A 57,243-nucleotide genomic window follows, 5' to 3' on the forward strand; every position below is an offset into this window, starting at 1 on the left:
TTTACCTCCGGACGATTCTTATGATTCTCAAATGTGTGCTCATCTTCTGTTGAATCATACAGTACGGTTCCCTCTGCACTGATCCATGTAATTCTCGTATTGGCCCGCACTTCATCCATTTGATTCAGATATTCCGTACCGGAAATCTGCACTGCCTTGCTAATATAATCCGCCTCACGGTGAATCTCTTCTTCTACCGTGGTAACCGTCTGACGGTACATAATTCCTGTTAAAAATATATATGCAATAACCAGTGTCGCAGTGAGAACAAATACCATACTGTGCTGCATCTTCTGTCTCATGGGCTGTATTTTCTGTGTCATAAAACTCTTCCTTTATTCGCTGATCCGGTAACCTACACCCCGGACCGTCTCAATCATATCTCCTGCTGTGCCAAGCTTCTGGCGCAATGTACGGATATGTACGTCTACGGTACGTGTCTCGCCATCAAAATCATACCCCCAGATCTCTTCCAGCAGCTGACTTCTGGTAAGTACAATATTCGGATGCTCCAGTAATCTCCGCAGTAATTCAAATTCCTTTAACGTAAGCTGCACCGGCTCTCCATTTACCAGAATCTCATGCTTCTTCACGTCCATCTCAATTGCGCCATGTACAACTTTCTGTGGGCGTTCATCCCTCTGTCTCTCTACACGTCTGAGTACCGCCTTTACTCTGGAAATCAGTTCCATCATACCGAAAGGCTTACTTACATAGTCATCGGCCCCCAGATCCAGACCGATTACTTTATCGTATTCTGCTCCTTTAGCTGTCACCATGATCACCGGAATATTCCGGGTCAATGTATCTGCCTTTAACTGCTTTAAAAGCGTCAATCCATCCTCACCTGGCAGCATGATATCTAGCAAAATAAGCTCTGGCAGTTCAACTGCCAAAGCTTTCTTTAATGCTTTACCATCCTCAATCTCTTTTGCTTCGAATCCCATCGTCTGAAGGGTGTATGCTACCAATTCTCTGATATTCGCGTCGTCCTCTACACAATAGATCATATATGACTCTCCTTATGCACTCCTGTAATTGAAAATTCTACCCATTCTGCAATGTTGGTCGCATGATCTCCGATTCGCTCCAGATACTTGGATACCATGATCAGGTCAATTGCCGTACTTCCATCTTCGTCCCCGGCACTGATCAGGCGCATCAGCTTCTTCTTCACTGTCTCAAACAACTCATCTACCGCATCATCCTGCTCAATAACTTCACGTGCTAGTTCCAGATCCCGCTGAACATAAGATGCTACGCTGTCATGCACCATCTTCGAAACAGCCGATGCCATCTTGTCAATCTCAGGAATCTCATTGGTCTCATTCATTCCTGCAGAAATAATAATCTCTGCGATATCAGATGCCTGATCTCCAATTCTCTCCATATCCGTGATCATTTTGAGTGCCGCTGAGATCTGTCTCAGATCTCTCGCTACCGGCTGCTGCTGTAATAATAAACGTAGGCAAAGACGTTCGATGTCTTTCTCCATATGATCGATCTCCTGGTCTGCCTCAACCACATTCATCGCCTGATTCGAGTCTCCGTTACGCAGTGCCATCGCTGCTCTGCTGATTGCGACCTCACACAATTCACCCATGTGGGTCAGCTGGCTGTTCAATGACTCCATCTGTCTGTCAAATCTGTTCCGCATCTTATCCGAACCTCCCTGTGATATAATCTTCCGTTCTCTTGTCAGAAGGAATTGAGAATAATTTCTCTGTGTCGTTGTATTCAATAACCTCTCCAAGCAGGAAAAATGCAGTATTGTCAGATATGCGGACTGCCTGCTGCATATTGTGTGTTACCATGACAATAGTATAGTCTTTTTTCAGTTCTGCCGCAAGGTCTTCAATCTTAGAAGTAGAAATAGGATCCAGTGCAGAAGTTGGTTCATCCATCAGAAGTACTTCCGGCTGCACTGCCAATGCTCTCGCGATGCAGAGTCGCTGCTGCTGTCCGCCTGACATACCAAGCGCGCTCTTCTTCAGACGATCTTTGCATTCATCCCAGATTGCCGCATCGCGGAGAGACTTCTCTACGATATCATCAAGCTTTGCTTTTGAATGGATACCGTGTGTTCTCGGTCCATACGCAATATTATCATAGATACTCATCGGAAATGGATTCGGCTTCTGAAACACCATTCCTACACGTTTTCTCAAAAGATTCACATCCATATTATGAAAAATATCCTCACCGTCCAGTGTTACTTCTCCTTCAATTCTACATCCTTCTACCAGATCATTCATTCTGTTTAATGATTTCAAAAGTGTAGACTTACCACATCCTGACGGTCCGATAAATGCTGTGATTTTATTTGCTTCGATATCCAGATTAATATTCTTCAGTGCATGGAAATCACCGTAATATAAATCCAGATCCTTAATCTTTATCTTTCCCATTTCGAAATTATACTTTCCTTTCTATGCTTTTGTCAGCCTCTTCGCCACAATACCTGACAACGTATTGATCACTACTACCAGCACCAGCAAAATGACTGCTGTTGCATACGCCTGATCCATATACAGACCTTCACTCGCAAGCAGATACATATGCACTGCCAGTGTTCTTCCTGATCCCAGTACACTTGAAGGTACCTGGGCTACCGAACCGGCCGTATAAATAAGTGCTGCTGTCTCTCCGACTATACGTCCGATTGCGAGGATCACGCCCGCCAGAATACCAGGCACGGCAGACGGCAGAACAATATAAAATACGGTACGCAATTTACCTGCTCCAAGTCCAAAGCTTCCTTCCCGGTAAGAATCCGGAACAGACAGAAGTGCTTCTTCCGTTGTACGCATAATCAGAGGAAGAATCATGATTGCCAGCGTAAATGCTCCGGCCAGAAGCGAAAATCCCCAGTGGCATGTACTTACAAAGAACAACATTCCGAACAATCCATATACGATAGATGGAATACCCGACAAAGTCTCTGTAGTAAGTCTGATAATATCCACAAATTTATTGCCCTTCCCAGCATATTCAGCCAGGAAAATCGCTGAAAAAATACCAATCGGTACTGCCAGAAGCAATGACAGCAATGTCATAATAACAGTATTGATCAGTGCCGGCATCAATGATGCATTCTCCGAATTATAGTGCAAAGAGAATAGCGATGGTTTCAGGTACGGTACACCATGTACCAGAATATATATGATCAAAAAAATCAATACCGTAAATGTAATAAGTGCCGCCAGTTTTACCAGAATCATCATAATAAGCGAAGCCGGATGGCGCAGATAAGAATGCATCTTCTGTGAAAAATCATTTTTCTTATTCATGATCTGCCCTCCTCTTTAATATTGCTACCGCCGCATTAATAATCAGAATAAATACAAAAAGTACAACTCCTGTCGCGATCAATGCTTCTCTGTGAAGATCTGCCGCATATCCCATTTCAATGACAATGTTGGCTGTCAGGGTTCGTACACCTTTGAATATACTTCCTGTAAGTCTTGGCTGGTTACCGGCAACCATAATAACTGCCATGGTCTCTCCGATCGCACGTCCGATACCTAATACAACTCCTGCCAGAATACCTGACTTGGCTGCCGGCAGTACTGTGCGAAATATACTTCTTTCGTGTGTTGCACCAAGCGCAAGTGAACCTTCATAATACTGTGGTGGCACAGCACGGATTGCAGACTCTGTAACTCCGATGATTGTCGGCAGAATCATCATTCCCAAAAGCAAGGATGCTGTCAGAATACTGTTGCCATTTCCTGATTGTCTGATAATGCCTGCATGCTGCAGGGATTTGGCAATGTTCCTTATCCACGGCACCAGCACGACCAATCCAAAAAATCCATATACTACGGAAGGAATACCTGCCAGAAGTTCTGTTGCCATCTTCAGTGGACGATAGATCTGCTTCGGACAATAATGTGCCATATATACGGATGTCAGGATACCGATCGGCACCCCAAAAATAATCGCTCCGGCGGTCACATACAGACTTCCTACGATCATTGGCAGGATACCGAAGATATTGTTTTTCGGTCTCCATAGCGTCCCGCTTAAAAATTTTCCAAATCCGATCTCTTTCATTGCCGGGAGCCCATTTGCAAAAAGAAATATACAAATAAGCGCTACCGCCAGCACCGAAGCGCAGGCGGCAATGAAGAATACGCCCCGCATGAAAGATTCTTTCCATGCATTATGTTTCATTTATTTGGCTACCTCATCCCATGTAAGTGTTTCACCAGTGTAGATGCTCTTTACCTGATCGCTGCTCAGCTCATCGATCGTGCTATTCTTGTTTACGATGACTGCAATACCATCTGTAGCAATTACCTGCGCTTTCAGTCCTTCCGAAAGTTCTGTATCTTTCAGTTCTCTTGATGCCATACCGATGTCATAGGTTCCATCAATTGCTGATGTCATACCTGTTGTAGAATCAGTTGTCTGAAGTTCAATCTCTGCATCCGGATTGTTCTCTTTGTATGCCTCGATCAGTTTCTCCATCAGAGGTGATACAGAAGAAGATCCACCAACTACAATTTTTCCTGAAGGGTTAGATCCTGAAAATGGCTCTGCATTGTCATCAGAAATATATCCGTTCTCAGCTACAACAGCCTGACCTTCTTTACTGAGGATAAATGAGATAAAGTCTTTTGCAAGTTCGCTTTCGCTTCCTTCTTTTGTTGCAATGTTAAACGGTCTTGATACTTTGTAATCTCCACTCTTTACATTATCAGCAGTTGCTTCCGCTCCATCAATCTTAACTGCCTTTACGCTGTCATCCAGAGCTCCGAGAGATACATAACCAATCGCATAATCATCACCGGCTACTGTTGTCAGCATAACGGATGTACTGTTAGTGATCTGCGCCTCATCGGTAGTATTGTCAACCTTCTCATCTCCGTTTTTTTCTTCAATACCGAACAGTTCGATAAATGCTCCTCTTGTTCCTGATCCATCTTCTCTGGATACCACACTGATGTCATTTGCTGCATCCCAGTCAGAAGAAGCCTCCGTTTTACTATCTGAGCTGCTGTCAGACGATGTATCACTACTATTATTTCCGCATCCTGCGATCATTCCTGTCACCATGGCGCATACGCCAGCTACTGCTATAACTTTTTTAAATTTCATCTTTTCCATACTCCTTTTGTTCTGTGTTTTGTGTTCTTCACTTCACATTTAGAATCATACAGGTACTATGTTAAATCTGAAATCCAGGAAATGTTAAATACAAGTAAAAGATAAGAACGGCTGTTTTGCGAATATATGGGAGAAGTTCTGAACAGTTGCAGCAAAAAAAGCTCCCGCTCTACAAAATGTAAAACGGGAGCCTATGCCCTTAGACACTCTCTGTACGTTTTAATAACTCTTCCTGCTCTTTCAGCTTATTATCAGCCACTTTTTCCTGCAGCTCTGCCTGCGTCTCCTGATTGGCGACACACGCAAGAATTGCTTCATTTAACTGAAGCATCTTATCATCCAATGTTGCTACCATATCAGCACACTCTTTCAAATCCCTGCTGATATAATCCGGCGCATTGCCTTCAAACTTATAATATATCTTATGTTCCAGACTTGCCCAGAAATCCATTGCAATCGTCCGTATCTGGATCTCTACCTTCGTATCGACAACACTGTCTGACAGGAAAATCGGCACTGACACCAGCATATGATAGCTCTTATATCCGCTTTCTTTCGGATTCTTAATGTAGTCCTTGATTGACAACACCTTGAGATCTGTCTGATTACCTATCATCTCTGCCAATTTATATATATCAGAAGTAAAAGAACAGATCAGACGCACACCTGCAATATCATTCACATACTTCACCATGTTCTCGATCGATGTCTCGTGTCCGTTGCGCTTTAACTTCTTAACAATACTCTCCGGGGTCTTAATTCTTGTCTTGATGTGTTCTATTGGATTGTAACTATGTACATGCTGAAATTCATCATTTAAAATCTCCAGCTTTGTACCCACTTCCTTCAACGCTGACGTATATAAAAACATCACCGTCTTCCAGCTGTCTACATCCTCATAATTACGAATCGCTGTCTCCATACTGTAATAATCCTCTCCTCTCTATGGAAGAGTCTTAACGTACTTATTTGGTTTTAGTATAGCACAATTGTTGAAGTTTGTCATAAAATTCACACTTTTTTAAGAATGTCATTTCCTGTCATTTCTCAGAAAAGTATTTGTCTTTTACTTCCATGATGTTTATAATATCCACAAAACTCAATAATTTCCACATTCATCTACAGGAGTGATATACATTGTTAAAATATGATATTATACTGGACATCTGCAACACACACAGTCTTTCAGCTACTGCTGAAAAATACAGTTATTCCCAACCAGCAGTCAGCCAGATCGTAAAGAATTTTGAAAAGGAACTTGGCATGCAGCTCTTTACCAGAACCAAAGGTGGTATGCAGCTTCTCCCCGGAACAGAAAGTATCATTTCTTCTCTCCGTAAAATCTGTTATGAAGAAGACAATATCAAACGAATTGCTTCACGTCTGACCAGTCTGGAAAATGGTCATATCCGGATTGGTACACTCCAAAGTATCTCTTATCACTGGCTTCCGGACATCCTGCAGGAATTTTCTGAAGAATATCCGAATATTACTTTTGAAATAACTGTAGGTGGTTCTAAAAAAATTCAAGACAAGCTACAACAAAACAAACTTGATATCATATTCTCGTCAGATTATAAGCTCGCATCGAATGTGTCTTTTTATCCCCTTGGGTCTGACGAACTGATGGTCCTGACCTCCAGAACCCATCCACTCTCTGAACACCTGTCTGTGTCCATTCAGGATATTGCAAACGAAGAATATATATCAGATGTGGATAAACTGGACTTTGAAGCAGGAGAAATATTAGATAAATACGGGATACAGCCACAGATCCGTTTTTATATGAATGATGATTTTGCTGTTCAGAAAATGGTAGAAGCCGGATTTGGAATTTCCATTTTACCACAGCTATTACTCTATCATACGCCATTTGATATCTGCGTCCGCCCATTTACAGAACATTTTAAACGGACACTGGGAGTGGCATTCCGTAATGACACTGACATCTCCCCGGCTGTTCAAAAATTACTGGAATATGTAAGAAACTGGGAAGAAATCGCTGTAACTTTATAAGTATTTTATATTACCTCTATAAAAATAACGAATATTACCGTTATTTTTACAGGGGATTTTTTTATTATAAGAATTTTGAATTTTATCTATAATTTTTCATTAATTGGCGAATCCACTGTAACGGTGTATACTGTGCCTAACACAAAAAAGCAACCCTTATTAACACATTTAACTACAGAACAGGAGGAACTCACCATGACAGAATTTATCAACGTTTTACTTATAGGATATACCATATTACAGGCAGTTATGTATATTACCCTTGCAGTCAGAGAAGACAGAGAAGCAAAGGAAGCAAAAGAGAAAAGAAAGGACGTGAAGAATGATTCCGTACACAAACAGGTTCAGTTTCAGTCTATCTAATCATACGCTTTTCCGAAAAGCTTATGGCATAAAGCAACCCGAACGAGCACAGTTAAAGTAAACACTGTGCTCGTTCTTAATGCAGGATACACGTCAGTTAGCACTCTTTCCATTGATGAAATCTCATATATGTTTGTCTAGATTAATCCAAGTAATTTTTATAAAGCTTTTCAAGAATATTATGAATATGCTCCGACGGAAAGGTTTGATTTATTTTTGTTTTTTTATATTTATTCTGATCATTTTATTTACATATTATATTTTATATGTTAACATTATAATAATCCATGTAATTGCGACTATTTTTAGTTGCAAAACATTCTATACACATATATTATTATAATTAGGAGTACAAATGGGGAGAAAAGAAAAATTAATTAAAGAACTAAAAAAACGTCCAAAAACATTTGCTTTTGCAGATGCCGAGAGCCTATTAAATTATTTAGATTTTGTACATTCCGACAAAGGGAGAACCAGCGGTTCACGTATAATGTTTGTCAGCGAAACTCATGGTTCCATCTTATTACATAAACCGCATCCACAAAAAGATTTAAAAACTTATCAAATCAAGCAATTAGCCGATTATCTGGAACAGGAGGGATTAATTTGAAAAACACAATGGAATATCAAGGATATGTTGGTACAGTAGAATTTTCAGAAGAAGATCGGGTATTTTTCGGAAAAGTATTGGGAATCCGTTCATTACTATCCTATGAAGGCACAACCGGAGAAGAATTAATCAATGATTTCCACGGTGTAATTGATGATTACCTTGCGATGTGCAAAGAAAAAAAGATGAAGCCTGAAAAAGCATATAAAGGAAGTTTCAACATTCGGATTTCACCAGATTTACACAAAAAACTGGCAATACAAGCTATTGCCAATAATATGTCATTAAACAGCTATATTGAAAAAACATTAAATGCAGCTATAGCTTGATTTCCGTGGACATCGTTTTTTGTACGCTTCGCGTTAAACGGGATGCTCCGTGCTCCGCACTCCCTATCTCACGCTTCGCGTTAAAGCAGATCGCTTCGCGCTCTGTCACGGCAATTCGCATTCCGCAACTACGTTGCTCCATGCTCATTTCCGTGAGAATCGAAAAAGGTTAGATACCTTGGTGTACAAGCACCCCCTATCTCACGCTTCGCGTTAAAGCAGATCGCTTCGCGCTCTGTCACGGCAATTCGCATTCCGCAACTACGTTGCTTCATGCTCATTTCCGTGAGAATCGAAAAAGGTTAGATACCTTGGTGTGCAAGCACCCCGGTATCTAACCTTTTCCTCTTCTTTTAACGCTAAAACTCTATTCCTTCTCTGGCGGATCTTCCTGTGTCGTATGGATGTTTTACTTTGGTCATTTCGGTGACGTAGTCGGCGCATTCGAAGAGTGCGTCGGTCATGTGATGACCTGTCATGACGATCTCGAGTCCGCGTGGTTTGTGTTTTACGAATTTTACCAGTTTTTCTTCACTTAACAGTCCAAGATCTACTGCACAGACTGCTTCATCCATAACTAATACGTCGAAATTGATGCAGAATTTGGCAATCTCATCGAGTGCCTTGGTGTTGTAATGTCTGTACTCTGCCTTCTCTTCGCTGTTCATCTGATTATAAAACTTGGTATGGCGTTTGCCTGGAAGTAATGTGATATTTGGAATCATCTCCAGTGCTTTTCGCTCGCTGGATGAATTATCTTTCATAAATTGGAATACAAGTACCTTTAGTCCGCTTCCTGCAGCACGTATTGCCTGTCCCATGGCAGCTGTTGTCTTTCCTTTTCCGTCTCCGTAATAAATGTGAACGAGTCCTGTTCCCAGCATATTTCCCCCTACTTTCTCTATGTTGCTCTTTCTTACTTATCTGATTTTTCGGATTATTCAACGCCTTTTCTCCACTGATGAGCAGACTCATATGGATTTGGAACGTTTAAACCCTGGCATCATATATCTTAGGGGGTTATTTCTTATAAGTCAAGCTTCATATCGCCATACTTGATCCATTCTTTTTTGCGCATGAATTCTGAGATTGCCAGAGTTACAATTGCCGGCAGTACAATCTGGATCACCAGAATCTTGATCAGTACTACCATCGGTGCCTCTGTGGCAACCATAGTCTGCCATGTCATGATCTGACCGACCAGTCCTGCTGTTCCCATTCCGGAACCGGTTGCATTGCTTGTCATATGAAGCAGCATCGTTCCCACAGGTCCTAGGATTGCACTGGACAAAATGGCCGGGAGCCAGATTACTGGCTTACGTACGATATTCGGAACCTGCAGCATAGAAGTACCAATTCCCTGTGCCAGAAGTCCCCCTACTTTATTCTCACGATAACTTGCCACTGCAAATCCTACCATATTGCAGCAGCAGCCTACAGTTGCAGCTCCTGCTGCCAAACCTGACAGATTCAGGATAATACCGAGTGCTGCGGAACTGATCGGCAGCGTCAGGATCATTCCCATCAATACTGATACTACGATACCCATAATAAATGGCTGTTGTTCTGTTCCCCAGTTAATGAGCGATCCAAGCCACGTCATAAATCCTGTGATCGGTGGTCCAAGGATCAGTCCTACCAGCGAGCCAGCGCCAATCGTCACTAACGGTGTCACCAGAATATCAATCTTTGTCTTACCAGTTACTAACTGTCCGAGCTCAATGCCTACGTATGCAGCAAGAAATGCACCTAATGGCTCTCCCGGTCCTGCATAGACCATCGTACCTTCCACTAATACGGTACCAGCCAACAGTTTACTTGCAAATGCACCAACCATTCCGGCTGTTGCAGAAGATACCACTACCAGCTGACTACATCCAAACTTATATGCTACACCAATGCCGATGCCAGCTCCCGTCAATGAAGCCGCAACTTTTCCGATCACGAAGATCATATCCCCGATCGAGCCGCCGATCAATGTGCCAATCTGTTGAATGATTGTTCCAATGATCAGTGTTGCAAATAATCCCTGCGCCATACCGCTCAAACCATCAATAAATATTCTGTCAAATATTTTTCTGCACTTTCCCATAACAAAATCTCCTCATATCTACTCTCTATATTTGCATTTACAGCAAATTACAGTTGTCTTGTCACGTGGAAAGTCTAACATATGAACTTTATGAAATCAAGAATTGTTTTTCTTTTAACCCTTCTTCTACCAGATCCAGAATCCGGTCCGATTCCGCTTCAATCGTATGAAAATGAATATCTCCGGTCAGTTCTTTTAACGGTCTGGCTGTATTGCCAAGAAGCTTCTCCATAAATTCATCCACATCCCGTCTGCTATTGATAAAGAGATCCACCGATATCTGACCATATAATTCATGCTCAACAATCACATCCAACACCTTCGCCCCGGCATCCACAATACAGTAAAGCTCATCCCGCATCTGCTCATCCGTATGCTTCACTGCTACCACTCGCTTACAGGTCAACTTATCCTCCTGCTTGCCGTATAACATGTAGCCTCTGTTAGTAGATAAAATATTCCTATTCGTTGCACGCAGAAGTGCGATATCTTGCACGATTACCTGTCTGCTGACACCAAGCCTCTTTGCAAGGCTTGTACCGGACAATGGATCTTTTTCTGTATTTAAGAGTTCCATGATTTCTTTTCTTCTCTTATCTCCGTCCATATTTTTCACCTCTTGCTACATTGTTACACACCTATATCCATAAATGCAAGTCTTGACATTTACAGAATCTCCTCTTATGATACGAACAGGGAGGATGGACATATGTTTCGATTATGGGCTAAAGAATTTAAAGACAACCGAATGCTCCGTGACACCACAATCTGTGATGAATCTGAGGACACCCGCACACATAAGGTATTTCATGCATTGGACGAAGTCTGTTATGAGTTTGACCTGAGTAAGCCGATCTGGCTGGACAGCACCATCCAGGAATTCAAGCGCCACGCCAAGGCAAGATTCTATCAGGATAATTTTGTAGATTCCATTGATTTTGATTATCTGGAGATTCAGGTAATTGAAGAAGATTAAATAACAAACGGGAAGAGCTTCTATTTTATTGAAGTTTCTTCCCGCTTTTGTATTTATTCTGTTTTTATTGCTGCTAAAGGACTTAACTTCATCGCCCGGAGTGCCGGAAAGAATCCGGCCAGCGTACCGATCAATGTAGCAAATGCAATCGCTACCAGCACCAGCCATATTGGAATATACGACAGATTGCCTTCTATTCCCATGGCCGCTCCATGACCTGTCAGAAAGTTAATGATCGCTGACAGAATATAACTCAGCACCATACCTGCCACCCCACCGATCAGTCCGATAGAAGCAGCTTCTATCAGAAACATTTCCCGGATATTTTTCAGACTGCATCCCAGTACCTTGATGATTCCGATTTCTTTGGTACGTTCGTAAATGGACATCATCATAGTGTTGGCAATACCGATAGCAGCCACTAACAGTGATACTGCGCCGATGCCGCCAAGCACAGCCTGGATCATGCCCATCTGCTTCTTGGCACTCTCCATATACTCTGCATTGGTACTTGCATTATATCCCATTGACCGGATGCCGGACACAACCTCATCAAGCTTATCCTGATCATCAACCTTAACTTTCGCCGAACTGTAGCAGAAATCTTTATAAGGTTTCCCATTTTTCGTCGTTGGCTGACCAGGAATCGCACGACCGTTAAATTCTTTTTTCAGTACCTGTTTCAAGGTATCCAGATCGCAATAAATATTCTGATAACCTGTTTTATAGTTCTCCGGATCTCCTGCTATCACGCCGCAGGCTCTCACTGCATGTTTCTGGACAGCCTTCTGTGTCTGACTGCCATCACTGCTGCCACTACTGTCAGCAGAACCGTCTGTCGTCCCAAAAGCCTGTGTATTCTGCGCCGCATAATATCCGTCCTGATCTAACACCAGAAATACGCTGTCTTTTTCCAGATCAATATCTGCCAGTTCTCCTGTTTCATAATAGCTGTTGGTGCCACTTTTATCCGTAAAATTCGTAATGACTCCATTTCCATATATCAATTCTAAATTGCCGCTGTTCGATTTCGGCAGTCGACCGCCCTCTTTCAGATCCAGCTTCAAAGCCTTTAGATCCTCCGGTTTCATAGCAACCAATTCTGCCCATCCTTCATAGCCGCCTTTGAGCAGCAGCACAGACATATCATATTCCGGCGAAACACTTGTCACATGATCCAATTTGGCCAGTTCTGCAACCGCACTGTCATTCAACCTTTTTTCAGAGGCTTCATCGGAAGAATCACCGGAATAAAACATGCTTTCACCGCTTGCGATACCAGTTACATTAATCGTATTCATCCCTCCGGCATCTTCAATTTCCTGCAGCATGGCCTGTTGAAGCCCAAGCCCCAGTGAGATCATGACGACAATAGAAGTTGTACCGATCATGACGCCGAGAACGGTCAGAAATGTCCGGAGCTTTCTCCGCTTCAGATTATTGATGCTCATCCTCAGAAGGTCCATCCAGTTCATCCAGCAAATCCTCCTCTTCCTCTGCTAATTTCTGAGATTTCTTTTTCTTTTTGATCACTACTGCTGCCACAATGCCTGCAATGATCAAAATCACAAGAACGATCGGAACAATCGGAAGTCCACCGGCCGCATTCTCTTCCGGCATCTCGTCTACCACCGCATCGTCTGTCGCCTCAGTTACAGTAAAGTTAAATGTCTGTTCCGTTGTAGACACTGTTCCTGCTTCATCTTCATAAGAAAGTGTCATCTTCACCTGTCCATCTCCCTGTGTTGCCTGTATTCCCTCAAGCATCACATCAATTGAAGTACTGGAACCCGGCTCCAGATTGCCGAGAAATGTTTCATTTTTCTTGATATCCTCGCCTTCGAAAATAGCTTTTGCATTATACAGCTTAATTCGTCCCAGATTATACAGATTGCAGGATACATTTGCCTCTTCACCTATAGCTATGCTCTCCGGAGTAATCTCAAATTCGCTGAATTCGAATCTTGCATCCTGTTTCACCGGAATGGATATGCTCGAAGAAGCCTCGATCTGTGATGCATTGGCATCTTCGTATTTCATACTCACATTAATGCTGTATGGCTTCTGTACCAGATCTGCCTTCGCATTCAGATCGATCGATATATCTGCAGTGCCATTTGCAGCAATTCCATCCAGATAAATGGAATTTGAACCAGACGATGGTAAAAATGCAGGTGCAGTAGTCTGCTCATCACTGCCTTCTGTCGGTGCTTCCAGCTCAAACAGCATATTGCCGACTCTGCTGGATTTGGATGTGTTTTTCAGATGAAGTGTCAGTGTAAAATCACTTCCTGCCTTTACATCAGCAGGATTGGTAGTAAATCCGGTCACGATAACTCTCGGAACAGAACCATTGCCGGAAGCTTCACCGCCTCCGCCGCCACTGTACACCGCATCTCCATTGTCTACGCCGCCGGCATATGCATCAATGTTTCCGCCATCATTTGAACCACCTGCTGACTGTCCTGAATTATCGCTCTTCGAATCCTCCTTCTGGGATTCCGGTTTTGCACTGGTATTCACACTGTAGGTTACTTTATCATCATAGACTTTTTCGCCGCTTTCATTTTCCGCTGTCACTGCAAATGTCAGACGGTATGTCTTATCTCCCGCATCATCACGTTGTGTGAAATTAAACTTTACGCTTCCGCTATCACCTGCATTCAGCTCCGGGATGGATGCCTCATAGCTCTGATACTCTGTCTTAAACGGCCATTTATCTGTATTCTTTTTCAGTACCGGTTCTACCTTGATATTCTTCAGTGTCTGATCACTGTTATTCGCAACATTCAGTACAAAATCCTGCGCTTTTTGATACTGATAAGTCTGTACTTTATTCCCCGGTGTAGTTACTTTAAGTACTGCATCTGCTGCTTTTGCCGGCAGTATCCCCACTGTGCCCACAAGCATTGCTGCAATACACAAACTCATCAGCCATCTGCTTACTCTCTTCATTACTCTTTACCCTCCGTTTCTTTTTCTCCCCCGGCTTCGGCCAATTCCCGATTGTCCTCCACCTTCACAATCTTACCATCTATAATATGAAATACCCGGTCCGCGTAAGACGCCAGATGATTATCATGAGTCACCATGACAAGCGTCATATGCTGTTCTCTTACCACCTTTTGCATAAGCCGCATTACTTCTTCTGATGTATGAGAATCCAAATTTCCCGTTGGTTCATCCGCAAAGATAATATCCGGTTCTACAACCAATGCCCTTGCAACGCCTACTCGCTGCTGCTGTCCGCCGGACATCTGCTTCGGCAAATGCTTCGCGTGCTTCTCAAGTCCTACTAACCGCAGCATCTTTTCTGCCTTTTTCAGCCTTTTTTCTTTCGCTTCTCCTCGAAAGCTGAGCGGTAATGCTACATTTTCCAGTGCATCCATCGTTCCTAACAGATGAAAAGATTGAAAGATAAAGCCAACATGCTCCCGTCGAAATGTAACCAGCTGCTCTTCGTTCAGTTTCTCAATATGATGACCGCTGATGATCACTTCTCCTTTTGTGGGTCTCTCCAGACCTGCAAGCATATTTAATAATGTAGATTTGCCGGAACCGGAAGTTCCGACGATTGCACAAAACTCTCCTTCGTATATGGTAAAATCCACGCCATCCAGCGCACGGACTACTTCATTACCCAGTCGGTACAGCTTATACAGATGCTTCACTTCTATAACCTTCCTCATAACTTCCTCCTCTCCCCCTTGAATATCACCAGTATACCGATAAATACCAAAGAATATTGGTAGTATTTTCTTAATATTCTATGAATATTTCCCGATTGTCAATCCTTTACCTAACTGTTATGATGAAAGTAATCAAAAAACGAACGGAGATGCTCTTATGAATGATATTTCCATAACCGAAGCTTATTTTGTATACAGTGTCCGGGGCAAAGGCAAGCTTTCGGGCAATGACTGTCGAAAAGTAACCGGACTTCTCACAGCAGCCCTCTGGGAAATGACACAGAATGGACTGCTCACGCTCACCGATAACAGACTCTGTCTAAACGATGTCGAACACTTTACCAGATCCTGGTTTCAGCCGCTCTATGAACACATCAGGGAAATGGAATCAAACGACCTCTCCTCGCTTCTGCAGGATTATTGCAGCAGCTGGTCAGACCGACATCTAAATGCACTCTCCAACGAAATCGGACTCGTGCTTGAGAAGCAGAAACTGGTTACTCGCGCAAAGCTCGGTATTTTTAATGGCAGGACTTATTTCATGCCTCACCAGTCTGCCATTCCGGGGCTGAATGCTGAACTACAGGTCGATATCCTGTATCAGAACCCGGTTTCCGCAGACACTGCTTTTCTATGGCTCCTGCTGGAGCAGGGACAATGCATTCCATCGGACATTTCCGGAGATATGCGGGATACATTTGCGAGTAAAATAAAAGAAGCCCTCACAGAAGGTGCCGATTCGGCACTCATTTCTGCAAAAGCTCTGTTAGATCTGACCTTTTCACTCATGAAAAAAGGGCATCTGATCATGGATTAGAATTGTATGAAAACTTTATTTCTTCATCTGTGGCTCGAATACCCAGGATGCCAGATACCCAAAGATCAGCGCGGCTGCGATTCCGGCTGCGCTGGCTTTGAATCCTCCTGTGAAGATCCCGATCACGCCATCTTTTTCTACCGCTTCTTTTACACCACAAAACAGCGTATTGCCAAATCCCAGCAACGGTACGCTTGCACCTGCTCCGGCAAATTTCTGAAATGGTTCATATACGCCAAAGAATCCTAGTACTGCTCCACTGCACACTAACAGTACCATAATGCGTCCCGGCATCAGCTTGGTTCGATCCAGCAGAATCTGAACGAATGCGCAGATCAGTCCACCCACCCAGAATGCATTTACATAATCCATTTACTCCACCTCCTGTTTCTTACCGGACGGCTCGTGTTCCAGTACGATTCCATGAGCGATTCCCGGCACGCTCTCGCCTTCATTGTAACTGACAGTTGACATGAGCGCACCTGTCGGAACAAATAATACACGCTTCCATTCTCCGGTTCTGAGCTTTGGTAAAATATATGCTGCAAGCGTCGTTGCTGCGCAGCCACATCCACTGCCGCCAGAATGCGTATCCTGGGTCTGCTGATTAAAGATTGTCATGCCACAGTCCATATGATTCTGCGTCAGATCAATCTTCCGCTTCCGCATCAGATCCAGCAGAATGCTCTGCCCTACGTATCCCAGATCTCCTGTTATAATCCGGTCATAATCTTCTGGACTGTGTCCCATATCTTTCAGATTCACTGCAATCGTATCCGCAGCTGCCGGAGCCATACAGGCTCCCATATTCTGGGAATCTTTTAACCCATAGTCCACGATTTTCCCTATCGTAAGTCCTGCGATTTTCACATTACTTTTCTTATTGCCAACCAGAAATGCACCGCTTCCAGTCACCGTCCACTGTGCAGACAAGGGTCGCTGGTTCGCATAGCTTAATGGAAACCGAAATTCCTTCTCTGCCGTTCCAAAATGACTGGATGTCACAGCGAGCATCCGTTCTCCATATCCTGCTGCCACGCACATAGCTGCAAGTGCCAGTGCCTCACCGGATGTAGAACAAGCTCCGAACAATCCAAACAACGGAATCTGCAAACTTTCTGCTCCCATCGATGTAGCAATCCCCTGACGCAGCAGATCACCGCCAAAAAGATAGCGTACCTGCTCTGGTGTTACATTAGCCTTATGAAGTGCGTGCACACACGCTTCCCTCTGCATAACGCCTTCTGCCAGTTCCCATGTTTCCTCCCCAAAAAGGTTGGTCTCATCAAATGTATCAAATAGCTCTCCTAATGGTCCTTCACTCTCTTTCTTTCCCACTACTGATGCGCTGCTCATAATATAAGGAGCCTCGGCAAATACTATGCTCTGGGCTCCCTTTGTTCTCTGAATCATATCTGTCCACCTTCCATAGCTTAAGCCTTGTGTTATGGCTTAGTATGGAATGATTTTCTATTTTTATACATCTGCCTCTTTCGCAGCAGCTATTTTATCCAATGTTTTCTGCCTTATTCTGCCTTGATAAAATGCAAAAAATTCTCATTATAAATCTTATCCAACATCTTGTTATCCAGTCCCAGTCCATGCATGGTGCGGTCTGTTGCACTGATATAGTAGCCGTCTGGTCTCAGCGGATAGTCACCCTTAGTCTCCAGAAATTCCGTGATCAGCCGTATTCTTGACCGGCTTTCTTCCATAGATAACAGCTTCGGTTCTTCTGCTACCAGTACCCTGGCTCCGATATCAGATCCGTAGCAGATCCTGTCCTGATATTTTTCAAAAAATCGGGTTGCATGCTCTCTGTCCTCCGACAGGTTATAGAACAGTTCACTTCCCGGTGTAATATCAATCCTTACATTCTCAAATTGATCCAACAACTCTGATAATCTCGGTAACTGTCTGGACATAAAATAAAAATGCGGGAATAAGATACGAAGCTTTGGATGCCGCTCCAATACGTTCTGCATTTGCCGGTATTGATCTTCATTATTCACATAGGTCTCATCGTAAAACCAGCCCGCCTTCTTCGCAAATTCTGTTACCTGCGACGCATCCCAGAATTCTTCCGGATCATTCACATGCATATACACCGGTATCTGCTCCTGTTCCAGATATGCCCAGTAATCCTCCCACACCGACTGATCAAAATCCGGAATTGGATAATATTTGCGAATATTTGGCTTACCTTCCAACATCTTGATTCCTGTACAGCCTTTTGTCATAAGATTTCGCGCTTCCCATACAAGCGCTGTCCTAAGTTCATCTTCAGGCAGTCGGTATAATTCTCTTCTGATTCCTCCAAATATATAGACCGGCACCGGACACTGTTCTCTGTAGCGAAATGCATCCCCCAGCACCTCACGTCCCGCATTGTCCGGAATGCATTGCAATGCGATTCCGTCATAATGATATTCTTCCACAATCTGGTTTAATCGGTCTGCCCCCATGTATTCTATATAATGAATATGTCCGTCTATCATAAACCACGACCTCCTGTCACACTTTAAACTTCTATTCTAACTCTTCTAACCATGCCATTTTAGCAAGTAATATTGCGGAAATTGGCATCACAAGCACACACGCAATCGCTCCGAAAAACATAGATACGCAATTTTGAAACAAAATTTTCGAATTCAACAGCAGCTCCATTGAGTACTTTTGCATCTTCAGATATGAAAAAAGAAGTAATGATTCACCAAGATATGCAAAAAGTAACGTATTCACCGTCGTTCCAATCACTTCACTACCAATATGCATGCCACTTTTAATCATTTCTGTAATCGTAATATCCGGTTTATGGTTCTTCACCTCATATACAGATACCGTAACTGTAAGAGACATATCCAGTACCGCTCCTAATGTACTTAATATGATGATAGATGCCATAACATTTTTCATGCTAATACCTAAATTTACATTGTAATAATAAAGCACATCTTCTCCTACCGCCTGTATCTCATTCAGACCTCCAATTTCCGTTCTCCACACAACACCATAAATAAAAACAAATAACACGCTCATTGTGACCACAACAGCAACAAATGCACTCCACGTTTTTATATTCGAACCATTTTGGTAAAATAAGGTAATACAAGAAACGGCTCCACTCGCTCCGATTGTAACCAACAGTGAAGGTACACCAATTGCCATAAGAAAAATGCTCAAGCTAAGAAGCAGGAGATTACCACATAGAGCAATCAATGATATCGCACCTCTCTCGCCTCCAACAATTATAACAGAAAACAATAAAATCAAACCAAGTATACCTAACATGATTTTCTCCTTTTTTTCACAGACAGTTTCATAAAAATGGTTGTAATAAATATCGAAACCGGGATCGTCCATACAATTCCTATACTTTCAACCAAAAAGCGACACAACTCACAGGGAATATACAATTTAACAATCGTTACAAACCGGATATCATTATTCATTCGAATCAGAAAAGTGGGAATCAAACCACTGCCAAATACAAATAGCAACACATTAATCATCGTCCCCATAATATCATAGCCTATTTTTCTTCCTGATTTAAAAAGTTCAAGAAATGTGACATCCGGTTTCTGTTTTACGATTTCACCTAACGCCGCTGCTATAGCGACGGCAACATCCATAATGGCACCCAATCCGGATAACAATATTTCCGCATGGAACATATCATCCGGATTATCAATGCTTCCCAGATATTCCATCGTTGAGTAATCCAGTTCCTGTACATGTCTGATAACCAAATCAAACATCCCCATGATCAATACAAGCACACATAAGGTTGACAACAATGCCGCCCACGTCTTCTTATTCACGCCATTCAAACCAACTAATGTCACTATGGCAAATAGAATAACGATTTTGTTACAGATTGCCACCACATTTGATGTATTATCTGCTTTCAGGAAAAACACCGCAAATATCATAATATTGATTCCAACTGTTATTATCGTTAATATCCCTTTTCGTCCTGCCGCTTCCACAAGTACGAAAATCAAAATTCCCAACAGCATTACAAGCTCTGTATCCCGTTTTACTCCCTTGATTCCAGAACCACTTACAAATACTTTATCTCCTTTGTGATATTTCTGCTTTAACATTTCTGTATATGTATACTCATTGGAAAAATGCACTGTTTTTCCCTTTTTTTCACCATTTAAAATAATCCCTTGCATCTTTTGGCTATATTTCTTCTCTGCTGTTCCCCGGGTGCTTTTTCCTTCTACTTCTCTGGTTGTCTCAACTTTCGTCAACTTTGCAATTGGAGTAGTATACAGCCAGGTATCATTCATTATAAAAACAATCGCTACCAAATACAAAATGCCAAATATATAATATTTCTTCTTCATATCCGCTCCTCATATAGCTTTTTCTTGAAAACAGTCCTTATTTTATCACAACAATTACTTTTGTCAACCAAATGTGAAAACCATTTTTAATTTCACTTTTATCATTTTTCCATTGACGCGAATACGATTTCGGACTATAATTTACGGTATTTACGCTAGGGATTATCTTCATATCCGGAGGATTTATAATTATGAACATCCAATTGTCGGAACATTTCACTTATCGCAAATTATTACGCTTTGTATTGCCATCCATTGTAATGATGATCTTTACATCCATTTACAGCGTTGTGGATGGTCTGTTTGTATCCAACTTTGTTGGGAAAAGTGCCTTTGCGGCAATCAATCTGATGATGCCGTTTCTTATGGGTATCAGTGCGCTTGGATTTATGATCGGTACCGGAGGCAGTGCTCTCGTTGCGAAAACTCTTGGAGAAGGTAAAAAAGAAAAAGCCAATGAATATTTTTCCATGCTGGTCTATATTACACTGGCCGGCGGGCTGATCATCGCCATACTCAGTGCATTTGCAATGCGTCCTGTCGCAATTATCCTTGGAGCCCGCGGCGAACTGCTGAAAAACTGTGTTCTGTACGGAAGAATTCTCTGCATCTCACTGACCTGTTTCATGCTGCAGAATGTATTCCAGAGCTTCTTTGTAGCTGCCGAAAAGCCCCACCTCGGTCTGCGCGTTGTTGTAATTGCCGGTGTTACCAACATGCTTCTGGATTTTCTGTTCGTAGCCGTGTTGCATTGGGGACTTGCAGGTGCCGCGATTGCTACTGTCTGTGGCGAATTGATCGGAGGTATCTTTCCGATTTTCTACTTTGGGCACAAAAATTCCAGCCTGCTGAAGCTTGGAAAAACACATTTTTACCCAAAAATTTTATTAAAGACCTGTACCAATGGTTCTTCCGAGCTTATGACTAACCTGTCAAGTTCACTGGTCAACTCGCTGTATAATCTACAGCTTATGAAATTCGCAGGTGAGGACGGCGTTGCTGCCTATGGTACGATCATGTATGTTAATTTCATCTTCGCCGCCATTTATTTTGGTTACTCTATCGGAAGTGCACCGTTGGTCAGCTATCATCACGGTGCTGCAAACCACGATGAATTGAAGAATCTGTTCCACAAAAGTGTCCGTCTGATCAGCACCTGGGCAATATCGCTATTTGTACTGGCTCAGCTGATCGCATCACCACTGGCATCCCTGTTTGTTGGCTACGATCCGGCACTCTTCGAGTTGACACGCATGGGATTCCGAATCTACTGCTTTGCTTTCCTGATCAACGGATTTAACATCTACGGTTCTGCGTTCTTTACCGCATTGAACAATGGTCTGCTATCCGCATTAATCTCTTTCCTGCGGACACTGGTATTCCAGATGGCAGCCATTCTGATTCTGCCGCTGATCTTTGGCATCAACGGAATCTGGTATTCCATTACCGTTGCGGAACTGCTGACACTGTGCGTTACAGCGACATTTATTGTGCGGAAGAGAAATACGTATCATTATTTTTAACTTTATTTTTGTGTTATACTGATTATAGTTTCCACGAAAGATAAGCAACAGGTTTTATTTTTCGTGGATCTGTTTGCCACTCATATGTTCAATCGTAATCTCATAAAGCTGTACTGCTTTGATATCCGCTGCTATCTCGGCATCTATTTCTTCTTTTGTTGGATAATATTTTTCAGCAAGCTCCCGTACCTTTGCCTCTGTAATCCCACTATCTTCAATCAGATGGCATCTGCCAAATATAACCACACTCTGCAGATACGGTGCCCAGTCGCCTTCTTCATGCACTTCATTTCCATAGACTGTAAAACATACCTTATCATCCTTTTTCAGCGCATCTACTTTGTGTCCCGCTTTCGCTCCATGAAAATAAATCTTTTCACTCTCCGGTTCATAAAAATAATTAATCGGAAATGCAAATGGATACCCGTCATCCCCATTTACTGCCAGGACTGCCCGTTTTTCGTGTAACAGCAGTTTCTTTGCATCTTTCTCTGAAATCATACGTTTCTTTCTTCTGATTGGTCTGAACATTTTAATTTTCTCCCTTCGTTCATGTCGCATTTTCCACTGATTTCCCGTCATATAATTTGTATGTTCCACTCGTACTTCATTTAACAACGGTACCGGCACTTCGTCACAGGTATGATGATATAAAAATCCAAGCTTTTCCTGTACCCTTTTAGACTTTTCATTCCCATCATAATATCTGCACCAGATTGTTGTCATTCCGAGGTCTTCAAATCCACGATGGATCAGTTCTTCCGCCGCCTCAGGTATATAACCTCTACCCCAGAATGGCTTTCCAAGCCAGTATCCAAGCTCACACTCCTTGTCCTGCTCTGTCATATCTGTACTGCCATTCAGTTTCAATTCAATCGCACCGATTGCCTGATCGGTTCCCTTTTCGCAGACTGCATAGCACTCTTTTCCCTGAAATACATTTTGTATTACTTCACGGCTCTCCGCAATATTCTGATGCACCGGCCATCCTGCACTTGGTCCGATATCCGGATCTTTTGCGTATTCATAAAGGCTCTCTGCATCAGTCTCTTTCCACGGACGAAGAATCAGTCTCTCAGTAGTTAATATCATAAGCTTCCCCCTTTTATTTTGCACATGCATATTATTTCTCAATCTTCATCAGAATCTGCTTTATTTCCTCCAGATTCTCTGCAAAATATATTCCTTCCTGACGTTCTTTTGTAGAAAGTCCCTTTTCGATCATATGCTCCAGTAATTCTTTCAGACTGTTATAATAACCGTTCAGATTGTACAAAATGCAGGGCGCCTCCAGATGCTTCAAAGACACCTTGGACATCACTTCCGCAATCTCTTCTAATGTCCCGGTTCCTCCCGGAAAAGCAATAAATGCATCTCCAAGCTCGATCATTTTCGCTTTCCGTTCTTCCATATTTTTTGTCACAATCAATTCTGTCAGCTTCTCATATTGCACTGCTGCATCGATAAAAAACTGCGGTTCTACACCGGTTGCCTCACCACCGGCCTCTATAACGCTTTCCGCAAGTTCTCCCATAAGCCCAGACTTGGAACCACCATACACTAATACATGCCCACTTGTTCCAATCCAGTCCCCCAGTTCTCTGACTGCCTCGCCAAGCCTATAATCATTGCCTTCATTTGCGCCAAGATATACTGTAATATTCATAGAGTCTATCCTTTCATCTTCTCCGTAATCTAACCGACACATTTCACGGTATTATATCCCATACTTTTCAAGATTAACTTTCCCATCAATCACTTCGACTCCATCCGCTTCCAGCAATTCTTTCTGTACACTGCCTCCGCCAAATGCAAATGCTCCGGCAAGTTCTCCTTTGGAATTCACCACCCGGAAGCATGGAATATGCTCAGGATCCGGATTCTTATGAAGCGCATTCCCCACCGCTCTTGACATCCGAGGATTGCCTGCCATCTCTGCAATCTTCCCATATGTCGCAACATGGCCTTGGGGAATCCGTTTGACCGCTTCGTATATCCGTTTTGTCGGACTGTCCGTGACCAGATCATAACTCTCCGATATCATTCTCTGAATCTCTTTATCCGGTATCGTACCATCCAGAATAATGGTATTCCAATGCTCCTTATTCTGATGATATCCTGCGATCACAGCATCATATGTATTCCGCCAGAAGTCCCTCCATTCCGGATCAACTTTCACATTCAGATTTGTATAACCTTCGCGCTCATAAATCCATAAAAAAGCTTTTTTGCTTCCCTTAACTCTCACCAATTGCCAATTCGGATCACGAAACGGTCTTTCTTCATATACATTTGGAAATGACATACCAAATTCCAGTGCTTCCTCTCTTGTCATCATAGTCTGTTCTTCCTTATTTACTCTGCAAATATCCTATTTTATCAGCATCCGTGATCGGTCTGAGCACCCGGCACGGATTACCAACTGCAATTACATTGTCCGGTATATTTTTCGTTACAATACTTCCGGCTCCAATCACTACATTATCGCCAATCGTAACGCCTGCCATAATCTTCACATCTCCGCCAAGCCACACATTTTTACCAATATGAACCGGTGCGCTCATGCATCCGCCCACAATCCGCTCATCCGCATCAATCGAATGATTAACCGCATAGATACCAATGTTCGGTCCAAGCAGTGAATTGGCACCGATCACAACTTCCGCACAGTCCAAAATCACACAGCCGAAATTGATATATACATTATCTTCAATCACAATATTTTTACCGAACTCACAATGAAAATCTGGTTCGATCCACACATCTTTGCCAACGTTCTTGAACAAATCCGTCATAAGCTGTTTTCTTAGATCTGTTTCATCGTCCTCTGTTTTGTTATATGCTCGGAACAGCTTTTTTGCCTCTACTCTGCGTCGGAACAAATCATCGTCAAAATCATTATATATTTGTCCACTTTGCAATTTTTCCCACTCTGTCATAGCTATGCCTCCCTTAACTCAGACATGAAACACCTCTTTCGCAATCGTTTTACCGCTTGCTGTCTTCATAATCTTATCCATAAAATCACTGATATTCTGTTTACTATATCCACTTTCACAGGCATTCACAATATAATCTGCTTCTATCAGAATCTGATAATCGATTCCATCAATATCCGTGTATGTATGATGATGTCCTACCAGATATGCCACACGCTCAATCTGTTCTTTCGTCATGCCTGTATCCGAAAGAAAATCTGTCACTAATGGGATTCCTTCTTCTTCCTGATGCTTGCCATTGGTATTGCCATACTTTTCCCTGCATAACGGGCAGGCAATATCATGCGTAATCGCTGCCACTTCAAGAATATACTGCGTCTCTGGGTCTATCTGTTCCAGTTCGCCAATCATTTTTGCATACGACCACACATGCAAAAAGTGATCAATATCATGTATATTTCCATTTGAAAAAGTTATCATTTTCTTCATAATCTCTGCAATTGTCATAATCTGTCACCTCATTTATCTAATCTATCGTCGAATCACAACTTCTCAAAGTAATATCTTTCCTTCTTCGAACTCTTTTTACCGTACTCAATTGCCTTCTCCGGACAGTAACTAATGCACGCCATACAATGTGTACATCTCCTGCCCCAGACCAGCTTACTATTTTCCAATGTGATATTGTTTAACGGACATAGCTTTACACATTTTCCACATCCAATACAATCATCACTGACATGAAATGCTTTAGCTTTTACGCATAAAGGATAAAACAGCTTGTTTACAGGTCCGCTCATAACACGGTCATACAGATTATTGCGAGGTGCCGCAAATGCATGTCCGGCTACAATCTGTCTGCACACATTATCTATCACAGGTTCCGCATCCGATACGATCTGTCTTGCTTTCTCCGTTTCAGGTGTATGAAACAGCGCAATATAATTTTCCGGCATCACGATCTGTGCTGTTCCCATATAATCAAAGTCCTTTTCCTCACACAACAGCCGATTATATTTTGCCGCATTACCAATCTCAGCACCACAGCTCATTACAAACCACACCTGCCTGACACCTTGAAAATGTGTTTTTCTGATCCAATCCCGCACAAGCCATGGAATTCTCCATGCATATGTCGGTGTAACGACAACAAGACGGTCATTCACTTGTATAGTTCTTGTGTCACATCTCTTAATCTTATCGTTTGCATCAATCAATTCATCACGAATATTATCTGCGATCCTCTTCGCAATGTAACGACTGTTTCCTGTTCCCGAAAAGTATATAATCATATCCTGCACCTCCTGTAATTCCAATTTTGTGCAATCAATATTTATAAAAATGGCACCATATAAACTGGCATGCAAAAAATATCCTGATCTTTACTCATATCTTTTGTATAAACCAAATATCTCTTTAATATCCTACTTGAATATTTTTCCGTAAACACGTCAAGTGATTTATGGGTTTTATATCCGGACGATTTCACCTCTATAGGCACTATTTTATTCTTTCTTGCCAAAATAAAATCTATTTCATAATTATGTTTTGACTTTTCATTCATAATCGTGTGATAGAATAACTCATTTCCATTTGATGCCAGACACTGAGCTACAATATTTTCATATAAATATCCTAGATTTACACTTAACTTATCACTTAACAGTTTCTCATAAATCTCATTTTCCGTAAAATCTTTATCCTTAAACATTAATGTTACAAACAACCCTGTATCACTTAAAAATAATTTAAACTTTGATAAATCCTTTGTATTTGCCATACCGATATCTGGATCATTTGTATTATACGCAACCAGTACTGTCTTTGAATCTTTCAATTCTGCAATCAGTTCTAATATTTTATCTTGTTTCTCACCATTTAACACACTACTCGTCTGATATCTGGCTGCATTTTTATTTAACTGAGCCGGAACTGCATCAAATAACATTGCTAAACGTCCCGTCGGATCAATTTTTGCGAAATCACTTTCATACAAATTTAGTATATCTCTCTTTATTTCATCTACTTTTCTAAAATTATTCGTTTCAATGTAAGCTGATACTGCCTGTGGCATTCCGCCAACTAACATATATAAGCGGAATTGTCTTAACTGCTTACGATTAATTGAATCTCCTAATCCCTGATTCATATCAAAACACTTTTTCAATAATGAAAATGTTGCTGTATCTCCAATCGCCCATAAAAATTCCTCATAATCCATTGGATACATGCTGATTTTTCTTTCCTCACTAGGGATTAAAATATCTTTCACATTTTTCTTAATCGAAATAAGTGATCCGGTTTCAATGTAATCATATCTGTGATCGGCAACCAATGCTTTAATGGCTTGACGCGCCGGTGGGCAAAGTTGAACCTCATCGAATATAATAACTGATTTTCTTTCTTTTAAATCCACTTTATATTGTAATTGTAACTGTAGAAACAAAAAATTCAAATCTGAAACATCCTCAAAAAGCTCTCTGGTTTCTTTTGACGCTCTTGAAAAATCTATCAATATATAGCTTTCATATTCATTTTTTGCAAATTCTTCAACTACTGTGGACTTACCAATTCGTCTTGCTCCTTCAATCAAAAGGGCTGTTTTCCCATCCGACTCTTTTTTCCATTCTTGCATTTTACTATATATTTTACGCTTAAACATGAGATGTTTCTCCTTTCACATTTTTATTTTAGCACATTTCCGCATTTTTCTATATGGAATTTTATAGTATTTCCGCATTTTTCATTCTTATATTTCACCTTGTTTCCGCGTTTTGTTTTATTAAAAAGTCTCATATCCATCATCTTTATAATGCAGACATAAGACTTGTTAAAATAATTCAGTGTGTCAGCTCCGTTCTATTTACGTGCTAAAAAATGTGTAATTTATACTTCATACCCTTCTTTAAATCTGCGCATCATCTCATTCGTCAGACTAAAGTTTCCCGGCTGAAGCACAATCTCTTCTCTCTGTACCCACTCCGCATATTTTAACTCATGGCGGTCCATGGTAATGGTATCATCCCCATCTACTTCACAGTAGAACCCAAGGAGAAGGTCATTCGCAGTTCCCCACGGCTGTGACTTATAATAATGGATATTTTTGACCTTAATTCCGGCTTCTTCCATTACTTCACGCATAACCGTTTCTTCTGCCGTTTCTCCAATCTCTGTAAAACCGGCAATCAGCGCATTATGTGCAAATCCGGTGCGATATTTGGTAAGTAATAATTTATCTCCATTTTTCACACCCACGATAACCGCCGGCATAATTCTTGGATACGCTATATATCCACAAGACGGACAGCTCATTGCACGTTCCTTATCATGAGGCACCATCTTCGTGCCGCATCTTCCGCAAAAGCAGGCATCTCTGTACCAATCTGACAGATGCTTCGCTGTCGTAGCTGCAAAGACTTCCTCACAAGGTCCCTTGCTTTCTTTACGTATACTTCTTTCCTCAACGTATGAATATCCCTCTGGTATCGAATCTTCCGAAAGTTCTTTATTCCACAGAAAATATTCTCTGTTGTCCACCTTAAACAGATAGGTATATTCCAATTCCTCCGGCAGTTCCTTTTTTATCGGAAATGCTACGATGCCGTTATCAAACTGCTCTGTGTGAACCAGTACTTTCCCATTAGAAATATTTAAAATAGGACTGCTTTCCTGCACTCTGGCAGACGGATTGTATTCATTGTGTAATTTGTGTGGATAAATGTCTTGTATCATCGGTATCTTAATTCCTTTCATTTTTTGTATTCTACTCAAATGATGTCTACGGATTGTTTCGCGTTTCATGCTCCCACAATCCTGACATCAATTATATACCAATTTAATCATTTAAAAAACCCTTGACACTGCATATCTGTTCGCTTATTATATAGATGACCGATATATAGATTATCGATATATAAATGGGAGGTGAATCAATTGGCTATTGAAAAATCATTAGTTTCAGGAAGTATGACAATGCTTATTTTAAAATTATTATCCGAAAAGGATATGTATGGCTACGAAATGATCGACACTCTACGTCAGAAATCACAGAATGTATTTGAAATGAAAGCCGGCACTTTATACCCGCTTCTTCATAGTCTGGAAGATAAAGGACTACTCACCGTATACAAACAGGCAGCTGGTGGGAAGACGAGAAAATATTATTCACTTACCAAAGATGGTAAAGGACTCCTGGAAAAGAAAACCGCAGAATGGAAAGAATATGCAACCGCAGTTGAACATGTACTTGCATTGGAGGTATAACTTATGGATGAATATTTGAAGATAGTATTGGAACAGATCCGATGTAAAAAAGCCAGACCTTATATCCGTCAGGAACTGCAGGATCATATCGAAGATCAGATTGAAGCAAATGTATCTGCTGGATTAGATCGCACTGATGCCGAAAAAGAAGCGGTAAAAGATATGGGCGATCCGGTTGAAGCAGGACTCTTTCTTGACCGGATCCATAAGCCGCAGATTGCATGGAAGCTTCTGTTCATCATTACTGTAATCAGTGTCATCGGCATCCTGATCCATATGGCAATCGATCTGTATGTAACCGGAGACGGAACAGCTATGGCACCCAGATATGCATTCCATGTAATAACCGGAGTCGTAGTCATGATGATTTTATATTTTTTAGATTATACATTACTGGCAAGATTTTCTAAGATAATCGCAGCTATATTAATTGCCATGTGCTTCTCAACGCTACTCTTCGGAAATGTAATAAATGGTATGCATTACTTTATTTCATCTGGATTATTTGGAGGCTTCCGTATTCCTATTCAGGCATTGATGCTGCTCTACATTCCCATTTATGGAGGTATCCTTTATAAATATCGTGGAACCGGATATGCAGGACTTGTCAAGTCTCTTCTGTGGATGATCATTCCTGCCTGGCTGGTATTATATCTGCCATCCGTGATGACCGCCGGACTAATGCTAGTATCCATGCTCGTCATGCTGACCATTGCGGTTCGAAAGGGCTGGTTTCATGTACAGAAAGCATTATCACTCTGTACGATCTGGAGTATTTTCACAATCGCACCGACCATACTTATTCTGGTATTGTATTGGCAGCAGCGTTTTTCACCATACCAGATGGCACGCTTACAGGCAATGTTTTCCTCCGGCAGCGAAAACTATATACAGCTGATACTGCAAGACTTCCTGTCATCCAGCAATTTTGTTGGTAATAACGGCATGAATATCGCAGAAGTTCTGCCTGGATTTAACTCCGATTATATACTGACCTGTCTGACTTCAATGTACGGAATCCTGCCTGCGATTCTACTGTGCTGTATCTTAGCGACATTAATATTTGGCATTTTTAACACCGCTATCAGACAAAAGAATCAGTTAGGTATGCTGATGGGATGTGGCTGCGGCATGGTATTTCTCATGAGCCTTCTAATCAATGTATTGGAAAATATCGGCATCTTTCCTCCAACGATGACATTCCTGCCGTTCATATCTTCCGGTGGAAGTTATATCATAACATGCTATGGACTGCTCGGAATCGTGCTCAGTGTCTATCGATATAAAAATGTATACCCAGCGCATATAAAAGTAAAAATATTAAATAGTTAAACTTCTTCACAACAGACGAAACCTCCCGGCACCGCCAGGAGGTTTCTATTCATATGACTATAATCCGAACTGTTCCAGATATTTTTCAACTGATCTGCTCATTTCTTTGGAAAAATCAGAGTTATATTTACGATTACAAAATGCATTACACCACTCTTCATAGGTACGGTTTTTACATTTGTATGCAAACATTTCACGTAACTCTTCTCCGTCCATATCGCGGTATGTATTCTCATGCACGATATGCTTCTGTTCACACCGTTCCGGCTTCGGACGCTGCTTCTGCTGTTCCGTCGGCCATCCAAATACCAACATTGCTGCCGGAAATACATAGTCAGGAAGACATAGCAATCTCCGCTGTTCTTCGCAGTTTTCCATAATATCACCGATATAGCAGGATCCTAATCCAAGACTCTCTGCTGCAACTACCGCGTTTTGCGCTGCGATTACTGTATCCGTTACCGCAAGCATCAGATCCCCAACGCCTGGTTTTCTTGGCTCACATCCTGCTTCCAGATATGCATCATACCATTTTTTACAATCGGCACAGAACACTAATACCATCGGTGCTTTCGCAATAAACGGCTGATGGTCGCAGCTTTCCGATAACGCTTCTTTTAATTTCTGATCCGTAATATCAAGAATTGTATATAACTGCTGGCATCCTGCTGTCGGTGCCTGCGATGCTGCTTTCAGGATCAGCTTCTTCATTTCTTCCGGAATCTCCCTGTCCTCATAGGCTCTCATAGACTTTCTCTGATACAGACTCTCCATAATCTCATTCATTTTTACTTTACGCCTCCTTGCACACATCTACCCATCCTTTTGCTCCGGCAATCTGTTCTAATTCATCCACAGATAATCTAACCGCACTATGGTCATCTCCTGCTGCCTCTGCCACAGTTGCAGTAGACTCTTTTAACCTGATCACGCGGTCAAGCATTCCTTTATGTTCCAGATATTGTTCCGCTTTTTCTAATGACATTATTCTTTCCTCTTTCAGTTATAATCATATTTTTTCTTTTTCAATATGAATCTCCCTTCTGAAATTCTTTTCCACTAATCCAACAATTCATGAATCGCCTTTACTAATTTATTCGCATCAATCGGCTTGGCGATATGTTCATCCATTCCTGCTTCTTTTGCTCTCAGTCTGTCCTCTGTGAACGCATTTGCTGTCATTGCAATAATCGGAATTACCTTTGCATCCTCTCTTCCCATGGAGCGGATTATTTTTGCTGCTTCATAGCCACTCATGACCGGCATCATAATATCCATAATGATAACGTCTATTTCACCTGGTCTGCTTTTTCTGAACAGTTCAACAGCCTCCTGTCCATTCCATGCTTTGGTCACAACAGCACCTTCATTCCGGATCATAAACTCTGCAATTTCCATATTCAACTCATTGTCTTCTGCCAGAAGAATATGCAGTCCTTTTAAGGATTTTTCCGATATATCCTTCTGTTTCTCACGTTTATCTGCACCCAGATCTATTTTAAACGGAACTCTGATCAAAAATGTAGTTCCTGCACCTTCTTTACTTTTAAAGGTAATGGTTCCACCCATTTTTTCAACCAGTTTTTTGCTAATCGGCATTCCAAGTCCAGTTCCCGCATATTTTGTACGGCTTCCGGTATGTTCCTGTGCAAAAGGTTCAAAAATGTGTTCCTGGAATGCATCTGTCATCCCAATTCCAGTATCCCTACAGACAAATTCCACTGTCGTCATGTCTGGCTGTTCGGATGGAATTTCTCTGCAGCTGATATAGATACAACCATTTTTCTTATTATATTTTACCGCATTCGACAGGATATTCATCATAACCCGTTTTACATACGCCGGACTTCCGATAAGATTCGGATGTATGACTTCTTTTTTCTCCCACATGATTCGGATATTCTGTTCTGCGGCTATCTGTTCGATCACAGCAAAAACTTCTTCGACAATGCTACTCAGATTAAATGGAGTTTCTTCCAGAACCATCTCATCCGCTTCCAGTTTGCTCATATCCAGAACTTCGTTCACCAGTTCCAGCAACAGATGCGATGCCTCTTTGATCTTTCCCCTGCATTCCGTCTGTTTCTCCAGATCATCTGCATGATGGTCAGCCACATCAATCATGCCGCAGATTCCATTAATCGGTGTCCGGATATCATGACTCATCCTCTGTAGAAATTCCGTCTTCGCCCGATTGGCTGCCTCTGCCTTTTTTGCTGCCATCAAAAGATCTGCTTTGTATTGTTCTTCTTTTTCCAGCTCCTGTTTCTGATGTACCTGATTCGTTCTGTATTCCCGGAACACGAATACACTAAATATCAGGAAATACAGAAAAATGACACCTGTTACACTTAATGGAAGGTTGCGGAATACTTCCGTATCCGGAAGATACGCATAGATATAGTAATCCCGCTGCTTCAACATAATTCCATAACATCCGGTTCCTTCATTCTTCAAATGGAAAATATGCTGACTGTCTGTATGCTTTTTCATTGCCTGGACAACCTCGTTATCAGCAGTATCCTGCCTCAACAGGCTCTCATTGTTGCTGGCAACGACTGTTCCTTTGTCTGCAACAATAATCGTTCCATCTTTCTGGATACTATAACCATTTAAAAGTCCCTGTATCGTCAGTGCATAGTTTCTGGCAAATTCGGGTGATGTGTAATAGTAGGTTGCAACGATACCCGGCGCATCTTTTCTGGCACAGGCTGCAATGTCGATATGTGATCCGTCTTCCCTGTTAAATCGTTCTGAATAAGATCTTTCTTCATATCCGGCAAAATCCATGATAATGTCTTTCTGCAGATACTCCGCAATCTCATTGGTCATAGACTCATCCACGCTGTATTCACAGACTGTTTTCCCCTCTGCATCCAGTACAAGGATACCATCCACCCAGAGAGTCTGAAGATTTTCTTTCAGGAACTCCTGGCTTAGCTGACCGCCGTTTTCTATTTCCATGTCGATATTCGTACTCATCTGTCTGGCACTTTCGATTGCACGGAGGAGGCTTTTAGATTCCGAAGATTCATTGTAATGGGTGTAGGTTGAGCACTGCACTTTCACATAATTCACAATCTCCACCATTCTTTTCTCTGCTTCTGATTTCTCTACATAGAAGAAATAAAACAGAGAAACTGCTGCCACACAGATTCCAAGCAAAATGCCAACTATTATAATCCGTTTTTCTTTTGCTTTTCTTTTAATATCCAAGATCATCCACCTCCAGATACTTTTCCGGATCATCCAGATATTTTCCAACAATTTTCAGAGTCGTGCCATCCTGACGCATTTCCTCCAGCGTCTGTTCCATCTGCTCACATATTCCTCTGTCATCATTTTTCGCAAAAGCAACACCTATTCCGGTGATCATCAGAGGTTCTTCCAGGATACGGAAGCTTGCATCATAATCTTTCATATACTGGACGATAGATTCCTCATGTGCGGCTACTGCATCCACATATCCTTTTCCCAGAAACGTATAGATCAGTTCCCTGTGTCCAAGACTGATCAGATTTTCCAGTTTTGGAATTCTCTCATCCGTCCGGTTCAAAAAGATGCTTTCTGGTTTGGTTGTAGACTGGACAGCCAGATTCTTTCCCTCCAGATCACTCAGTTTATAGATATCACTGTTCGCATTTACAGCAACCACCTGACGGCTTGCAATGTATGGTCCTGCCCAGCGGTAATCATCAAGGCGCCCCTCCATGGAAAAGCAACCCATGATACAGTCAATCTCCCCACTCTCTACCAGTTCTTTTTTCTCTTCCCAGTCAATCTGGACAACATCCACCTGATACCCCATTCTTTTGAAAGCTTCTGTAGCAAGTTCTACATCTATTCCCGTCGGTACACCATCTTCATCTAGGTAATTGTATGGTGGATAGTTATCGCTACCGATGGTAATGACAGGCTTTTCTGTTTCTTTTTTACCGCTGTCTGTGTTTTTACACCCTGACAGGGTGACTACTAAAATTCCCACAAGCAGAATGCCTGCAATCACTCTTTTTTCTTTTATTTTCTTTCTTTTATCCATATGATTCTTTCTTATATTTTTAAAATAAAAAACACTATCTCAAATAGACAGTGTACATCGTTTCATGCAACTGGCTGCCATTTTACAGGCCCTCTAGCTTTGCGTCACAGGCTTTCGTCTGCTTTGCTCAAAAATATTTCTTTCATTAATAGTATCATTCTGCTATTACTCTGTCAATTCCTGTGATTCTGATGGTTCATTTCAATCCCGACACCAAGAGTTCTTCTTCTCTCTTTTCACGAAGAGACAGACACACACGATAACAAATACAACCGTTACGGCTATCAGTGCCGGCCACACCGGCAGCGGACAGACATCTGCACTTATAAGCTTAAGTCCCTGATAAAGAGTGAACACACCGAATACGGAGAATATCACAACTGCAAGTGTATTCAGCAATCCATCCGGGGTCTTACTCTTTAGCAGATAACCGACTAACATGCCAAGAATATCTGCCGCCAACAGTCCCAGAGAACAGGCGATCCACACAATAACTGCAGCACTCATCCCTTCATTAGCACCAAATGTAATCGCCGTAAGCTGTGTCTTATCTCCAAGTTCTGCTACAAAAAATGTACAGAACACTGCAAGCGGAGCAAACCTAATCTTTGTTTTGCCGCCCTCTTCCTCTTCATCTTCATCGTCACCGGCAATCGTTGATGCTGCAAAATAAAGAAATGCGAATGCCGCGATCATCTTAATGAGCCAATCAGGAATAAATTTGCTGACAAGTCCGCCCGCAAGAACAGCCAGTCCATTCAACACAAGGATTGCCACAGCAGTTCCTGCTATAATGTCTCTTAACTTATATTTGGACGTAAGAGCAATAAGCATGAGCTGGGTTTTATCTCCCATCTCTGCAATAAATTCCGTAAAAAATACCTTTAAAAATAACAACATTTCCTGATTTCTCCTTATCTTGTTATGATGTAAAATGCGTATCCCATATAAAATGATGTTGGGAGCAAAAGCCCGCTGTGCAAAAAAACAGACTCATGTATATCAATTATCAGTCGATGTATCATACATAAACTGTTCATCAATATACATGAGTCTCATTATTTAAGATTTGCCAGATTATATCGTGTCATATAATCAGAATGTTGACAAACCACACTTTCGCGCTAACTACTCCCTCATGGAATATGAAATTACTTAATAAAGATTATCAAATAGATGCAGTCTTGTCAATCAGAAAACCGGTTATTTCTCTATTTCCTTTTTCTTCATCTTTGGTTTATAATCTTTCATTCCCGGAATTGCACCGCCCGACACTGCCCAAAGGTAAAGGCTTGCCACGCTGCAATATGGACTGAAACGGCGACGGTATCTTTCAAATAGTTTCCGGTCAATTTTCCTGTGATGATAGACCATACGCAGTCCACGCTGAATTGCAAGATCATCATAGCTGAAAATATCTGGACGCTGCATACAAAACAGTAAGATCATCTCCGCCGTCCAGACTCCGATACCTTTCAGACTGCTCAATTCCCGGATGGCATCCTCATCGGACATCTGCCACACTGCATCCAGATCAACTATGCCATCGTGAACTTTTCTTGCGAAATCCGAGATATACTCTGCTTTACGGAACGTCATCCCAAAAGACTGCAGCCTGGAAATGTCCGCAGAAAGTATCGTTTCCGCATTAACCTCACCCAGCGTTTCCTGCATCCGCTTCCAGATTGTTGCCTGTGCCTTTGTAGAAATCTGCTGTCCGATAATATGATGTACAACTGAAGAAAACAAGTCAGCATCTACTTCTCGTTGTATCAATCCAACCTGGTCAATAACTTCCGCAAGCCTTTTATCTTTACTTCGAAGATATGAAATTTCTTTTTCTCCATATTCAAAAATTTTCATTTGTGTTCTCCTTATATTCCCTTAAATATTCTTCTGCGTTATTACAGATCTTGTCAAATACATTGATACACATATACTTTTCATTATCTTTACTTTGCTTTCTTTCAACAAGTTCTTTGTTTTCCAATTTTTTCTAAAACAAATCCAGCATATTATCCAGATATATCTTCTCTCTGACCTGAAGCTGATATTCCGGCCTGGTCATATAATACAATAAAAATTCCAGAATCAGTGCACTTCCCAGACTCCGACCCTCAATCTTAAAATTAGAGAATCCCATTGGCAGATATATATGTTGAATATCCCGGATACCGATAAATCCCGGATTTGTCATGGCTTTCGAGAACAGATATCCATGCTCAGAATCCGGTGCAGTACAATGAAAATCTCCTTGTTCTTCTCCCAGATTCCTACGGCTGACTGTTTCATAACAATATTTTCTGTCCTTACATCCAAACCAACAACATTCATTACAAAGAAATTCAATTTTATCTTTTTGCTCCACGGACAGCATATCTAATCTGTCAAATGCTTTATTCAGTCGAAAATCCGGTACAACATACCGAAACTCATCCCGATTAATCTCATCCTGCAATTGTCCGAACTCTGTCAGCACCTTCGTTGTCGAAGACACCAGATAAAGATTCGGATAATTTGCTTGCAAATACTCTGCCAGCAAATCTGAGTGAACAATCACACCATTCTTCACTTCCCCACTATTCTCAAACATTGCACAGAGCATATTGCATTTCTTATCTGAAAGATGCTCTTTCTTCAGTAACGAATTGCTGAACGTCAGTCTGGCAGAGACTTCATATTCTCGCATCAGTTCCAGTACTGCCTGTGGAGCACAGTCTCCAAATCCTGCACGACCTCCGCCCCACAGGCAGTCCGCCGGAGCACCATAAATAGAAGCTATCTCACACCAGTCATAAAAGTATTCTCTATGTTCACGAAATAACGGCAGAAACACTTGGTACAATTCATAAAATTCAAACAGTCCCGGAAGGTGATAATATGCAATATCTTTTCTCATTCTATGACTCACTTTCACTCTTTCTGTTAATATAAATATAGTAGATGACACTCATGATCACGCCGACAGTTGTAGACACCGGCGCTGCCAGACCGATCTTTGTCAGGCTTGCATTCGGCTGAATACTCATTACATATGCGAACGGCAGACGTACCAGAAGTGTCTGAAACAGACCCTGCGTCATAACCCATACGGTCTTATTATTCCCATTAAAGTAACCAATCAGGCTGAACAAAATGGCGGTCATAAGTGTCTCTGCAGCAAATCCTTTCAGATATTCAAACGCGCTCTGGACAACCGCTGCATCTGTCGTGAAGAATCCTGCAAGTAAATCTCCCTTAAACATTACCAGCATAAATACCACGCATCCTACAGCTAGTCCTACACCAACGCCAGTATACAACGTATGCTTCGCTCTTTTGGTCTTTCCTGCTCCTACATTCTGGGATACAAACGACGCCATAGACTGCATCAACGCACTCGGTACCAGCATTGCAAAATTTACGATCTTGCACGCAACTCCATAACCTGAAGATGCTTCCAGACCAAGACGGTTGACAAATGCACATAATGCCAGAAATGAAATCTGAGTAAGTAACTCCTGGAGTGCCAACGGTAATCCAATCTTAAGAAACCGATTACACTGTACATTCCACCTGAAATCTTTTTTTGTGATCGAAAACGGAAGATCCTTTTTCAAAAGAATAACAATCGCAAATACCACGCTGCATCCCTGCGCCGCTACAGTCGCGATTGCAGCTCCGACAGCATCCATATGCAGTCCGGCAACTAATGCCAAATCTCCAATGATATTAATAATACATGCCACCAGTACAAATAACAGCGGTGATTTGCTGTCTCCCAATCCTCGGAATATGGCCGATAATACATTATACGCCACGATAAAAAAGATTCCGCCTCCGCAAATGCGTACGTAATTCGCTGTCAGTGCCACTGCCTCTTCCGGCGCCTGCATCAGTACTGAAATCGGATGTGCGAAACCAACCATCAAGATAAACAATACGATCGATATTCCGGCAAATACAACTGCCGACCCGCCGATGACTGATCCGATCTGTTCCGGACGTTTCTCTCCCAGATACCGCCCGATCAATACGGTAATTCCCATCGCGAGCTGTGTTACCACAAATGTAACCAGGTTCAATACCTGACTTCCTGTCGATACACCGGAAAGCCCCGATGTTGAGCCGTATCTTCCTACCACCAGCAGATCCACTGCACCGTAAGCCGCCTGTAAAATTAATGCTCCAAGCACCGGCATCATGAACGCAACCAGTTTCTTTAAAATACTTCCCTGTGTAAAATCCGTCTTATCATTTACCATGTTAGTCTCTCCTTTCGCGCATAATCTGATAAAATTTCTCAATCGTCAGAATCATATTCTCGGCTTCTTCTTCAGATATCGCATCCATATAAGGGGCTAACATTGTAAAATATTGTGCATCGAATTTCTGATGCAGTTCTTTGCCTGACTCCGTAGCAGTTATGTACGTAACTCGTCCGTCATCACGTGACGCAATTTTTTGAAGGTATCCCTTCTTTTCCATTTCCTTTACCGTTCTTGTAACGCCCGGTCTCGGAATATGCAACCTGTCACTGATATCCGAAATTTTTACAGAAATACCTTCTTTTTCCATCATATCAATGACGTCCAGATAGTGAATGTATGATGGCATCACGCCGCTTGGCAATGGTGGGAGCATCTCACGGATGCGCTTCGCCTGATAACATGCATCAAGCATCCTTTTAATCATTCTATTGTCCATAATAAAAATCCTCCATATAATTACCTTAGTTAATTACCTTTGGTAATTATATGGAGGATTCATCATTTTGTCAATAGCTTTTATCACAAGAAACTTCCTAGCCACCACACGAGTCCCAGTGCCCAACTGATTACCGTTCCATACAGGATTACCGGTCCTGCTATGGTAAATATCTTGCAACCGATGCCCATGACCTGTCCTTCTTTTTTATATTCAATTGCCGGAGCCGCTACTGAATTGGCAAAGCCGGTAATCGGTACCAATGCTCCTGCGCCTCCCCATTTGGCAATCCTTGGATAGATATTTAATCCGGTCAGAAGTGCCGATAAAAATACCAATACCACTGCGCACCAGCCGGCACTGATTTCTTTATCCAGCCCAGCTGCTTTACAATAGTTCAGGATTCCCTGCCCGATCATGCAGATTACACCTCCGGTTACAAATGCCTTCGTCATATTCATCCACAAATTGTGCACAGGTGTTACCGCTTTTACATACTCCTGATATTCTTTCTGTTCTCTTTGTTTCTTTGCATTCTGATCCATACTTGTCCTGACCTCCGTCATTTTCCCCAGTGCCGGGAAAAGAATAATAATGCGCCTGCTGTTTTACCGAGTGCAGTTCCCAGAATCACCCACGGAATGCATTGCACCAGCTTCACCCTGCGCACAAAGATTGGAAATACTTCCAACATCTCTGCCAGTGCCATTGCCCAGCATCCGGTAAAGATTCCGGCAAGCAGTCCGAATATCGGTAATATCCATCCGCCTCCCGGAATATGAATCTTAAACACGAACAGCAGATTCCCCAGGATTCCGCCAACTACAATGGCATCTTCATAAAGCATCACATGCTCCCCTGTATGTGTCCGGTCTGCAAAATCTGAGATTACACCGAGTCCTGTAATAAAGGAGAAAAGCCCTGCTGCCACCAGCATCCCTGCGCTAAGTCCGATGATTGCTGACAATATCTGTGGTATCCACATTTACTTCTTTCCCCTTTCTGGAATAATTCTCAATCAGTGTTGTCTGTATATCATTTTCATACAGACGCATTTCCACCTCCATCGGAGTCGGATCTACCGAAAAACGCTTCTTTCCAAAATGATTAAAGAAGATCAATATTCCCAAAGCAATTCCAATACTGTAACAGATCTCCAGCATCGTATAACCACTTGACTGCTGCCCTGTCATCCATTCATAGATCTGATTAAATAATCTGGATACATCCACGTCATTATTAAAAGCCATAATAGAAAATGCGGATCCGGAAAATGATATGAGCACCACGGTGATAATCTTCAGCCAGTGTAAGAAACCTCCTGCTGTCTTCTGGTTTTCCAAGGTGACGATGATATCCTGTGCACCAAGATTCTGTACATCCACAGCCGGATATACATCGTGAATGCACTGAATCAGTTTCAGCACGGATACAACCGTTCTGCTCCGTCTGTGATAAGAATATTTCTTCGATGAATCAACAAATTTCAACACATGGATTGTCCTAAGTCGGGGCAAAATCTTCGGATCCGAACATTCCAGTTCTACCAGATCTCCAAGATTCACCGTTTGACTGGTTACTTCTACCGATTCGTCACCTTTGATATATACCGTTTCTTTTACCGCCGACATACCGTCTGCACCTCATATCTCTGCACCAGTGTTCCCTCTGTAGCATAGTCTTTCCCTCTCACATCATGAAAATAGTAGATCAAGCCCACGATGATCGCTACTGCCACCACCAGCACCATACAGATCCGTAACTTCTTTCTGGCTTCTTCCATACCACATTCTCCTTTTACCGCATTCACTTAACTGTATTTTCTCTTAGCACATGCAGTTAGTATGGACCAAAATAGGAAAATTATGCACTTTGTTTCTGAATTAATTTTTCATACTCTTTTTCATCAATATGATATTTTTTCCGAATTATGATATAAGAAATCACCAGTGCAATGACCGGAATCAATACCATTCCCATCCGAAATACGAGTCCTTGCGTAGGTGTAATTTCTCCTATATAATGATTTGCTTTCTCTAATACCTCCGCACTCGTCATTTCTCCCTGATTTACCTTGATCTCCAATGCACTGATGTTCTGGCTTTTCACATAGATCCCACTCACGATGAGCACCAGTGTTGATAATCCCTGATTGATTCCTCCTGCCAGCTTTACACTGAATGACCGCACTGCTGATATCACAGAATCATGACGTTCATGAAATCTGGCTTCATCATATTCGATTGTATTATTGATCATTACAATGATTGCCAGATTCATCAGTCCCTGGAAGAAAAAGATAATGAAACCAATAACATTTAACAGGATAACATTTTTAGGAAGTATGTAGCCAAATCCAAGAAATCCGGCATAGGCAATCATTAACACCACAAAGCAGATTTCCACGATCTGCTGTCTGGAAATGCTCTTTGCAATTGCCGCATAACTTGCCTGTGAGATCAGCATTCCCAGACCATACATTACCGTAAAGTAAAACACAAGATTGCCACTTTCCGAATATCCATACTCGATATAGAAAAAATTCACGCCAAAGATGATCAGTATATTACAGGTAATATTAAAAAATACAGATGCAATTCCTGCATAGACCAACTGATCATTTCTGGCAAAAATATGGTACATATCCCTTAATGACAGTTTGTCCACCTGTTCTTTTCTTTCACGTTCTTTGACTCCAAAAGCGGTCAGACATTGAAATACAACCAGTCCAATTGCTACAATCAGTGCTACTATACGATATGCATTAACCGCATTTCCGGCAATCACGATTGGTACAACTCCAGCGACTGAGAACTGACCGATACACACAAATACACTCATCGTCGTTACCAGTGAATCTCTGGTCTTCGAATCTGAACTCAGTGACGGAAGTACACCCCAATACGCAATGTCATTCATCGTATATGTCATCCCCCACATCAGATAGAAGAAACTGTAAAATGCTACAAATCCCCATCCGGACGGCCGGATGGTAAAAAGGCATACGATCACAACCGCATTCGTTATCGAACCGATCAGTATCCACGGTTTGAATTTACCCATTTTGAAATGCGTATTTTCAATAATAATTCCCATAAGAAGATCGTTAATCGCATCCCATACCATGCACACGATCATCACACCGCTGATCACTGCAAACTGAGCACTTGTAAGATGCATGGTATATTGCACGTAGAGAATCAGATACATGCTTACGAGCGCATACGCTGCATCTCGTCCTGTTGCACCGACACAATAGCTCCATTTTGTCCTTTTATCCAGCTTTTCCCTCATACTTTTTCCTCCTCGTTTGCCGCTTTCACAATCTTTAAAATCGTCTTATGCTTTACAAGTCCTCCACTCTGATTACACACACTGTCAATATTACCGTCCGCAATTCCTTCCCACATCATCCTGACCTCCGGATCATGCATTGGCTTTGGAAAATACATCAGCCTGACCGCAAACTTCCCGATACGAAGCCACCTTCTGGCAAGATGCGAATACGGACGCATCTGATTCAGAGAATTTTTCGTCGTAAATTCACCAGGCATCGTCTGGGAAAAATGTGTCCGTTTCCCTTCATACAACTTATCGAAGTCTGCCCTGCTGAGCGGAACTTTATTGTTCAATGTCAATGGACACTTCACTTCCCTTCCTTCAATTTCTACTTTCTGAGATAAGCGGATATCCTGTAATGACGCGCCTATCTGAATCTCATATTCTCCACCGATTACTTGAAACTCATGATTCTGATATACCGAAAATGCCCGCTCCGTCAACGGAATTGTGACCATTTTACATTCTCCCGGTTCCAATCGTACCTTAGCAAATCCTCTCAGTTCTCGTTTTGCCCTAAATGCATCAGAATTCGGATTCTTTACATACACTTCAGCAATCTCGCTGCCTGCCATGCTCCCTGCATTCTGTACTTCAAAACTCACTTCATACGATGTCTGTCCATTCTTTTTCACTCTTAAATTGGAATATTTGTATGTTGTATAACTTAATCCATGACCAAAACAATACCTGACCGGAATATCAAATGTATCGTAATACCGATATCCGACAAAGATACTTTCACGGTATTCTACATCGTCCAATGCCTTTTTCTGTCTGCCCTGCTTTCCAAAATATCCGTAACTTGGCACATCTCTTTCACTGAACGGAATACTTTCCGCAAGTTTGCCCGATGGATTTACCTGTCCCATCACGATATCCGCACAGGCTTTTCCAACCGATTCGCCACCCAGATACATTTGAAGCAATGCTTTACATCTGGCTGGAAATTCCATATCATACGGCGCACCTCCAAAAGAAATAAAGCCAACCTGATCCGTAATCTTCAATATCTGTCTGAGCAGTGCCGTCTGATTATATGGCAGATCATAATGCTCCCTGTCATAACCTTCTCCTTCTGCCATATCTGTGAGGCCTCCGAAGAAAAGAATCGGAATCCCTTTGCGAACCGCTTGCTTCACTGCACGCAATGCCTCTTGCTCCAACCGCTTATTTCGGTTAAACGTATTACGTTTATAACCTTTTACATACCGAACCTTTTCATAATATTTTTCAAATTGTTTCTTCACAGATTCTATCATCTCTGTATGGATGTGGCTGCTTCCACCTCCCTGATATCTGGGATATTCTGCCAGATCGCCGATAATTAGAAGTCCCATTCCTGTCTGTAACGGGAAAAAAGATTCATTTTTTAACAGCACTACACTTTCCGCTTCCATCTGTCCTGCCAGCACATGATTCTTTCTCCTTGTGTCTCTTGATACTTCTTTTTTCTGGTTATCAGAAACACAATTCTTCCCATATTCCGCTGTCAGTTTCTCAATCCGCTCCACTGCCTGATCCAACTTTTCAATGGAAAGTCCCCCGTTTTTCACTGCTCTTTCAAGATCTGACAAATGATTTCCCATGCTGTCTGGCATCTCAACATCCATTCCCGCATCAATGCAGGCTGGCAGATCTACGCATGCGCCCCAATCACTCATCACCAGTCCGCGGTATCCCCATTTCTCCCGAAGAATCTCTTTAAGAAGATAGGAATTCTCGCAGGCAGGCATTCCGTTCACATAGTTATAGCTTGCCATAACTGATGCCGGATCTGCCTTTTTCACCGCTATCTCAAATGCAGTCAGATAGATTTCATGAAGCGCCCTTTCATCAATCATCGAATTTGCTGTCATTCTGTGAGTTTCCTGATTATTCCCTGCATAATGCTTCAGCGAAGTTCCTACTCCACATCTCTGCATGGCTGCTATGTAATGTGCAGCCAATTCCCCTGCAAGCAACGGATCCTCTGAATAATACTCAAAATTTCTTCCGCAAAGAGGCGAACGCTTCATATTGACACCTGGTCCAAGCATCACAGACACACCAAGTTCCTTTGCCTCTCTCGCAATCCCCTCTGCCATTTTTTCAATCAGTTCCACGTTCCAGGAACATGCCACGCTACTGACCGTCGGGAAACAGGTCGCTTCGTAACTGTCATCATTCTTCGCGCCATCTTTTTGTGCCCGCACCCCATGAGGTCCATCTGATACATGCATTATTCCAATATGCCATGCGCCATAACCTGTAACCATCCTGCATTTCTCCCTCAGATTCCGCTTCATCAAATCACCTCTTTTTACCAGATTTCTATAGCATCAACGTAACATTTCTTTCCATTTCTTTATATCAGATTTATGATGTTATGTGTTATATTTATTATATGATGCCAGGGTCAAAAGATCTAAATCCACATGAGCTCGCTCATAAGTGGATGAAAGACCTTACACTTACAAAAGAGGAGGTATTAATATGGCACGTCAGCCTTCCAGAATCGGTTATAAATTTCTGGGTTCATCCAAAAACTTTTTATATGATGCCCGCGAAACGGGTAAGACACATACCACATTTGCTTATGAGCTGCTGCTTTACCGCGCTATTCAAAATGGTGATATAACTGGCGTAGATAATGCGATCACGCTTTATCGCAATTCCGGACTTGTCATCGGTCATATGTCTGATAATCCCCTGCGTGAGATTCACTACTGGGCAGTTTCTGCCATTGCAATTGCGATACATTATGCGATTCTCGGCGGTCTGGATGAAAGTGAAGCGTATCAGTTAAGCGACAGATACATTCAGGAAATTGACTTGATTCTCACAATGGAAGAATGTCTGGATTATCTGTGCGATAAAGCACTGGAACTGACTCGTAAGGTCAATGAAGATAAAATTCCGCAATGCTACAGCCCATTGATCAATCAATGTATGCACTGGATCCATATTCACCTTCACCACCGGCTAAAGATTGCTGACATTGCGGCAGAGCTGCACGTATCCCGTGACTATCTTTCTCAGGCATTCAAAAAAGAAACCGGAATCACTCTGCATCGGTACATTGTTGACCAGAAATTAGAAGAAGCACAGCATATGCTCTCTCAGGGGAAATCCCTCTACGAGATAAGCTATACACTCTGCTTCTGTAATGAAAGTCACTTTATTCAGTTATTCAAGAAAAAATACCACGTTACGCCTGTGGAGTATCTGAATTCTGCTGGGAGATAACTTTTTCTTTTTTTATAATCTCCCAGTGACCATTACATCCACGGCCAACAAATTGAATAATATCTAAATCTTTAATATGCCTTTTAACAGTCTTTGAACTTATACCTAATGCCATTGCCATTTTTTCTGTACTTACTTTATTGTCTTTTTTAATCATATTTAATATTTGAATATCCAAAGGATTATCTCTGTTTTTCCGAGGGACATCCAGAGGGACATCCTGGGTGCCATTCCGAGGGACATCTTGAGGGACATTGTAATTCAGATTTGGCATCACAACCGTAAACTGATACCTGTCTGAGTGGAAAGTTGGTTTTTTGCTTTCATCATAATTGATCTGAAATTCATATCCGCCAATGATTTTTCCAAATCCACTGCCTTTCCGTTCCATATATCCCAAACGGTTAAATAGCTTTTCATTCTAATCATGCCATGCGTTTACAGCATCTCCCGCAGATTCCTTAATATCCTCTTCTCCATCCGTGACACCTGCACCTGCGAGATTCCCATGACTTCCCCGATCTCTGCCTGTGTCTTATTGGCAAAATACCTGAGATAGATGAGCTGACGTTCTTCTCCCGCCAGCCGCTTAAGCAATTCTCCCAGCACAATATGATTCAGCAGTTCTTCTTCCCTGCATTCTTTCTCTTCCAACTTGTCCATAAGTTCAATCTCATGTCCGTCTTTCTGGTAAATGGGTTTGTGCAGAGACTCCACATCGGAGCTTGCCTCTAAGGCTGCGGTCAGTTCCTCCGGCTCCACTTCCAGCGCTCTCGCAAGTTCAAGAAGTGTCGGATCGCGCCCCCATTTCTTGCGCAGCTTATCCTGACAGGTATACGCTCTGTATGCCAGTTCTTTCAGTGACCTGCTGACTTTGATCATTCCGTCATCCCTGAGAAAACGTTTGATCTCGCCACTGATCAAAGGTACTGCATAGGTACTGAATTTCACATTGTATGTAATATCGAATTTCTCAATTGCCTTCAACAGTCCGATGCTTCCAATCTGAAACAGGTCGTCTGCTTCCGCGCCACGGTTAAAGAACCTTCTTACCACGCACCACACAAGTCCCACATTTTCCTCTACAAGCTGTGCCTTCGCCTGTTCATCCCCCTGGTGAGTCTTCTGAATCAGAGCGATTGTGTGGTCCATAATTCCCTGCCTCTCCCTATAATTTTCTTCATGCGGACGATAGTGCCCTTGCCAGGTTCCGACTCCACCTGCACTTCATCCATAAAGGCTTCCATAAATGAAAAGCCCATGCCGGACCGTTCTAACTCTGGTCTGGTGGTATAGAGCGGTTCCATTGCTTTTTTCACGTCCGGGATTCCCACGCCCCGGTCGGATATTTCCAGATGCAGCGTCCTGCCTTCAATCCCCGCATAGATCTGCACCTTATTCACATGGTTCTCATACCCATGAATGATTGCGTTGGTCACAGCCTCGGACACTGCTGTTTTCACATCAGAGACCTCTTCCAGCGTAGGGTTCAGCTGCGTCATAAAGGACGCTACTGTCACTCTTGCAAATGCCTCATTTGCGGAACGGCTGTCAAATTCCAGTTTCATCTCATTTGTCATTCCATTTACGATTTCTTTCATCTTACTTTTCCTCCTCATATATCTGCATAATCTTAGCCGCTCCTGACATTTTCAGTATCTTTTTGATCCGTTCGCTGGTATGCGCCGCCCAAACTTCTCCGCCAAACATACACACCTTCTTATACCTTCCCATAATGACTCCGATTCCGGAACTGTCGCAGAACTCCGTTCCTGCAAAGTCAAAGATTACATACCGGATATGCCCCCGCTCAATAAGACGGTCCGCTTCTCTTTTGATTTCCTCTGCGCTGTGATGATCCAGATCCTTCGGCAGATAAATAGTCAGGTAATTCTCCTGCACTTCAAATTTCATAGTTTCAACCCCTTTACTTAATTCTCCCTGCTAAACAACAAATCATCAGAAGTGCCAAAAGGCACATTCTGAGATTGTAAGCGGTCGTCAATGTCCTGAGCCAGCTCGGACTTCGACTCGTCGCGCATAATCGAGTAGGCCAACACCTACTCGACATGCCATCAATGTCATCTCACCTGTCGGCTCGATGAACATTGGCCGCCATATAGAAATTCGTGCAAGCACGATTTCTGCATAGCGGCTTATTGCACAAAAAGAAGAACAGGTACCTTACCCATTCTTCTCTTTCGTATTGTTCTTATTCTTTTGTGTTCTATTTATTCTTCTGTGTCATCTGAGCTACTCTTCTTACTGCTTCCTGATGTATCCGACTCCGAATCAGATTCTCCCAGATCTGATGTATCTACATTCGGATAATCTTTATCCAGTTTGTCTTTCCAGGTATTCGCATTGTCCGTATCTCCTGTCTTGTCATATGCCTTATAAAGCAGATATACGGCCTTGCCATCACTGTACCCTTCATCAAATCCGACAAGCACTTCAAGGTCACTGATCGTAGTACTGTAGTTTGCCACCTCGTATGCCTGTAGTGCTTCGGTATATAATGCATCTGCATATCTCGGATAAATGCTGTCCGTCATCTCCTCATAACGGCTCTTTCCAAGTGTTCCCAACGCATCTGGATTAACATTCTTCAGGGAATCTACCATAGCAGAATCTTTCATATCGCTCTGCAGATAATGTGAATACATCTCCATCACGATCTCGTAGCTTTCCTTTGTAGACGCTGCTGTCTGCTGTGCATTTTCGCTCTCTTCGCTGGACGCCCGGTAGCTCTCCAGTTCTGTCTTCAGTGCGCTGATCTGTGCTTCCTCTTCTGCAATCTTGTCGCTGAATGCTGTCACCTGCTTATTGGTCTTCTGAGAGGTAGATTTGTTGACCGCCGGCATGATTAAGAACCACATCACCGCAACACCAACTGCCAGACCAATCAAGATATTAATAAATGTCATGCGACCGCTATTATCCTTTAATGCTGATGCGGGCTGAATGATAGTATCATTGCCCACATTATAAGTGACGGTCTGTGACTTTTCATCCTTTTTGACTGCCTCTGCCGCTTCTTTGCGCATCTTACCATTGGTCAGCTCATGCATATAACGGAGTGTGATCTCGTTGGTCGTATCCAACTTGCGTGCTTCCTTCAGCACATGTCTTGCCCTGCTGTACTGCTCAGTGTGCAGATACAATAATGCCAGAAGCTGATACGCTCTCAGGAATCCCGGAAATGCTGCTACTACCTGCTTTAACTGGATGATAGCCATATCTTCTCCGCCCTGCTCGCAGTAGACCAGACTCTGGTTGTATTTACGGATCGCCTGGTTGATCGTATCCAGATCCGCCGGACTTTTCTGTATCTTCTGTATATAATAATTGGCAATATTATCCTTTGGTCTGAGATTCTTGCTTAAGATCCATTCAACCAGTGCTTCCCCCACTTCTCCTCTGCCGTAATAGACCAGACCGAGGAGATTCCTTGCCGCAATATTTTCACTGTTAAACTGCAGACTCTTCTTCAGCGATGTGACTGCTCCCGTCATATCACGGATCTTCGCCTTCTTAAGTCCGTCATTGTACCAGTAATTGGACTGATAGACTACTTTCTGTGTATACTCCATATAATCCCCATAACCTTTTACTTCGTTTGTTCGATAACTTCTCTCAGAAGATCAGTCATATCAGCAAGATCTTCCTGATAAACTGCATCCTCAATATCTTCTACTTCCAGACATGGTTGGAATTTCTTCAACTCTTCTTCAAAATTAAGCATCTGTATGTCCTCCTTATCTTCGCTAACTGCCAGGCTGTAATATTTCCCTCTTAATCATTCCCGCCAGATACAATGATCCCAGACAGTACATCTTTCCTTGTTCTGTTTTACTTTTGACTGCCCTTGTCCATGCGTCTGCGATCTGCTGCTTTGCAAGCACAGGACGGTCTGTGTATTTCTCAAATATATGTTTCAGCACCTCTGCCGGCACCCGTCGTCCATCCTCGATCTCGGTAACCACATAGGTCTCTGCCGGTACCCGCTCACACAGCTCCCGGATCATGGATTCATATTCTTTATCTTCCACTGCTGAAAATAAGATCACCGATGGTGTCTCTTCTCCCAGTGCCTGTATACTGTCGCAGAATGCCGTAATGGCACCTGGATTATGTGCTCCGTCCAGATAAATGCCGGGACAGATCTCTTCCATACGGCCATCCCAGTGCACTTCTGCGAGTGCTCTCTGCCATCGCCCGTACTTCTCCTTCGTTACCGGTTCCCTGCTGATTCCTTCCATCGCTGCAATCGCAACAGAAGCATTCATTGCCTGATAGATCCCAGAATTAGAAAGCCTCCAGACGATATTATCATCATAAGCATTTACCCTTGAAAAAGCAATACGTTTGTCTGTGATTTCCTGGATTTTGAACGCATGTTTCGTGATTTCTCTACATTCTGCGCCTTTTGTCTCCGCCTGTCTGCGAATCACTTCTGATGCTTCCGGACTGCTTCCGTCAAACACTAACGGCACATTCTGTTTGATGATCCCTGCTTTTTCTGCCGCAATCTCCGATATGGTATTGCCAAGATATTTTGTATGGTCGAGACTGATCGATGTAATGACCGTCATCAGTGGCTTCCCCACCGCATTGGTCGCATCCAGTCTTCCTCCCAGTCCTGTCTCAAGGATTGTATAATCCGGATGTTTTTCAGCAAATACCACCATTCCCATTCCAAACAGGAATTCAAAATAGGACGGATGAGCGAAGCCAGCTCCGCTCATCTCGTCTACTGTTGTCTTAACTTTTTCAAATGCTCTCAGGAATTCTTCGTCACTGACCGGCTGTCCGTTCAGACAGATCCGCTCATTGATCTTCACCAAATGAGGAGAAGTAAAAAATCCTGTCGTCTTCCCATCTGCTTCCAGCATGGCACGCAGATAGGCACATACAGATCCTTTGCCATTGGTTCCCGCCACATGGATAATCTTCTGATCCTTTTCCGGATTACCAAGTCCTCGTAAAAACTCACGCGTATGTTCCAGTGTATGTTTTTTTGTAAATTTCGGAATCTCCTCTATATAATCGACTGCTTCCTGATACGTCATGTTAATCCCCTTGTTCTTTCGTTGTCTCAAGCCATGATTTGCCTTCGATGCCGCTTCCGGTATCCGGCTTTTCAATCAACTGTCCATTCTGATATACATACTCATTGGATGTACGGAATACCGTATTGCTTGATCCCACCTGACTGACCGTGATAATGTCGCCATACTGCAGATCAGAAGTATCCGGCAGTTCAATTCGTGTATTGTTCAGGAATGTACTCTTCTGCTTCTCACCATTGACATAGACCTTACTGCTCTTGGTAAAGTTCTCACCATACAAACTGTATCCGGTCTCCAGATGCGGTACGATCTCAGACAATGTTACATCCTTCACGCCCATCTGCATATGTCCTTCCGTGATTGGCGGATTACCATTATAGACATACTGCTTGCCGTACAGAATATCGTACTGCAGGAGTTCCAGGTCGGACAGATAATTCTTTGTACCTTTCCGTTCCTGATGGTAGTTAAAGATCGTTCCGGAATGGATACCCAGACGTTCAAATACCTCTGACATGATCTGATATGCAGGAATGTTCTTATCCTGCTGCTCCAGACCAATGTTATCCCAGATTACGTAATTGGTGTTGTACAGGTAACGGCTCTTTAAGTCTTCTGCCTGCAGTCCCATGGTCGGCAGATGGTCTCCATAGAATACGATTACTGTCGGTTCGCCACGGTCTTCCACTGCTTTTACCAGATCCCCTGCAAACTTATCCATCTCATAGACCTGATTCACATAGTATTCCCATTTATTCTTCAGTGCCTCGTTCTCGATTCCCTCAACCTTAATCTTCGGGTCTTCGATGACCTGCTCTTCCGGATAATCACCATGTCCCTGTACGCTGATGGTCATCAGGAAATCCTGCTGCTCGGTAGTGTCCATTGCTTCCATCATGTGCTGAATCAGCACTTCATCTTTCGACCATCCATTTGGTGTGGTCTGCAGGATATTCATAAATTCCTTACTGGTAAATGTATCATATCCGGCATTGTTGTATACACGGGCACGGCTATAGAAGTTACCACCGTTATTATGCAATCCATGAGTTCCATATCCCAATGCGCCCAGTGCTGTTGCCGCACTTTCCGCAGTCTTTTCTTTCAGATAAGTCTTAAATGGATATTCTCCCGGTCCGAAGAAACGCATATTCATACCGGTCATAACCTCAAACTCGGTATTCGCGGTTCCGGCACCTACGGATGGCACCTTGAAATATCCGGACGAATAATTCTTATACATCTCATGCAGATTCGGGCATGCATCCTCAGATGTTGTAAAAAATTCTGCCTCATCTACATCAAAATAAGACTCTAACTGCACGAAGATGATATTCGGCAGATCATCTGATGCACGGGAGGTCTCATTGACTGTAATCTCACCGTTATTGCTGATCCTCTCCATTTCCTCTTTACTGTAGCCTGTCGGCTCATCAATGCCTGTGTTAAACACACTGGCCATAAAACAATATGGAAGACCATAATCCTGATAAGCAAATGCAATATTTCCGAAATAGTTAGATACTACACGCTGATCCAGTGCAATCTGGCTGACGATCAGATATGCTCCAAAGCTGACTCCGATACCGATCACTGCCAGCCATCTGCGAAGCTTACCTGTGTACTGTCCGCCGCGGCGCCACATGGATATGATCCATACCACAACCGCCACGATACCAACCACGATCATGATCAGCTCAAATGGATCAAAGTAGTTATTGATCAACTGAACTGCGTCCATCGCTACCTTTAAGTCCTGCGCATTAAACGGTGTTACACGCTTGATCAGCATATAGCCGTTGCAGACACCGAGGATCAGCCACAATACACTTACAATAATTCTGGCAAATACCCGTCGTCGGAACAGATAGACGATTGAAAATGTCGCAAATATCATGAATGCATTATACAGGAACACCAGTGGTGAATTTACCATATAATCCCATGCCTGAAACAGAGAATGTCTGGATATGGCTTCGATAACCAGATTGATCACACATGCAAGCAGTGCATGGCACAGGAGTGACAGCCGGTTCATCCACATATAAACCGGCTTCATCTTTTTCGCAAATGCGCTGTTCCTGCGCTCTTCCAAGATCCGCTCCCTGCGCTCTTTCTTCGCCTTTCTCCAGGCAATAATGTCTTCTTTTTTTAGGTGCCGGATCTTATAGATTGTCCCCTTAATATCCGGCTTTTTTGGTTTTTTCAGATGTAGCTTAAAATGAAGCTTTTTCAATTCAATCACCTTATTTACATTTTTCTTTCAGTCCGGCAAGACGCTCCTGTACCTGAGCAAGCATCTGCTGATATTTTTCCAGTTTCTCACGCTCTTCCTGTACCTTTGCTTCCGGTGCCTTGCTGACAAACTTCTCATTGTTCAGCATGCCATTTGCACGTGCGATCTCTTTCTGAAGTCTTGTCTCTTCTTTAGCAAGACGTTCGATCTCCTGTGCAAAGTCAATCAGTTCTTCCATCGGAAGATATACGGTTGCATCCGGAACTACGATAGATACGGCATCATCTGCAATGCCGGTCTTGTCTGTCTGGATCACAAAGTCATTGGCTGCTGCCATCAGTTTCACTGAATCTTTCAGACTCATAAGTCCCTGGCTCAGCTTTGCATTTTCGCATACTACATAAATCGTAGCCTTGCGTGAATTCGGTACATTCATTTCTGCACGTACATTACGTACGCCTCTTACAATCTCTTTGTAATGGTTCAGTACGTCTTCAGCCTCCGGGAAGCTTGCTGCTTCATCGTATACCGGCCATGCAGACATCATCAGTGATTCCTCTTCCGGAACCAGCTTGCTGTAAATCTCTTCTGTTACAAATGGAATGTATGGATGCAACAGCTTCAGGGAGGTCTTCAGTACTTCACGCAATGTCCACAGCGCAGCATTTGCTCCCTTTGGATCTTCCTCTGCATGATACATACGATACTTGGCGATCTCAATGTACCAGTCACAGAACTCATCCCATACGAAATCGTATACCTTAGAAAGGGCAATACCCAGTTCGAATTTATCCAGGTTCTCTGTAACATCCTTCACCAGTGTATTGCATGCAGACAGAATCCACTGATCTGCCGGCATCAGTTCAGAGGCTTCCGGCTTCGTTACATTCTTTCCATCCATATTCATAAGGATGAAACGAGACGCATTCCATACCTTATTGGCAAAATTACGGCTTGCCTCTACTCTTTCATTATAGAAACGCATGTCATTACCAGGCGCATTACCTGTGATCAATGTCATACGAAGTGCATCTGTACCATACTGATCGATAATATCCAGCGGATCGATACCATTGCCCAGAGATTTACTCATCTTACGTCCCTGTGAATCACGTACCAGTCCATGGATCAGTACCGTGTGGAATGGTGACTTGCCAGTGTGTGCATATCCGGAGAATACCATACGGATTACCCAGAAGAAGATGATGTCATATCCGGTTACCAGTACATCCGTCGGATAGAAATAATCCAGATCTTCTGTCTGTTCCGGCCATCCCAGCGTAGAGAACGGCCACAGTGCTGATGAGAACCAGGTATCCAGTGTATCCTCATCCTGTGTCATGTGTGTACATCCGCATTTCGGGCATACAGATGGTTTCTCTTTAGCAACTACCATCTCGCCACATTCGTCACAGTAATATGCCGGAATACGGTGTCCCCACCAGATCTGTCTTGAAATACACCAGTCACGGATGTTCTCCAGCCAATGCAGATAAATCTTGTCAAAACGCTCTGGTACGAACTTCAGGTCGCCGTTCTTGATCGCTTCGATCGCCGGCTTGGCAAGCTCATCCATCTTAACGAACCACTGCTGTTTGATCAGTGGCTCAACAGTTGTATGGCAGCGGTCATGTGTACCTACATTATGAGAATGTGGAACCACTTTAACCAGAAGTCCCTGCTCCTCCAGTTCTTTTACCATAACCTTACGCGCTTCGTAACGGTCCATACCTGCGTATTTACCGCCGTTTTCATTGATCGTACCATCATCATTCATGATGTTGATCTCTGGCAGATTGTGACGCTTACCAACCTCAAAATCGTTAGGGTCGTGTGCCGGTGTAATCTTAACCGCACCTGTTCCAAATTCTTTATCTACATAGTAATCTGCTACAATCGGAATCTCTTTGTTAACCAGCGGCAGAATTACATTCTTTCCTACCAGCTCTTTATAGCGCTCATCATCCGGATGTACTGCGATCGCAGTATCACCAAGCATAGTCTCCGGACGGGTAGTAGCGATCTCAAGGTAATCATCACTTCCTACGATCGGATACTTGATATGCCAGAAATGTCCATCCTGCTCCTCATGCTCAACCTCTGCGTCTGACAGAGAAGTCTTACATACCGGACACCAGTTGATGATTCTGGATCCCTTATAAATGTATCCCTTCTTATAAAGATTGATAAATACTTCTTCAACAGCCTTAGAGCATCCTTCGTCCATGGTAAAACGCTCGCGGTCCCAGTCACAGGATACGCCAAGTTTCTTAAGCTGCTCCTTGATCGTTCCGCCGTACTCTTCTTTCCACTGCCAGGTTCTCTCCAGGAACTTCTCACGTCCCATTTCCTTCTTATCGATACCTTCTTCTTTCAGCTGATTGGTAACCTTAACCTCAGTTGAGATTGCAGCGTGGTCTGTACCCGGTACCCACAAAGCATTATATCCCTGCATTCTCTTATAACGGATCAGGATATCCTGCATCGTGTTATCCAGCGCATGTCCCATATGCAGCTTACCTGTGATATTCGGCGGCGGCATAACAATGGTAAATGGCTTCTTGCTTCTGTCTACTTCTGCGTGAAAATACTTCTTTTCACACCACTTGCTGTACAGCTTGTCTTCAATCGCTTTCGGATTGTAAGTTGTTTCAAGATTCTGACTCATGTTCTTTCTCCCTTTTCTCTTTCAATAGATCATTATACTGTTTCACATGTAAGGGTATTTTAAAATACAAAAATCACCCTTTATGTATTAAATAAAGGGTGACTTAATCATCACGGTACCACCTTTATGACGCAGAAAACCTTCTGCACGCTCATCTTATTCTTTAACGGGAACGACTCCGGGACAGCCTACTGATACTGTTCAGCCATCCAGCTCCGAAGCTACCTTCTGTATCTCGCTTCCCGGACGGTCTCACAGCCAACGAACCATCCTCTCTGTCGGTGCATCCGATACATACTCCTCTTCATCCTGGCCTTTCAACTGCCCGCACATGAAAATAAATCAAAGTCGAGCCTAAACTATTGAATATGATAGCCATTGGATGTCGATTTGTCAAGGAGTTTAAAAAATCTTCATAAACTCTTAATATAGGAAATCAGATCAGTCCCATACTTCTCAAAATATACAGCCATCCCGTCAGAGTAAATGCACTGCACAGTGTCGTCAGCATGATAACACCGGACGACAACACTCCTTCATGTCCCATATTTTTCGCCATGACAAAGCTTGATACGGTCGTTGCAGATCCAAGCATAACCAGAATCGCCACCAGCTTCTCCTCACGGAATCCCATCTGTACTGCAACCGGCAGGAATATTGCACAGAATCCCACCAGTTTGATAAATGCCGCTACGACAGTCGGCTTCACTTTGCTGAGTGCCTTACCAAAATCGAATGTTGCTCCCATCGCCATCAGTCCCATCGGTGTAGCCATACCGCCCACGCTGGATACTGCTTTATTCAGAATCGCCGGCATCGGCAGATGCAGTGCTGACCACGCAAGACCTGTCACAATGCCAAGTATGATCGGATTCGTTACAACACCTTTCAATGTCCGTTTCCACATTGCACGGTCTAATCCCTGCTGTCCCGGTTTAAAAAGTGACAGCACCAGAACTGCCATTACATTATACAATGGCACACTGCCGATGATCATCAGCGGTGCCATACCAGCTGTGCCATAGATATTCTGGATAAATGCGATTCCAAGAAGTGCCGCACTGCTTCGGTAAGATACCTGAATAAATTCTCCTTTGATCGAGCGATCTGACCATAAGCAAGATACTGCCGCTGCAATCGTAATACTGCATACTGTTACTACAAAGCAAAATAACACAAACCGCATATCCCATACTTCAGAGAAATCCACCGTCGCCAGGTCACCAAACAACAATACCGGAAGCGGTACACGGAAGACGAATTTATTCATCTTAGATGCAAATCCGTCATCAATCCATCCAATTTTATTAAAAAAGTATCCCAGTACCATCATCAGAAATACCGGGATTGTTGCGTTCAAACTAAATATTAAATTATCCATAATTTCCTCATTCCATTATAAAGATTCTACTGTACTTGCTTCTGCTATAGAAACCATGCGTAAAAGCCGCGCTGACATCACATAAAATCAAACAGTGACATCTGATTATCCCTCTGCAGATGCATCTTCCGGTCTACGATCGTCTCATCCCCATGAAGATGTCCGATCATGATCGGTG

At 42.6% G+C, this 57,243-nt stretch carries 63 protein-coding genes, 1 riboswitch and 1 other annotated feature (2 of these 65 running past the window's edge); of the genes, 10 read left to right on the forward strand and 53 right to left on the reverse strand.

What is annotated here, in order from left to right; translation table 11 throughout:
* From DWZ93_RS10650 to DWZ93_RS10685, 8 genes are all read right to left on the reverse strand, one after another.
* On the reverse strand, window positions 1-302 hold the 5' portion of the coding sequence (locus DWZ93_RS10650) for a sensor histidine kinase (RefSeq protein ID WP_118453002.1). Its footprint begins 1,012 nt before the window's first position; 302 of the gene's 1,314 nt are visible here — the first part of the coding sequence; the start codon lies at window positions 300-302; its stop codon lies beyond the left edge, outside the window.
* A gap of 33 nt (window positions 303-335) precedes the next feature.
* Window positions 336-1,010: a winged helix-turn-helix domain-containing protein gene (locus DWZ93_RS10655; RefSeq protein WP_118452921.1), complete on the reverse strand. Its 675-nt coding sequence runs from the start codon at window positions 1,008-1,010 to the stop codon at window positions 336-338.
* Complete coding sequence (phoU, locus tag DWZ93_RS10660; RefSeq protein WP_118452922.1) at window positions 1,007-1,657, reverse strand: phosphate signaling complex protein PhoU; 651 nt, start codon at window positions 1,655-1,657, stop codon at window positions 1,007-1,009. The genes DWZ93_RS10655 and phoU overlap by 4 nt, the downstream gene beginning before the upstream one ends.
* Window position 1,658: 1 nt before the next feature.
* Complete coding sequence (pstB, locus tag DWZ93_RS10665) at window positions 1,659-2,408, reverse strand: phosphate ABC transporter ATP-binding protein PstB (RefSeq protein WP_118452923.1); 750 nt, start codon at window positions 2,406-2,408, stop codon at window positions 1,659-1,661.
* Window positions 2,409-2,429: 21 nt separating this feature from the next.
* Window positions 2,430-3,290, reverse strand: coding sequence for a phosphate ABC transporter permease PstA (pstA, locus tag DWZ93_RS10670; RefSeq protein WP_118452924.1), 861 nt, complete (start codon window positions 3,288-3,290; stop codon window positions 2,430-2,432).
* The gene (gene pstC / locus DWZ93_RS10675; RefSeq protein ID WP_118452925.1) at window positions 3,283-4,176 is read right to left on the reverse strand and encodes a phosphate ABC transporter permease subunit PstC; all 894 of its coding nucleotides are present in this window, start codon (window positions 4,174-4,176) and stop codon (window positions 3,283-3,285) included. The genes pstA and pstC overlap by 8 nt, the downstream gene beginning before the upstream one ends.
* On the reverse strand, window positions 4,177-5,103 hold the full coding sequence (locus tag DWZ93_RS10680) for a substrate-binding domain-containing protein (RefSeq protein WP_118452926.1): 927 nt from the start codon (window positions 5,101-5,103) through the stop codon (window positions 4,177-4,179).
* 208 nt (window positions 5,104-5,311) lie between these two features.
* Complete coding sequence (locus tag DWZ93_RS10685; protein WP_243061272.1) at window positions 5,312-6,034, reverse strand: GTP pyrophosphokinase; 723 nt, start codon at window positions 6,032-6,034, stop codon at window positions 5,312-5,314.
* A 215-nt stretch (window positions 6,035-6,249) separates the two neighbouring features.
* On the opposite strand from DWZ93_RS10685, the gene DWZ93_RS10690 reads away from it, so the two are divergent.
* From DWZ93_RS10690 to DWZ93_RS10700, 4 genes are all read left to right on the forward strand, one after another.
* Complete coding sequence (locus DWZ93_RS10690) at window positions 6,250-7,128, forward strand: LysR family transcriptional regulator (protein WP_118452927.1); 879 nt, start codon at window positions 6,250-6,252, stop codon at window positions 7,126-7,128.
* A gap of 195 nt (window positions 7,129-7,323) precedes the next feature.
* Entirely contained in the window at window positions 7,324-7,491 is a 168-nt protein-coding gene (locus DWZ93_RS14740) for a hypothetical protein (RefSeq protein ID WP_158574311.1), read from the forward strand.
* 355 nt (window positions 7,492-7,846) lie between these two features.
* Entirely contained in the window at window positions 7,847-8,101 is a 255-nt protein-coding gene (locus tag DWZ93_RS10695) for a type II toxin-antitoxin system HicA family toxin (RefSeq protein WP_118452928.1), read from the forward strand.
* Window positions 8,098-8,430 carry a type II toxin-antitoxin system HicB family antitoxin gene (locus DWZ93_RS10700; protein WP_118452929.1) on the forward strand — a complete coding sequence of 111 codons (333 nt, stop codon included), beginning with the start codon at window positions 8,098-8,100 and terminating at the stop codon, window positions 8,428-8,430. Before DWZ93_RS10695 ends, DWZ93_RS10700 begins: the two co-directional genes overlap by 4 nt.
* 359 nt (window positions 8,431-8,789) lie before the next feature.
* On the opposite strand, the gene DWZ93_RS10705 is transcribed toward DWZ93_RS10700, so the two are convergent.
* From DWZ93_RS10705 to DWZ93_RS10715, 3 genes are all read right to left on the reverse strand, one after another.
* Window positions 8,790-9,314: a cob(I)yrinic acid a,c-diamide adenosyltransferase gene (locus tag DWZ93_RS10705; protein ID WP_118452930.1), complete on the reverse strand. Its 525-nt coding sequence runs from the start codon at window positions 9,312-9,314 to the stop codon at window positions 8,790-8,792.
* Between the two features lie 143 nt (window positions 9,315-9,457).
* On the reverse strand, window positions 9,458-10,522 hold the full coding sequence (locus tag DWZ93_RS10710; protein ID WP_118383411.1) for a PTS transporter subunit IIC: 1,065 nt from the start codon (window positions 10,520-10,522) through the stop codon (window positions 9,458-9,460).
* Window positions 10,523-10,610: 88 nt separating this feature from the next.
* Window positions 10,611-11,129, reverse strand: coding sequence for a transcription repressor NadR (locus tag DWZ93_RS10715; protein WP_118383410.1), 519 nt, complete (start codon window positions 11,127-11,129; stop codon window positions 10,611-10,613).
* A gap of 102 nt (window positions 11,130-11,231) precedes the next feature.
* Between DWZ93_RS10715 and DWZ93_RS10720 the strand changes: the two genes are divergently transcribed.
* Window positions 11,232-11,498: a hypothetical protein gene (locus DWZ93_RS10720; RefSeq protein ID WP_118383409.1), complete on the forward strand. Its 267-nt coding sequence runs from the start codon at window positions 11,232-11,234 to the stop codon at window positions 11,496-11,498.
* A gap of 53 nt (window positions 11,499-11,551) precedes the next feature.
* Here the strand turns inward: DWZ93_RS10720 and DWZ93_RS10725 are convergent, their stop codons facing one another.
* From DWZ93_RS10725 to DWZ93_RS10735, 3 genes are read right to left on the reverse strand one after another with little or no spacing between them, the layout of a single operon-like run.
* Window positions 11,552-12,973, reverse strand: coding sequence for an ABC transporter permease (locus tag DWZ93_RS10725; RefSeq protein ID WP_118452931.1), 1,422 nt, complete (start codon window positions 12,971-12,973; stop codon window positions 11,552-11,554).
* Entirely contained in the window at window positions 12,936-14,453 is a 1,518-nt protein-coding gene (locus DWZ93_RS10730) for a COG1361 S-layer family protein (RefSeq protein WP_118452932.1), read from the reverse strand. Before DWZ93_RS10730 ends, DWZ93_RS10725 begins: the two co-directional genes overlap by 38 nt.
* Window positions 14,453-15,187 (reverse strand): ABC transporter ATP-binding protein, encoded by a 735-nt coding sequence (locus DWZ93_RS10735; RefSeq protein ID WP_118452933.1) that lies wholly within the window; start codon window positions 15,185-15,187, stop codon window positions 14,453-14,455. Before DWZ93_RS10735 ends, DWZ93_RS10730 begins: the two co-directional genes overlap by 1 nt.
* A gap of 157 nt (window positions 15,188-15,344) precedes the next feature.
* On the opposite strand from DWZ93_RS10735, the gene DWZ93_RS10740 reads away from it, so the two are divergent.
* Window positions 15,345-16,004: a hypothetical protein gene (locus DWZ93_RS10740; RefSeq protein ID WP_118452934.1), complete on the forward strand. Its 660-nt coding sequence runs from the start codon at window positions 15,345-15,347 to the stop codon at window positions 16,002-16,004.
* A 15-nt stretch (window positions 16,005-16,019) separates the two neighbouring features.
* Here DWZ93_RS10740 and DWZ93_RS10745 read toward each other — a convergent pair whose 3' ends face one another.
* The 5 genes from DWZ93_RS10745 to DWZ93_RS10765 all read right to left on the reverse strand — a co-directional run bounded on the left by DWZ93_RS10745 (window position 16,020) and on the right by DWZ93_RS10765 (window position 20,359).
* A complete protein-coding gene (locus DWZ93_RS10745) occupies window positions 16,020-16,376 on the reverse strand; it encodes a SpoVA/SpoVAEb family sporulation membrane protein (protein ID WP_118452935.1) in 357 nt (118 codons plus the stop codon).
* Entirely contained in the window at window positions 16,377-17,417 is a 1,041-nt protein-coding gene (spoVAD, locus tag DWZ93_RS10750; protein ID WP_330421771.1) for a stage V sporulation protein AD, read from the reverse strand.
* Between the two features lie 113 nt (window positions 17,418-17,530).
* Window positions 17,531-18,502 (reverse strand): amidohydrolase family protein, encoded by a 972-nt coding sequence (locus DWZ93_RS10755; protein ID WP_118452936.1) that lies wholly within the window; start codon window positions 18,500-18,502, stop codon window positions 17,531-17,533.
* A 31-nt stretch (window positions 18,503-18,533) separates the two neighbouring features.
* Complete coding sequence (locus DWZ93_RS10760; RefSeq protein ID WP_118383402.1) at window positions 18,534-19,295, reverse strand: YibE/F family protein; 762 nt, start codon at window positions 19,293-19,295, stop codon at window positions 18,534-18,536.
* Window positions 19,289-20,359 carry a YibE/F family protein gene (locus tag DWZ93_RS10765; RefSeq protein WP_118452937.1) on the reverse strand — a complete coding sequence of 357 codons (1,071 nt, stop codon included), beginning with the start codon at window positions 20,357-20,359 and terminating at the stop codon, window positions 19,289-19,291. The genes DWZ93_RS10760 and DWZ93_RS10765 overlap by 7 nt, the downstream gene beginning before the upstream one ends.
* 191 nt (window positions 20,360-20,550) lie before the next feature.
* Between DWZ93_RS10765 and DWZ93_RS10770 the strand changes: the two genes are divergently transcribed.
* The gene (locus DWZ93_RS10770; RefSeq protein ID WP_118452938.1) at window positions 20,551-21,882 is read left to right on the forward strand and encodes an MATE family efflux transporter; all 1,332 of its coding nucleotides are present in this window, start codon (window positions 20,551-20,553) and stop codon (window positions 21,880-21,882) included.
* Window positions 21,883-21,936: 54 nt separating this feature from the next.
* Here the strand turns inward: DWZ93_RS10770 and DWZ93_RS15175 are convergent, their stop codons facing one another.
* From DWZ93_RS15175 to nudC, 8 genes are all read right to left on the reverse strand, one after another.
* Window positions 21,937-22,974, reverse strand: coding sequence for a GNAT family N-acetyltransferase (locus tag DWZ93_RS15175; RefSeq protein WP_199665936.1), 1,038 nt, complete (start codon window positions 22,972-22,974; stop codon window positions 21,937-21,939).
* Between the two features lie 31 nt (window positions 22,975-23,005).
* Complete coding sequence (locus DWZ93_RS10785; protein WP_118383399.1) at window positions 23,006-23,548, reverse strand: TIGR00730 family Rossman fold protein; 543 nt, start codon at window positions 23,546-23,548, stop codon at window positions 23,006-23,008.
* Between the two features lie 51 nt (window positions 23,549-23,599).
* Window positions 23,600-24,220 (reverse strand): methylated-DNA--[protein]-cysteine S-methyltransferase, encoded by a 621-nt coding sequence (locus tag DWZ93_RS10790; RefSeq protein ID WP_118452939.1) that lies wholly within the window; start codon window positions 24,218-24,220, stop codon window positions 23,600-23,602.
* Window positions 24,221-24,233: 13 nt separating this feature from the next.
* Window positions 24,234-24,821, reverse strand: a complete 588-nt coding sequence (locus tag DWZ93_RS10795; RefSeq protein ID WP_118452940.1) for a sugar O-acetyltransferase — start codon at window positions 24,819-24,821, stop codon at window positions 24,234-24,236.
* An 18-nt stretch (window positions 24,822-24,839) separates the two neighbouring features.
* On the reverse strand, window positions 24,840-25,328 hold the full coding sequence (locus DWZ93_RS10800; protein ID WP_330421772.1) for an HD domain-containing protein: 489 nt from the start codon (window positions 25,326-25,328) through the stop codon (window positions 24,840-24,842).
* Between the two features lie 35 nt (window positions 25,329-25,363).
* Window positions 25,364-26,113: an EFR1 family ferrodoxin gene (locus DWZ93_RS10805; RefSeq protein WP_118452942.1), complete on the reverse strand. Its 750-nt coding sequence runs from the start codon at window positions 26,111-26,113 to the stop codon at window positions 25,364-25,366.
* A gap of 41 nt (window positions 26,114-26,154) precedes the next feature.
* Window positions 26,155-27,483, reverse strand: coding sequence for an ATP-binding protein (locus DWZ93_RS10810; RefSeq protein ID WP_118452943.1), 1,329 nt, complete (start codon window positions 27,481-27,483; stop codon window positions 26,155-26,157).
* Window positions 27,484-27,707: 224 nt separating this feature from the next.
* Entirely contained in the window at window positions 27,708-28,622 is a 915-nt protein-coding gene (gene nudC, locus DWZ93_RS10815; protein ID WP_330421773.1) for an NAD(+) diphosphatase, read from the reverse strand.
* Between the two features lie 132 nt (window positions 28,623-28,754).
* On the opposite strand from nudC, the gene DWZ93_RS10820 reads away from it, so the two are divergent.
* Entirely contained in the window at window positions 28,755-29,084 is a 330-nt protein-coding gene (locus tag DWZ93_RS10820) for a PadR family transcriptional regulator (protein ID WP_118452944.1), read from the forward strand.
* A gap of 3 nt (window positions 29,085-29,087) precedes the next feature.
* Window positions 29,088-30,416, forward strand: coding sequence for an FtsW/RodA/SpoVE family cell cycle protein (locus tag DWZ93_RS10825; protein WP_118452945.1), 1,329 nt, complete (start codon window positions 29,088-29,090; stop codon window positions 30,414-30,416).
* A gap of 57 nt (window positions 30,417-30,473) precedes the next feature.
* On the opposite strand, the gene DWZ93_RS10830 is transcribed toward DWZ93_RS10825, so the two are convergent.
* From DWZ93_RS10830 to DWZ93_RS10900, 15 genes are all read right to left on the reverse strand, one after another.
* Window positions 30,474-31,202, reverse strand: a complete 729-nt coding sequence (locus tag DWZ93_RS10830) for a nitroreductase family protein (protein WP_118452946.1) — start codon at window positions 31,200-31,202, stop codon at window positions 30,474-30,476.
* A 7-nt stretch (window positions 31,203-31,209) separates the two neighbouring features.
* On the reverse strand, window positions 31,210-31,401 hold the full coding sequence (locus tag DWZ93_RS10835) for a hypothetical protein (protein WP_118383391.1): 192 nt from the start codon (window positions 31,399-31,401) through the stop codon (window positions 31,210-31,212).
* Between the two features lie 74 nt (window positions 31,402-31,475).
* Window positions 31,476-33,638, reverse strand: a complete 2,163-nt coding sequence (locus DWZ93_RS10840) for an ATP-binding response regulator (RefSeq protein ID WP_118452947.1) — start codon at window positions 33,636-33,638, stop codon at window positions 31,476-31,478.
* Window positions 33,622-34,437: a substrate-binding periplasmic protein gene (locus DWZ93_RS10845; RefSeq protein WP_118453005.1), complete on the reverse strand. Its 816-nt coding sequence runs from the start codon at window positions 34,435-34,437 to the stop codon at window positions 33,622-33,624. The genes DWZ93_RS10840 and DWZ93_RS10845 overlap by 17 nt, the downstream gene beginning before the upstream one ends.
* Before the next feature lie 80 nt (window positions 34,438-34,517).
* Window positions 34,518-34,593, reverse strand: a riboswitch (cyclic di-GMP riboswitch).
* Between the two features lie 63 nt (window positions 34,594-34,656).
* Window positions 34,657-35,355: a TMEM165/GDT1 family protein gene (locus tag DWZ93_RS10850; RefSeq protein WP_118452948.1), complete on the reverse strand. Its 699-nt coding sequence runs from the start codon at window positions 35,353-35,355 to the stop codon at window positions 34,657-34,659.
* A gap of 303 nt (window positions 35,356-35,658) precedes the next feature.
* Window positions 35,659-36,318 carry a DNA-3-methyladenine glycosylase family protein gene (locus tag DWZ93_RS10855; protein ID WP_118452949.1) on the reverse strand — a complete coding sequence of 220 codons (660 nt, stop codon included), beginning with the start codon at window positions 36,316-36,318 and terminating at the stop codon, window positions 35,659-35,661.
* 133 nt (window positions 36,319-36,451) lie between these two features.
* Window positions 36,452-37,354: a hypothetical protein gene (locus DWZ93_RS10865; protein WP_199665938.1), complete on the reverse strand. Its 903-nt coding sequence runs from the start codon at window positions 37,352-37,354 to the stop codon at window positions 36,452-36,454.
* A 1-nt stretch (window position 37,355) separates the two neighbouring features.
* Window positions 37,356-38,699, reverse strand: coding sequence for an MATE family efflux transporter (locus tag DWZ93_RS10870; protein ID WP_118383386.1), 1,344 nt, complete (start codon window positions 38,697-38,699; stop codon window positions 37,356-37,358).
* 1 nt (window position 38,700) lies between these two features.
* Complete coding sequence (locus tag DWZ93_RS10875) at window positions 38,701-39,141, reverse strand: MarR family transcriptional regulator (protein WP_118452951.1); 441 nt, start codon at window positions 39,139-39,141, stop codon at window positions 38,701-38,703.
* Window positions 39,142-39,224: 83 nt separating this feature from the next.
* Window positions 39,225-39,686 (reverse strand): SpoVA/SpoVAEb family sporulation membrane protein, encoded by a 462-nt coding sequence (locus DWZ93_RS10880; RefSeq protein WP_118383384.1) that lies wholly within the window; start codon window positions 39,684-39,686, stop codon window positions 39,225-39,227.
* A 17-nt stretch (window positions 39,687-39,703) separates the two neighbouring features.
* Complete coding sequence (locus tag DWZ93_RS10885) at window positions 39,704-40,126, reverse strand: stage V sporulation protein AB (RefSeq protein ID WP_118383383.1); 423 nt, start codon at window positions 40,124-40,126, stop codon at window positions 39,704-39,706.
* The gene (locus DWZ93_RS10890; protein WP_118383382.1) at window positions 40,086-40,772 is read right to left on the reverse strand and encodes a stage V sporulation protein AA; all 687 of its coding nucleotides are present in this window, start codon (window positions 40,770-40,772) and stop codon (window positions 40,086-40,088) included. Before DWZ93_RS10890 ends, DWZ93_RS10885 begins: the two co-directional genes overlap by 41 nt.
* Entirely contained in the window at window positions 40,760-40,924 is a 165-nt protein-coding gene (locus DWZ93_RS14865) for a hypothetical protein (RefSeq protein WP_199665939.1), read from the reverse strand. Before DWZ93_RS14865 ends, DWZ93_RS10890 begins: the two co-directional genes overlap by 13 nt.
* An 80-nt stretch (window positions 40,925-41,004) precedes the next feature.
* A complete protein-coding gene (locus DWZ93_RS10895) occupies window positions 41,005-42,435 on the reverse strand; it encodes a glycoside-pentoside-hexuronide (GPH):cation symporter (RefSeq protein ID WP_118452952.1) in 1,431 nt (476 codons plus the stop codon).
* Window positions 42,432-44,768 carry a beta-glucosidase gene (locus tag DWZ93_RS10900; RefSeq protein ID WP_118452953.1) on the reverse strand — a complete coding sequence of 779 codons (2,337 nt, stop codon included), beginning with the start codon at window positions 44,766-44,768 and terminating at the stop codon, window positions 42,432-42,434. The genes DWZ93_RS10895 and DWZ93_RS10900 overlap by 4 nt, the downstream gene beginning before the upstream one ends.
* Window positions 44,769-44,955: 187 nt before the next feature.
* On the opposite strand from DWZ93_RS10900, the gene DWZ93_RS10905 reads away from it, so the two are divergent.
* Window positions 44,956-45,708 carry an AraC family transcriptional regulator gene (locus DWZ93_RS10905; RefSeq protein ID WP_118452954.1) on the forward strand — a complete coding sequence of 251 codons (753 nt, stop codon included), beginning with the start codon at window positions 44,956-44,958 and terminating at the stop codon, window positions 45,706-45,708.
* On the opposite strand, the gene DWZ93_RS10910 is transcribed toward DWZ93_RS10905, so the two are convergent.
* From DWZ93_RS10910 to DWZ93_RS10955, 11 genes are all read right to left on the reverse strand, one after another.
* Window positions 45,671-46,099: a winged helix-turn-helix transcriptional regulator gene (locus DWZ93_RS10910; RefSeq protein WP_147364665.1), complete on the reverse strand. Its 429-nt coding sequence runs from the start codon at window positions 46,097-46,099 to the stop codon at window positions 45,671-45,673. The two genes, DWZ93_RS10905 and DWZ93_RS10910, sit on opposite strands and share 38 nt — an antisense overlap.
* A gap of 47 nt (window positions 46,100-46,146) precedes the next feature.
* On the reverse strand, window positions 46,147-46,860 hold the full coding sequence (locus tag DWZ93_RS10915; RefSeq protein WP_118452956.1) for a SigF/SigG family RNA polymerase sporulation sigma factor: 714 nt from the start codon (window positions 46,858-46,860) through the stop codon (window positions 46,147-46,149).
* Window positions 46,839-47,309, reverse strand: coding sequence for an anti-sigma F factor (spoIIAB, locus tag DWZ93_RS10920; RefSeq protein ID WP_118383380.1), 471 nt, complete (start codon window positions 47,307-47,309; stop codon window positions 46,839-46,841). The genes DWZ93_RS10915 and spoIIAB overlap by 22 nt, the downstream gene beginning before the upstream one ends.
* Window position 47,310: 1 nt before the next feature.
* Window positions 47,311-47,622 carry an STAS domain-containing protein gene (locus DWZ93_RS10925; protein WP_118383379.1) on the reverse strand — a complete coding sequence of 104 codons (312 nt, stop codon included), beginning with the start codon at window positions 47,620-47,622 and terminating at the stop codon, window positions 47,311-47,313.
* 317 nt (window positions 47,623-47,939) lie between these two features.
* On the reverse strand, window positions 47,940-49,301 hold the full coding sequence (locus DWZ93_RS10930; protein WP_118452957.1) for a hypothetical protein: 1,362 nt from the start codon (window positions 49,299-49,301) through the stop codon (window positions 47,940-47,942).
* A 17-nt stretch (window positions 49,302-49,318) separates the two neighbouring features.
* Window positions 49,319-49,453, reverse strand: coding sequence for a hypothetical protein (locus tag DWZ93_RS15100; RefSeq protein ID WP_262581054.1), 135 nt, complete (start codon window positions 49,451-49,453; stop codon window positions 49,319-49,321).
* Window positions 49,454-49,475: 22 nt separating this feature from the next.
* Window positions 49,476-50,780 (reverse strand): bifunctional folylpolyglutamate synthase/dihydrofolate synthase, encoded by a 1,305-nt coding sequence (locus DWZ93_RS10935; RefSeq protein WP_118452958.1) that lies wholly within the window; start codon window positions 50,778-50,780, stop codon window positions 49,476-49,478.
* A gap of 1 nt (window position 50,781) precedes the next feature.
* Window positions 50,782-53,016 (reverse strand): LTA synthase family protein, encoded by a 2,235-nt coding sequence (locus tag DWZ93_RS10940; RefSeq protein ID WP_442873181.1) that lies wholly within the window; start codon window positions 53,014-53,016, stop codon window positions 50,782-50,784.
* Window positions 53,017-53,026: 10 nt separating this feature from the next.
* Entirely contained in the window at window positions 53,027-55,684 is a 2,658-nt protein-coding gene (locus DWZ93_RS10945; protein WP_118452959.1) for a valine--tRNA ligase, read from the reverse strand.
* 91 nt (window positions 55,685-55,775) lie between these two features.
* Window positions 55,776-56,004, reverse strand: a binding site (T-box leader).
* Window positions 56,005-56,120: 116 nt separating this feature from the next.
* The gene (locus tag DWZ93_RS10950; RefSeq protein ID WP_118383376.1) at window positions 56,121-57,065 is read right to left on the reverse strand and encodes an AEC family transporter; all 945 of its coding nucleotides are present in this window, start codon (window positions 57,063-57,065) and stop codon (window positions 56,121-56,123) included.
* Window positions 57,066-57,142: 77 nt separating this feature from the next.
* Window positions 57,143-57,243: the 3' portion of a DUF1848 domain-containing protein gene (locus tag DWZ93_RS10955; protein WP_118452960.1), read on the reverse strand. It continues 826 nt past the right edge of the window; only the last 101 of its 927 coding nucleotides appear in the window; the start codon falls outside the window, past its right edge — the gene reads right to left on this strand; it ends in the stop codon at window positions 57,143-57,145.

The sequence above is a fragment of the Dorea sp. AF36-15AT genome, assembly GCF_003477705.1.
Taxonomy (GTDB): Bacteria; Bacillota; Clostridia; order Lachnospirales; family Lachnospiraceae; genus Claveliimonas; species Claveliimonas ammoniilytica.

What these genes read in the sequence shown, in the direction of transcription:
- DWZ93_RS10655 (WP_118452921.1), bottom strand. Translation starts at nt 1,010, where the DNA reads ATGATCTATTGTGTAGAGGACGACGCGAATATCAGAGAATTGGTAGCA.
- phoU (WP_118452922.1), bottom strand. Translation starts at nt 1,657, where the DNA reads ATGCGGAACAGATTTGACAGACAGATGGAGTCATTGAACAGCCAGCTG.
- pstB (WP_118452923.1), bottom strand. Translation starts at nt 2,408, where the DNA reads ATGGGAAAGATAAAGATTAAGGATCTGGATTTATATTACGGTGATTTC.
- pstA (WP_118452924.1), bottom strand. Translation starts at nt 3,290, where the DNA reads ATGAATAAGAAAAATGATTTTTCACAGAAGATGCATTCTTATCTGCGC.
- pstC (WP_118452925.1), bottom strand. Translation starts at nt 4,176, where the DNA reads ATGAAACATAATGCATGGAAAGAATCTTTCATGCGGGGCGTATTCTTC.
- DWZ93_RS10680 (WP_118452926.1), bottom strand. Translation starts at nt 5,103, where the DNA reads ATGAAATTTAAAAAAGTTATAGCAGTAGCTGGCGTATGCGCCATGGTG.
- DWZ93_RS10685 (WP_243061272.1), bottom strand. Translation starts at nt 6,034, where the DNA reads ATGGAGACAGCGATTCGTAATTATGAGGATGTAGACAGCTGGAAGACG.
- DWZ93_RS14740 (WP_158574311.1), top strand. Translation starts at nt 7,324, where the DNA reads ATGACAGAATTTATCAACGTTTTACTTATAGGATATACCATATTACAG.
- DWZ93_RS10695 (WP_118452928.1), top strand. Translation starts at nt 7,847, where the DNA reads ATGGGGAGAAAAGAAAAATTAATTAAAGAACTAAAAAAACGTCCAAAA.
- DWZ93_RS10705 (WP_118452930.1), bottom strand. Translation starts at nt 9,314, where the DNA reads ATGCTGGGAACAGGACTCGTTCACATTTATTACGGAGACGGAAAAGGA.
- DWZ93_RS10710 (WP_118383411.1), bottom strand. Translation starts at nt 10,522, where the DNA reads ATGGGAAAGTGCAGAAAAATATTTGACAGAATATTTATTGATGGTTTG.
- DWZ93_RS10715 (WP_118383410.1), bottom strand. Translation starts at nt 11,129, where the DNA reads ATGGACGGAGATAAGAGAAGAAAAGAAATCATGGAACTCTTAAATACA.
- DWZ93_RS10720 (WP_118383409.1), top strand. Translation starts at nt 11,232, where the DNA reads ATGTTTCGATTATGGGCTAAAGAATTTAAAGACAACCGAATGCTCCGT.
- DWZ93_RS10725 (WP_118452931.1), bottom strand. Translation starts at nt 12,973, where the DNA reads ATGAACTGGATGGACCTTCTGAGGATGAGCATCAATAATCTGAAGCGG.
- DWZ93_RS10730 (WP_118452932.1), bottom strand. Translation starts at nt 14,453, where the DNA reads ATGAAGAGAGTAAGCAGATGGCTGATGAGTTTGTGTATTGCAGCAATG.
- DWZ93_RS10735 (WP_118452933.1), bottom strand. Translation starts at nt 15,187, where the DNA reads ATGAGGAAGGTTATAGAAGTGAAGCATCTGTATAAGCTGTACCGACTG.
- DWZ93_RS10740 (WP_118452934.1), top strand. Translation starts at nt 15,345, where the DNA reads ATGAATGATATTTCCATAACCGAAGCTTATTTTGTATACAGTGTCCGG.
- DWZ93_RS10745 (WP_118452935.1), bottom strand. Translation starts at nt 16,376, where the DNA reads ATGGATTATGTAAATGCATTCTGGGTGGGTGGACTGATCTGCGCATTC.
- spoVAD (WP_330421771.1), bottom strand. Translation starts at nt 17,417, where the DNA reads ATGATTCAGAGAACAAAGGGAGCCCAGAGCATAGTATTTGCCGAGGCT.
- DWZ93_RS10755 (WP_118452936.1), bottom strand. Translation starts at nt 18,502, where the DNA reads ATGATAGACGGACATATTCATTATATAGAATACATGGGGGCAGACCGA.
- DWZ93_RS10760 (WP_118383402.1), bottom strand. Translation starts at nt 19,295, where the DNA reads ATGTTAGGTATACTTGGTTTGATTTTATTGTTTTCTGTTATAATTGTT.
- DWZ93_RS10765 (WP_118452937.1), bottom strand. Translation starts at nt 20,359, where the DNA reads ATGAAGAAGAAATATTATATATTTGGCATTTTGTATTTGGTAGCGATT.
- DWZ93_RS10770 (WP_118452938.1), top strand. Translation starts at nt 20,551, where the DNA reads ATGAACATCCAATTGTCGGAACATTTCACTTATCGCAAATTATTACGC.
- DWZ93_RS15175 (WP_199665936.1), bottom strand. Translation starts at nt 22,974, where the DNA reads ATGATATTAACTACTGAGAGACTGATTCTTCGTCCGTGGAAAGAGACT.
- DWZ93_RS10785 (WP_118383399.1), bottom strand. Translation starts at nt 23,548, where the DNA reads ATGAATATTACAGTATATCTTGGCGCAAATGAAGGCAATGATTATAGG.
- DWZ93_RS10790 (WP_118452939.1), bottom strand. Translation starts at nt 24,220, where the DNA reads ATGATGACAAGAGAGGAAGCACTGGAATTTGGTATGTCATTTCCAAAT.
- DWZ93_RS10795 (WP_118452940.1), bottom strand. Translation starts at nt 24,821, where the DNA reads ATGACAGAGTGGGAAAAATTGCAAAGTGGACAAATATATAATGATTTT.
- DWZ93_RS10800 (WP_330421772.1), bottom strand. Translation starts at nt 25,328, where the DNA reads ATGACAATTGCAGAGATTATGAAGAAAATGATAACTTTTTCAAATGGA.
- DWZ93_RS10805 (WP_118452942.1), bottom strand. Translation starts at nt 26,113, where the DNA reads ATGATTATATACTTTTCGGGAACAGGAAACAGTCGTTACATTGCGAAG.
- DWZ93_RS10810 (WP_118452943.1), bottom strand. Translation starts at nt 27,483, where the DNA reads ATGTTTAAGCGTAAAATATATAGTAAAATGCAAGAATGGAAAAAAGAG.
- nudC (WP_330421773.1), bottom strand. Translation starts at nt 28,622, where the DNA reads ATGAAACGCGAAACAATCCGTAGACATCATTTGAGTAGAATACAAAAA.
- DWZ93_RS10825 (WP_118452945.1), top strand. Translation starts at nt 29,088, where the DNA reads ATGGATGAATATTTGAAGATAGTATTGGAACAGATCCGATGTAAAAAA.
- DWZ93_RS10830 (WP_118452946.1), bottom strand. Translation starts at nt 31,202, where the DNA reads ATGAATGAGATTATGGAGAGTCTGTATCAGAGAAAGTCTATGAGAGCC.
- DWZ93_RS10835 (WP_118383391.1), bottom strand. Translation starts at nt 31,401, where the DNA reads ATGTCATTAGAAAAAGCGGAACAATATCTGGAACATAAAGGAATGCTT.
- DWZ93_RS10840 (WP_118452947.1), bottom strand. Translation starts at nt 33,638, where the DNA reads ATGATCTTGGATATTAAAAGAAAAGCAAAAGAAAAACGGATTATAATA.
- DWZ93_RS10850 (WP_118452948.1), bottom strand. Translation starts at nt 35,355, where the DNA reads ATGTTGTTATTTTTAAAGGTATTTTTTACGGAATTTATTGCAGAGATG.
- DWZ93_RS10855 (WP_118452949.1), bottom strand. Translation starts at nt 36,318, where the DNA reads ATGAAAATTTTTGAATATGGAGAAAAAGAAATTTCATATCTTCGAAGT.
- DWZ93_RS10865 (WP_199665938.1), bottom strand. Translation starts at nt 37,354, where the DNA reads ATGAGAAAAGATATTGCATATTATCACCTTCCGGGACTGTTTGAATTT.
- DWZ93_RS10870 (WP_118383386.1), bottom strand. Translation starts at nt 38,699, where the DNA reads ATGGTAAATGATAAGACGGATTTTACACAGGGAAGTATTTTAAAGAAA.
- DWZ93_RS10875 (WP_118452951.1), bottom strand. Translation starts at nt 39,141, where the DNA reads ATGGACAATAGAATGATTAAAAGGATGCTTGATGCATGTTATCAGGCG.
- DWZ93_RS10880 (WP_118383384.1), bottom strand. Translation starts at nt 39,686, where the DNA reads ATGGATCAGAATGCAAAGAAACAAAGAGAACAGAAAGAATATCAGGAG.
- DWZ93_RS10885 (WP_118383383.1), bottom strand. Translation starts at nt 40,126, where the DNA reads ATGTGGATACCACAGATATTGTCAGCAATCATCGGACTTAGCGCAGGG.
- DWZ93_RS10890 (WP_118383382.1), bottom strand. Translation starts at nt 40,772, where the DNA reads ATGTCGGCGGTAAAAGAAACGGTATATATCAAAGGTGACGAATCGGTA.
- DWZ93_RS14865 (WP_199665939.1), bottom strand. Translation starts at nt 40,924, where the DNA reads ATGGAAGAAGCCAGAAAGAAGTTACGGATCTGTATGGTGCTGGTGGTG.
- DWZ93_RS10895 (WP_118452952.1), bottom strand. Translation starts at nt 42,435, where the DNA reads ATGAGGGAAAAGCTGGATAAAAGGACAAAATGGAGCTATTGTGTCGGT.
- DWZ93_RS10900 (WP_118452953.1), bottom strand. Translation starts at nt 44,768, where the DNA reads ATGAAGCGGAATCTGAGGGAGAAATGCAGGATGGTTACAGGTTATGGC.
- DWZ93_RS10905 (WP_118452954.1), top strand. Translation starts at nt 44,956, where the DNA reads ATGGCACGTCAGCCTTCCAGAATCGGTTATAAATTTCTGGGTTCATCC.
- DWZ93_RS10910 (WP_147364665.1), bottom strand. Translation starts at nt 46,099, where the DNA reads ATGGAACGGAAAGGCAGTGGATTTGGAAAAATCATTGGCGGATATGAA.
- DWZ93_RS10915 (WP_118452956.1), bottom strand. Translation starts at nt 46,860, where the DNA reads ATGGACCACACAATCGCTCTGATTCAGAAGACTCACCAGGGGGATGAA.
- spoIIAB (WP_118383380.1), bottom strand. Translation starts at nt 47,309, where the DNA reads ATGAAAGAAATCGTAAATGGAATGACAAATGAGATGAAACTGGAATTT.
- DWZ93_RS10925 (WP_118383379.1), bottom strand. Translation starts at nt 47,622, where the DNA reads ATGAAATTTGAAGTGCAGGAGAATTACCTGACTATTTATCTGCCGAAG.
- DWZ93_RS10930 (WP_118452957.1), bottom strand. Translation starts at nt 49,301, where the DNA reads ATGGAGTATACACAGAAAGTAGTCTATCAGTCCAATTACTGGTACAAT.
- DWZ93_RS15100 (WP_262581054.1), bottom strand. Translation starts at nt 49,453, where the DNA reads ATGCTTAATTTTGAAGAAGAGTTGAAGAAATTCCAACCATGTCTGGAA.
- DWZ93_RS10935 (WP_118452958.1), bottom strand. Translation starts at nt 50,780, where the DNA reads ATGACGTATCAGGAAGCAGTCGATTATATAGAGGAGATTCCGAAATTT.
- DWZ93_RS10945 (WP_118452959.1), bottom strand. Translation starts at nt 55,684, where the DNA reads ATGAGTCAGAATCTTGAAACAACTTACAATCCGAAAGCGATTGAAGAC.
- DWZ93_RS10950 (WP_118383376.1), bottom strand. Translation starts at nt 57,065, where the DNA reads ATGGATAATTTAATATTTAGTTTGAACGCAACAATCCCGGTATTTCTG.